Raw genomic sequence first — 57,539 nt, 5'->3', positions numbered from 1 at the left:
GATTTGAATTTATTTCAGAGGTAACAATGAAAGTTGGGCCGCAAACTGCTCTAGGCACTTTTACGGCAGGCGCCGGCCTCGGGTAAGTCATTTTTGGCGGCGCTATATCGGTCGACAAAGATTTGCATTAAGCGCGTTTAACGGGAGTAAATCTGATGCAAACTGAAATTAAAAAATGGGGTAATAGCGCCGTGATTCGATTGCCGGCGGCGATGCTGGCACAGTTAAAGCTGGAAGTCGGTTCGCCGGTCGAGCTGACAGCGGACGATGCCGGGCTACGGATTGTACCGACCACGGCCAAACCTGTTTTTAAGTTGGAGGAATTACTGGCTGGCATGACTGACGATAATCGGCATGATTGCATTGACTGGGGGCCGGATGTTGGCCGAGAGGGTAACAATTAATGGCTGTATCGTACGTACCTGAGCGCGGGGATTTGGTGTGGATTGCGTTCGATCCTCAAGCAGGCCACGAACAAGCGGGGCGCCGCCCCGGCCTGGTCGTTACGCCACGCACTTATAACGTCAAAGCCGGGTTGGCGTTGATTTGCCCTGTAACAAGTCGGGTTAAAGGATATCCGTTTGAGGTACCGTTACCGGTCGGCGACCGTGTGAGTGGTGTGATATTGGCGGATCAGATTCGCAGTCTGGATTGGGCGGCGCGTCAGGCCGAAAAGATATCTATGGTGGACGGGGCGGTATTGGCCGAAGTCTTGGCCAAAATCGAGGCTCTTATTCAATAATTCAGCCCGTGGACCGGCTATTACCCTGCATTGTCTTCGGTAAGTCAAATAGTGGCTTGCTCCTGTTAAGGCTTCGGGGATATCGCCAAGCGTTTAACCATTCTACCGATTCTTCGAGCAACATGCTCAGGTACCCAGTCGCCGCTAAAATCCACTTCCACTTCGCAATTTCTTTTGTTATAAAAGCCACTATTATTTAGCGTTAATCAACGCTGAAGATCCTGCAGCAGCAGGCGCTCCGTCTTTAGGCGGCGGGAACCGATGTTCCCGTACTGAGTGCGTCAATCTCAACTTTCAATCCATGCGTCATTCAAGACGCCTATACCACCCAATGGGGAACGATCCGATTCCCCAATGGGAGTCCGTCGTTCCCTTTTTTTAAGGAGAACGATTATGGCTCAAAGCAATCCCTGCAGAAATACCTCCGATACGCATACTCGCCCGGCAATACCGGATGCTGCGAAACAAACCTATGGCCTGACGGAGCAATCCTGGAAAGTGCTGACGGAAGTCACCTTTCCCACAGCCAAAACCGCAGAAGCCATCTTGATGGCTCTGGATTATTGCAAAACCCGAAAACTCGACATCTTCAAAAAACCGGTGCATATCGTCCCGATGTGGAGTACCGCTTTAGGTCGCAATGTCGAAACCGTCTGGCCCTCCATCACGGAAATTCAGACCACCGCGTCCCGAACCGGTGTTTGGGCTGGAATGGACCGTCCCGTGTGGGGCCCGGATGTCACCAAGACCTTTACCGGGCGCTACAAAGACGACAACGACCAATGGCAGGACGTCAATGTCAGCGTAACTTTTCCCGAATGGGTGGCGGTTACCGTGTACCGGATCGTCGGCGGCCAACGTTGCGCCTTTACCGAGGAAGTCTATTGGCTTGAAGCCTACAGCACGGCCGGCGGCAAAAACTCGCAAGTGCCTACCGCGATGTGGATCAAGCGCCCCAAAGGGCAATTGGCCAAATGCGGTAAAGCGGCGTCTTTGCGTGCGGCCTTTCCGGAAGAATGCGGTTATGCCGCCGAGGAAATGGACGGCAAAATCATCGATATCGACGGCTCCGATGTTATCGATATCGATCCGCCGGCCGAACCGACTACTGCGACACCCGAGCAACAGCCTCAAGCTGAAGCCAAGCCGGAGGTGATCGATGCATCTAAGCTCCATCCAAATTTGATTAAGGCAGTTGAAACCCTGATTAAGCGGACAAAAGATGCAAACGCATGGGCGGCGGCCGAAGAATTCATCACCAGCCGATTTACTGGTGTTGACCTGATCTATGCCCGTGCGGAATTAGACAAAGCCAAACCGAAACCCGCGTTAACGCATAGCGAAGGCATGACCATGCCGCCGCTATCTGCGAAAGACGCCGAGCTTAGCAAGGCTCGTCAAGCACTCAGAAATTAAACCGACTTTCGGTTTTTCTCATTTACCCATCCAGGGCGTCATGATTCGCCCGGTGGGCTATTCGTGACGCTCTTCTGTTGGAGAAACGTCATGACTGAAATCACCACCTTCGATCAATCCCTCAACCGGATACCCAGCTTTACCGACTGGAGCCGTTACGACTCACCGACCGTCCTGCGCCGCTATGGGCCGGGATTTCTTGATAAAGCGCTGGATCCGGACACGGAAACCCGGCTATTTCATCGCCGGCATTCCTACGCCGACTTGGTCAGTATCGCCGATACCTTCGGCGGCATCTGCACCCTATCGCCGGGTTGCACCTTGTTGCTATTCGACGATGTCCGTCTCGCACAGCGTTGCCACGCGGTGTTGAAACAACGCAAATTAGAAGGCGTGCTGCACGGCTGTCACATCCGGATCGACGGAGAGTTCGAATGAAAATCGTCGATATCGCCCAACGCAGCGATGCGTGGCGGCTATGGCGATCGCAAGGCGTAACCGCCAGTGAAGCAGCAATCATTCTGAACCGCTCGCCTTACAAAACGCCTTGGCGCTTGTGGGCGGAACGGGTCGGCATCGTCCTGGAAGCCAACCTCGACAACCATCCATTGGTTCGTCGCGGCCGCGAACTGGAAACGAAGGCGGCGCAATGGTTCGAAGCCACGTGTGACGAACTGTTGTTGCCCTTGTGCGGCGAGTGCGATCAATACCCGTTGATCCGCGCCTCGTTCGACGGCATTCCCGCTAACGGCGAACCCGTCGAAATCAAATGCCCGCATCCCAGCACCTACGAAAACGTGGTACAGGAAGGCGAGCAGTCGGCCGCCTATAAATTGTATTGGGTGCAAATGCAGCAGCAGCTGTTGGTCGCCGATGCTAAAAGAGGCTATCTGTGCTTCTATCTCGACGACCAGCAAGTCAAGGTGTTCGACATCGCGCGCGATGACGCCTTTTTGGTGACTTTAATCAACGCGACGATCACGTTTTACGGTTGGGTCATCACCAAAAAAGAGCCGCCGAAAGACCTGAAGCGGGACTTGTATTTGCCTGAAGGCGACGCCGAAATTCAATGGCATCGACTGGCGGCCGAATACCGTGCCCGGCAGAAGAAACTGGAGGCATTGAAAGCCGAAGCCACCCAACTGGCCGAACTGCAAGCCAAGACCGAAGCCCAATGGGTAGAGCAAATGGCCGACTACGTCATCGCCGAACATTCCGGCGTGCGTGTCTGTCGAAGCGTCAGCCAGGGGGGTATCGATTACAAGGCGGCTTTAACGGCCCTGCTCCCGCAACTGACTGAGGCGGAGCTGGCCCCGTACCGAAAGGCTCCGGCCTCGCGGGTACGCGTGACGTGCCGAGACGACAATGGCAAAAACGCGCAAGTAGCGTTTGACCCGGATTCCTTGGCCGTGACGGAAAGCAGTTGGTTTTGAAAACACGTTAGCAACGAACGAACACTACCTCGGTAGTGTTCGTTTCTTTAAGTCGATTCAGGGCTTGTTTTAAGGTGTAAGCCAAGCCCTCAACCGACTTTTCTAGCGCTATCGTCATCGATACGCTGAAAATCCTGCAGAGCAGGCGCTCCGTCTTCAGGCGGCGATCAAGGCATGTCCTTGGTGGTACCGGGTGCGTCAAACCCGGCTTCGTCCGGCCGTTGCTATCAACGGCCTATTTTATAACCCGAATGGGGCATCACGCCCTATCGGGCCATCGGTGCCCCCTGATTGTTGGAGGTGCACTATGACAAAATCAGAAGCTGTTTGGCTGTTTTTAACCGATCTTAAGCACCGCCGGGATACTACCCGTCGCCTGTTCGAGATGGCTAAAACCGAGCCCACCCTGGTCACGACGTATATCGCGTCGTTGCCGGACAATTGGCAACACCGTGACGATCCCGAAGTCGACTTGCTCAAGCAGCTGCACGCAGTTGCGCTGACCGCGATCGCCGAACGTGCAGTGTCTGTCGGTTGAATGCCAACCGTAGGTTAACTGTCGGTCAACTGATCGAAAGTGACCTCGCCACGCATTAAAGGACTGCTACCCGTTTCCAACGCCTGCAGTAAATCGGCCAGGAACACCGGGGAGCACGCCTGAACCAAGGCGACATCGTACTCCGCTGTCGTTTTAATCGTATTGACCGCGTAACCGCGCCTGGCGTTGTTGCGTTGTAAGCGGCGAAATTCCGCTCGGGTCAATCGGACTTTACCCGCATGTTTGATCATGCAAACCTCGATCGGTGTTGATGTTTGATATCGTTTGATGATTACCCACCCCACCCAGGGAGACCTCTCCCGATGGGGGCGTGTCTCCCTTTTTTATAGGAGATACGACCATGAACCTCAATTCTGTTTCGAAATTGCCACGCCGCGAACCCTCCATGTCCACGGCGGAGAAGATCCTCGAACTGGCCGCGTTAAAACCGGCCACGGTCGCAGGCGCTTTATTGAATCATCCCGATATCTTCCGGGATCTCAACGAGTCAATTGCCACCACCTTGGTGCTATCGCTCGTCGACCGCGGCCAAGCCGACACCTTACGCCAATTGCTGGCGAGCAAGGCGATCGGCGAAGCTAAAGCCCACCTTCTGGCCGAATTACTCCTGTTGGAGGCATTCGCCGAGTAACACGGCTTGCAGCAAGCGGGATTCGGCACTCGTGTCCTTATCCCGCACGGCATCGGCCGCGACTTGCAAGGCCGCATTGTACTCCGCCACCGTCTTCGGCGGCGCGGCGCGATCGGTCATCACCCGAAAGGCGTGCCGTTCCCGGTCGCTTAAACGTAGTTTATCCCCTAGTCGAATCATATCGGAGCCCTCAATGGTTTAGACCATCGTAACCGCTATGACTCATTAATCAACCCCGCAAGGGAGGTTCGCTTCCCTACCGGGGGCGCACGCCTTCTATTTCGGGAGTCACTCTTAAATCAGGAGGCAGTATGTACCAACAGTATTCCGTCGCCGATACCTTCGGCGTATCCGCACCGGCCTCGATGACCGTCGAAGGCTTTGTCCCGGCAAATAATCCATTCGTGCCGGTCCAAAAACCGTATGTGTTTCGGCGCGAGCCATTGCGCGACGTCCTGGCGTTCTTTCGGAATCCGAATGGCGATGGACTGTATATCACCGGTCCCACGGGCTCCGGTAAAACCTCGTTGGTTGAGCAAGCCGCCGCGCGCTTACATTGGGGTGTGCATGCCGTTGCCGGTCATGGCCGGCTTGAGTTCAACGATTTGTTGGGCCAATTCGTCTTAACCGGCAACGGCACGATGAAATGGACCGACGGCCCGTTGACCAGCGCCGTGCGCCACGGCCACGTGCTCTTGCTCAACGAGATCGATGCGACCGACCCGGCCGAGTTGCTGGGTTTAAACGATATCGTCGAAGGCAAACCGCTGATGATTGCGGCCACCGACGAAGTCGTCATTCCACACCCGAAGTTCCGTCTGGTTGCAACCGGCAACAGTGCCGGCGCCGGCGACCAGTCGGGCTTGTATCAAGGAGTGATGCGTCAAAGCCTGGCCTTTATGGACCGCTTTCGTTTGATGGAAGTGGGCTATCCGGAACCGGACGACGAAATGAGCATGCTGGAACGCGCGGTCCCGACCATGCCGCTGAGCATTCGGGAACGCATGATTCAGCTGGCCAACGAGATCCGCAAGGTCTTTATTGGCGGCAGCGATTCGGCCGGCCTGCTTTCGATCACCATGTCGACCCGCAGCTTGTTGCGTTGGGCCCAGCTCAGTGCCAACTACAAAGGTTCCCCGAACGCCCTGGCCTATGCCTTGGATCGGGCGCTGGTTCTGCGGGGGGATGCGGCCGAACGCGAGGCCATCCACCGGTTGGCGCAAGACGTGTTCGGCAGCGATTGGCAGGTGTGACATGTCGGTGCTGTATTGGCAAGTCGAATGCCGCGCACCGCAACCGGTCGTCTTTGCCGTAAACCACGCCTTACATCAGTGGCGATCTTGTATCGACCGCTGGCAGCAAGACCTTGGTTTGAGTTATGTGGGTTGGCCGGATTGGGACTCGCTGCTGCGTTTAAGTGAAATCGGCCGCGGCTTTGACACCAGCGGCCAAATACACCCGGAACACGGCATTGCCCCCTGGTTATGGCTAACGGCGTTGAAAAAAGCCGGCTTCGTCGGCATCGACGTGGGCATTGTCACCGATGCGTCTCGCGAAACCTCGACCAACTTACACCAGGAATCCGAGGTGTTACAGCTATTCGGTACCAACCTAGTGCAGATCCGGCCTGTGGCTGAAGCACTAGGCTTGCTGTTGCCGTCCTTGGATCTGGTTGCCGCTTTAGGCGAAATGGACAGTGACTGGTTTTAACCGGTCACGGTTTTTACTTTTTTGAACCCGCCTTTCAACAGGCTTTATCAACCCGGAAGGGGCTTACACTGCCCTCCGGGGCTGTCGTAGGCCTCTTTTAAGGAGGCACTATGACGAAGTGTAATCAAATATTGGACCGTGTGGTCTTGGTCAAAATCCAAGCCAACATCTACGGCGCGCGGAAAAAATTGCGCAAAGAAGATCTGGTACTGGCCGACGGCAGTGAATTACCGCCCGAGGACTTGGCCAGCTTAGGCTCGAAACGTTTGCTCGATCCCGACCAGTTGGCGGACTTCAATCGCTTGAAAAAAGCGGCCGAACGCCACTGTTTACGGGTCGGCACCCGCTTCATGGGCGGTTTTGTGGTGCCGGTCGAACACGCGGACGCCATCGTGAGCGAGCTGGAAAAAGTCGCTCAGGAATTCGCGGTTAATAAAGCGAAGTTCCTGGCCGGCTACGACGACGCCGTGCGCGATTGGATCAAAAAGCATCCGAGCTTTGCCGGCATTATCGAAAAGGCGATCGACCCTATGGCGTACGTGGCCACGAAGTTGGGTTTCGACTTCATGGTGGTCGCCATCCGACAACCGGAAGCCTCCAGCCCGAAAGATGTGGCACGGCTGGAACAGCAAATCGATTCGATCGGCGGCCAGTTGTTTCAAGAAGTGGCCAACGACGCCGAGTTATTGCTGGAACAATCCTTGATCGGAAAAGATCAGGTCACCCGGAATGCGTTGCGGCCGATTAAGCGGATTCGCGACAAACTGGATGGCTTGAGCTTTTTGGATTATCGCGTGGCACCGATCGTCACCTGGATCGATGGCGTACTGCAAGAAATCCCCAATCGCGGCGCGATCGAGGGGGCCTTGCTGCAGGAGATCATGGCAATGACCATGCTATTGGCCGATCCCGACAAGCTTCGCCGTCACGGAGAAGGCTTGTCGTCGAACCCGTCCAAGGTAACGAACGACGAAGACGCGGATGACGTGTTGTCGTCAGGGCATCCGGCATCGCCGATATCGACAGCCGTGATCGCCCCGGTGCAAACCAGCCTGCTCGAACCGAAAGAGCCGCCCACGGTGGACCCGGACGATCTGTTTGCCGGCTTGTTAGACGATCTGTTTACCGACGATGAAGGCGAAGCTCAATCCTTTGCCGACATCGCTTCGCGGCCGGTTCTACCCGTTGCACCGCCCGCGTTGGCTGCGCAAGCGCACGGATCCGACAACGACAACGAACCCGATACCCACGGCACCGACGAATCCGAACTACCGGAGGAAGCGGTTACCGAATTCTGGTTCTAAGCGTTATTTTTATCACCCTATCGGGGCAATGCGACACGCCCCTCGGGGCTGTGGCTTGCCCCTTGCTTTTTAAGGAGCAAGCCATGCATCAAACTTTAGAACGCGCGTTTCCCATTGTGGCGGCCGCGATCGGCAACCGCTTTGGCATTTCGATCTCGGTCGGCGGTACTGAAGCCTACACCGACGGCCAATCGATACAACTACCTGGCTACAACGGGTCAGAACCGCAGTACCAGAACTACGCGTGGGGCTATCTGGCCCATGAAGCGGCGCATATTCGGTTTTCGGACTTTCAGCTCGATTTTGGTGACTCGGTTCTGCGCCGGCGTATCTGCGGCGCGATCGAAGACGTGCGCATTGAGCATGAACTGGCCAAGGTCTATCCGGGCACCCGCTTGACCCTGGCAAAGATGGTGGAACAGATGTTGACCGAAGGTCGCTTAACGGCCCAGGCCGCATCCGATCATCCCGGCAATGTCCTGTTCGGCTACATTCTGAAACGGCTTCGGGCCAAGGTGTTGGGCCAAACGGTACTCGAACCCTTAGTCGACGCTACGCGACAGGCCTTGCGCGCATGTTTTCCACGCGGCGCTTTGATTCGCTTGGAAGGCTTGTTGTCCGAAGTACCGGAGGGCTTGACCTGTGAACGCGACTGTCTTGATCTGACCGATCGGATTCTGGCGATGCTCGAAGAGGAATGTGCGAAACCTGCGGCTACCGCGTCTGACGACCAGTCGGATACGGACCCGGAGGATGACAACACCCTTCAATCCGGCGCGGACTCGGCACAGGACGATCAACCCTCTTCCGATTCGGACGCAAAGGACGATCAAAACGGCACCAACCCGGAAGATTCTGCACCGTCCGACCAGGACAACGATCCCGGAAACGGTTCGGCGACTTCGCCCAACCCACCGTCCGGAACGGGGGAGCCGGCCAACCTAGACAGCGCGAAGCAAGCGTCCTTAATGGACCAGCTCAACACGCTATCAGAGCCAGACCTGGAACAGGATTGGTTCGAGACGGCGAAATCGCAATTGGGTTTGACGCCGGATTCGGCCGAAAAATGTACGCTACCTGTCGGTCTGTTTCCGAAAGGTAGTCGGCTAGTCGGCCAAGCCTTAGCAAACCGGGTGGAGCAGAACAGCAAAGCCCTGCGGGTCGCGTTGCAAAGCGCGGTGCAAGCCCACCGGCAAAATCGGCCGCAAGCCGCGCGAAACGGCCGGCGTATCAATCCTCGCCGCTTAACCAAACTCGCGTTGGGCGATACGCGGGTGTTTTGCCGATCCGGGCAACGAGTTGCGCCCAATTGTGCGGTGCATATCTTGTTGGACAAATCCGAAAGCATGGGCGAAACCCTTGTCATTCAGGGCGAAGAGGTGAGTTTGCTCACTCTGGCCCTGGAAGCGTCGATGGCCTTGGCCCTCGCGTTGGAGAGCATTCAAGGGGTCAATCCGGCAATCACCGCCTTTCCCGGCGCCAACGATGAATCGGTGCACCAGGTGTTACGGCACGGCGAAAAAGTCCGCGACAATTTGGGACGTTTTTCGGTCTTTTCGGCCTATACCACGCCGATGACGCAAGCCGTTTGGTTTGCCGCGGCGCAATTGCTGCAATGCCGCGAACCGCGCAAACTGCTGTTAACGGTGACCGACGGCGTACCCAACGATTTACCGGGCACGCTGTCGATCTTAAAGCGTTGCCGTGACAGCGGCATCGAAACCCTCGGCATCGGCTTAGGGGTGGAGGTCGGCCATTTGTTTCCGGTCGCCCTCACCATTCATGACCTGGCTGAATTGAGGCCTCAGCTGTTCGCACTGTCCAAAGCCATGCTATTGGCGGCGTGAGCGGTTAGGTGACTTGAATCGTGTCGATGCGTGGCCAGAACTTCATCCTTGATGAAGTCCTGCCCGTATCGACACCCTTCCCTATTGCACGCCCGGCCGGATCGGGCTACAGTGGGTGCGTGCGATATCAGCCGGTTTTTTCATGCGTCGTCCGCGACGGGACATGAAAAAATCGACTTCATGCGTTCTTTCGAGAATGCTGATTCCGGCTTCTGCCGGCGTTCCGTCTTCAGGCGGCGAGCAAAATCCGTTTTGCTTGTATCGGTTGCGTTAATGCCGATCCTTAATCGGGCTTGTTACAAGCCTTTATCCATCCCGCTTCGGGCGCCATCGCCCGAACCGGGTCGTGCGTTTGAAGCATGTTCTTCCATTTCGGAAGGAGGTTTCAATGCACTTCATTTTAGGCACCATCATTCTTGCCCTATTCATCCTGGCCATCCGGGTGATCTGGCATACTCTCAAGTCCGCCCGGCTCTGGTTTAGTCAGCACTGGGCGTTATGGCAAACAGCACGCTTGCGCCAAGCTTCGGTAATGCCGGCCCTACTACCACCCCGCTTTACCGCACAAAACAGCCTGCCGGCAACGGATTGGGAAACCTTATCCCAAACCGTAAGGCAGGGTATTTTGGAACGCAACAACCGTCCGACCTACCGGCTCGAAACACTCGATATCGAGCTGCAGGTTAAACAGAAAACCCAAGCGATTATGCTTGCGGACATTGAAATAGCCAAATTGCAACTCAGTTTGGCCCAAGCACAGGAACTGCTCGCGCAGCCTGCAAAAAAGCGGCGCAAAACGCAGGTGGAAGTACCGGCCAAAAGGCCGAATCCAGCCTCTGAATTGCGCAAAGCGCTTGGCAGCGGCAAAGAGGGCTCGCGTTCGGCCGTGCATTAATCGGCGGTCAGTGCAGCCTGGTCCTATCCGAAGGCAGGTGGAAGACGTTGTTGCTCTTCAGTTCCCGCTCGACATCGAGCCCGAGCTGAGGCGCAATCTCAACGATCGTCTCCTGCCGGAGCGCGCGGATGCGGGCTAACAGCGGTCCTGCAACCTGGGGATCGCGCAGTTTGGTTAACACGCCGACTTCGGCATCGTTCAATTCCTCCAGGATTTTTCGATACAAATCGAAGTGGCGTTTGCCGGGCCCTACCAGAATCGCCATCGGTTTTGGTTCGGGTTGTGACCGGGGTTTAGGTGGTGGATCGATGATTCGATCCAGCCACTTCACCCAGTTCACTAATCGGGTCATTATCGGGTTCATCGTCGTACCTTGAAAAAAGGAAGCGTACGCAGACCTTACAACGACTTATTTAAAGTGCAACCGTTTGCCCGCGCGGCCGGCGGTTTTTTATTCACCCTGGCGGGACTCCATCCTGCAGGGTGGCGGTTCCCGCCGATCACGGAGGGTATTGCCATGTCATTCTTACCAGCTCCGGTTTCGGAGATTCTGTATCTGAACCAATACCGTTGTCCCTATTGCCAGATCCAATGGGACGACGAATGGAATTGCGCCTGCAACGACCGTTGCCCATCGTGCAATGCCGAAATCTCACCCTACCACAGCGAGGTGCTGACCGAGGAGAACCCATCACCGGCCTACGCCGTGACGTACACCCTCGATTACACGCACCGGGTGGTAGTCGGCATCGTCGCAGAGTCGGCAGACGGCGCGCAAGCGGTGGCAGAAGCCGCCTTCGACGACGGTACCATCTGGGACGACACCCCGGAAATGCCGCTGTTGTTCGACGACTTCGAGGAAGTCGACGGCAAAACCCCGCGTTGGCAGGTCGAAGCGGTCGACGTCTGGCCCAAGGCCGATGCCTCGGTGGTGAAGCTACGTCAAGAACGCACCGCGATGGCAGTGTGCCGCGGTCTGATCGACGCCTACCAGCGCGGTAAAGACGCCGGCGGCAGTATCGATTGGGACAATTTGGACCAATTGTTAACGTTAGCTAAACAAGCACTGGGATTGTCTGATTCAGACCCAGCCGCTTAATCATCCTTCGGCTTTTCGCGATATCCGCGGCGAGCCTCATTATCAATCCCTGCGGGAATGTCTGTTCCCGACCGGGGCGTGGCATTCCCCTTTTTTTGGAGAATGTCATGAGAGACCACTTTCAACAATATGCCTCGACGGAAGCGCTGAGTATCCGGGCTTGGGCAAAGTTCAGGAACACCCGATTTGTGCGGGTACTGGATCCATCGGCCGGCGAAGGGCATTTGCTCAAAGCCAAGCCATTCAAACAGCACCAACGGGTAGCGATTGATTGCGTCGAAATCGATATGCGTAAGCATGCGGTGTTACGTGCGCAAGGCTACACGGTGGTCGGGTTGGATTTCCTGCAGTTTCAAAACGGCAGCAGTTACTCGCACTGCATTATGAATCCGCCTTTTGCACAGGGCGCTCACCACGTGCTGAAGGCCTGGGACATCTTGTTCGACGCTGAAATCGTCGCCATCCTCAATGCCGAAACCGTACGGAATCCATTTTCGAAAGAACGCCAGCTGTTAGTGCGTTTGATCGAACAGCATGGCGAGGTGGAGTTCTTATCTGACATGTTCGCCGGCGAAGATGCCGAACGCAAAACCAACGTCGAAATTGCCCTGATCTGGTTGAAAAAAACCTCAACCTTCGAACAGGAGATCCTCGGCAATATTTTGGACAATTTGCGTCAGGATCGTTGTGAAGCGGACGACTTGGCCAGCGCATTTCATGTGCCCCAGGAGTTAGCCTTACCGACTGCTTATATCGATAACGCGGTATTGATGTTCGATGCCGCCTTCGAAGCGACACGGCAGGCTGTATTCAGTGAAGCCCGTGCCAGCCGCTATCGAGCCATGCTAGGTAAAACCCTGGGTGAGCTGAGTGGTGGCGGTGTGCACACTGTAGACGATTCGTCATTGGATGCGGTGAAGCAGACGCTGTACGAACGTTATCAGGACCTGAAAAATCGCGCGTGGAGTAGCATTCTGCGTTCGACTCAGGTCAAGTCACGATTGTCATCGGCGGCGCAAAAGCGGTTGGAGTCGGATTTCGAATCGATCAAGTCTTTGGAATTTACCGTGGCGAATATTTACGGTTTTCTGCAAGGCATCATCGATCAGCAAGGTGAAATTCAACTCAGCATGGTCTGCGATGTGTTCGATCTGATCACGCGCTACCACAGCGACAATGCAGTGTATTACATGGGGTGGAAATCCAATGATAAACACCGCACGCTGGGGATGCGGATCAAGACCACACGCTTCGTACTGCCAGGGCATAAAGTCGAGTCCTACCACACAGGTCTTGACTGGAATTCGGAGCAACTTCTAGCCGATTTCGACAAGGTCTTTGCCTTGCTCGACGGCAAGACCGAAGCGGAAGTAAGTTTGGTATCGGTGTTTAGGCAGCATTTCAGTGCGCTTAAGGACGGTGAACGGATAAGCAGTAGTTACTTTGACGTTCGTTACTATCCGGGCGCCGGGACCATCCACTTTTTTCCGAAAAGCAAGACCTTGATCGACCGCATGAACCGTTGGGTTGGCTGTCGGCGACGCTGGTTACCGCCGGTGGATACTCAAGCCGGTCCAGGTTTCTGGCAGCAGTTCGAACAGGCTGAATCGCTCGATCGGGCATTTCATGCCGAGGTAAATAAACAGTGTCCAAGCGGCACCAGACACTTACGCTTCGATCCCTTTTGGGCCATCAAGCACGGCGGCGAGTCGGAACGGGAAAAAGGCAACGCCCTTTTAGCCCAGGCAATGAGCGCGGTACTGGCCAGCCGAGGGATCGATCCGGATGCGATGTTGGCGAATGAACCCGTCAACCGCAATTTGCTGGAATGGATTGATGCCTTGGAGTCCAATCAAGATCTGCCTTTGGCGTCGTAATTGAGCCTCTTTAGCAAAATATGTTCTGCCGACGGTCAACGTCGGTAGACATCGCTGATGAGGCTTTGAATATTTTTGACAACCCTTCCGGAGAAAGTCTACCCCGGCAGGGGACGGCTTTCTCCACATTTTAAGATTACCGGAGAAAGCCCATGTTATTCATTCAAGAAACCAATAATAGTTATCGTATGGCTGATGAACAGGATGTCATATCAGAGGCCATTAAGATCTACAACCGCACGTTCAGTCGAGGTGAAGCCTTGACCAGTCCTGACGACGCGAAGGACTGTATCAAATTGAAGTTGGCGCCATACGAGCACGAAGTATTTCTGTGTTTGTTCTTGGACAATCAACATCGCGTTATCGCTTGCGATGAATTGTTCCGGGGGACGATTGATGGCGCTAGTGTGTATCCGCGCGAAGTGGTCAAAGCTGCGCTGCACCATAATGCGGCAGCTCTGATTATGGCGCATAACCACCCGTCGGGGATTAGCGAACCTAGTCGGGCCGATCGCGCGATTACAGCAAAACTTCAAGAAGCCTTGGCCTTGATTGACGTTCGTGTACTTGATCACTTCATCGTCGGCGAAACCGTGCATTCATTCGCTGAGCATGGCTTGTTGTGAAAAAGTATTGGCGTCAAGCTTACTCCTCGATTAAGCCAAAGACCGACCCTATCTTAAGTTAACTACTGGTCTCACCAGTACCTTACCCTGCGGGAATACCTGTTCCCGACTGGGGCGTGGTGTTCCCGCTTCAACTGGAGAACATCATGCAACACCACATTATTGAACAGACCAGTCACGGGAATACAGTTCGCTATCAGCGTCTGCCGTCCGGCACCTGTTATCACGAGGACACGCCTCAAGAAGTCATTGCTCTGCTTGAGGAAGTCCAGGGTACGCAACGGAAAATCCGTTTGTACTATGGCGACCCGGCAACGGGACAGTCCTGGTTCGACGAGAACGATGTCATCGGCACTATCGGTCGCTCATGCGGCAAGATCAAGGTGCCGTTGCTGATCGAACCCGGTGAAAGCGGCGGTCTGGCTATTTTGGACCACTGTATCGTGCGGATTGACAGTCCGTTTCGGACCATTTATCAGCACCCGACCTTTCGGGTTGGCGACGTTGCCATCCAAAAAGGGGTCCACGTCGATTATCCGTGGTCGGTCACGATCGACGGCCAAGTCCATGCCGGCTTTGTAAACAAACGGCGGGCAAATGCGTTTGCTGCCTTCATTCAAGGCCAACGCTTTGCCTTGCCCGTCGACAAGCACGGGCTAATCGAGTGCGAAAACGACGATTTACCCTGGCAAGTTTGGGTGAACGACCGGCAGAAGGCCGCTTTTTTGTCTGAAGCTGAAGCGACGCGGTATTGGCACGCACTGCAGTAACCGGGCGCGATTGACATTGTATTTAACCCCGACGGGTACCCTACCCGTTTGGGTGCGGCTTGTCGGGGCATTTTCTGAGGAAAATCACCATGACAGACCAACCACAAAACAATGACGCCGCCATCAAACGCAGCGTACAGCAATCTTTGACGGACCAAGGCTGGGTCGCGCTCAACAGCGTGGCCATCGCCACGAAAGGCTATGCCACCGCGGTCGGACGCAAGCAGGCCTATGTATTCGTAAGCTACTGGGCAAACGAATGGGTAGTGACCGCCGGCTATGACAGTCAAGGCCGCAATATCCTGGAATCGCTACTCGTAACATTGCCGGAAACGGCCAATGCCGACACGATTCGGAAGGCAATCGCGGAATTTTCGGCTGCCATCGACGCGCGGGTCGCGGAAAGTTACGCCGTCCGTCTGATCCGGAATGAACCGCAAAAACAGCCCTTCCGGCTGGGTACCACGGTGGTAACACCCGGCGTACTCGCTCTGCTGGAAGACATGCTGCTCGATGCGGGCTACTTGCTCTCGCGCCACGCTGCCGATTGGGCCGTAGAGGATCCGGTGTTAGAACAATTTGTGTTGGCTGAAGGCGGTCAACTGATGTCGGTGTATCGGATTAATGACGCACACACCGTCTGGGTCATCACCAAAGCCGATCATTCGGCGACAACAGTGTTGTTGCCGGACGAATATTACCCTGAGCCTTTTTGAAACCACCCTTGCGGGGAGCACTGTCTTTCCCGTACGGGAGCCTGTGTTCCCCGTCATTTTTGGAGAAGGAACCATGACTGCACTCGTATCACTCTCAAACGGAAGGATACAAACCTCTATCGCCGCACTGGCGTTGTTAACCGCTTGCGGTGTCGAAATGACAGCGTTGTTGGACCGACATGCCAACGGCGATTGGGGCGATATCAATCTGGACGAAGAACAGGAAAACGGCCTGTCCCTCGTCTGCGGCGGACCGATCGTTTCGCAATTCAAGCTGTCCGGCCTGGACAGTATTCGAATTGTGACGGATACGTTTCAGAAAACGACGCGGATTAATCTTGCAACCGAACCGTCTTGCTTTGCCGGCCATGCTAGCCATTCGTTTGGCAGCGAGGCCCTGGCGGCTTAAGACCAAGTTGCTTTACTCCTTGATGATCAAGGTATTGTCGCTTCGGTAACAGCACTTTAATTCATTATTATTTTTCTAACCCTGCCGGGAAACTCATTCCCGCTTGCGGATTGCGTTTCCTGGCTTCCTATGAGGAAACACAGATGCATCAAGAAAAACCGCATGAAGCAAACCATGTGTTGTCAACACCCATTATCCTCCGCTGCACATGTTGCGGCATCAAAGTTATTGGTCGCCAATGGTCCGGCCAAGACACTGGATGGGGTTTATGCTCGTCTTGCATTGAACCATGTAAACGGCACTGTTCTAGCGATCAAGAATTCTTGGAAGCCCATGGCGTTCAAGGTATTCACTTCGATTTGCCCGTCCATGTGTTATCAACACCCATTACCCTCCGCTGCACACATTGTTTCAATAAATTTATTGGTCGCCAATGGTCCGGCCAAGACACTGGATGGGGTTTATGCTCGTCTTGCATTGAACCATGTAAACAGCACTTTTCTAGCGATCAAGAATTCTTGGAAGCCCATGGCGTTCAAGGTATTCACTTCGATTTGAAAAGCTAGTTATTTCTTAGCCAATTCGTCGGAAACCACGTGGATTTGTCTTACGACGGAACCGTACGCTTTGCCGGTTACATCGGTCATTCGTCTGGCGGTGAAGCTCTGGCAGCTTAACACCACACCCGCGCATCACTTGGGATAACCCGGTGACGCGCGTTAAAACCCAATGACTCGGGGAAACGGACATTCCCCGCCAGGGGTGCGTCTCGATTTCCTCGACGTTCCAATTTAATTGAGGAAAAACACCATGAACGCACCCCTACAACTGAAAGTAAACCCTGAAAATTTAGTCCACAGTCTGAAGTGGAGTTTTACCAATCGGACGACGTATTTGGGTGAACTGATGCAGAATGCCCGCCGCGCCGGCGCCAGCTATGTCGCGTTCGACTACTGCGCCGATACCAACACCTTGACTGTGACGGACGACGGCTGCGGAATCGATTCGCTCGAAACCCTGCTCACCGTCGCCGAGTCCGGCTGGGACATGGAACTGATTGCGAAGGAACACGCCTTTGGCGTCGGTTTTCTATCCGCGATCTTCGCCTGCCGGCATCTGGGGTTATCCAGTAAAGGCGGGTGTTTTTCGGTCGATACCGATCATATCCTGGGGTTTCAACCGGTGGAGGTTTCGCCGGTGACCGATTGGAACGGTCTGACCGAAATCCGGCTGGTCGATATCGACCCAGGTAAACTCAAAAATACCCTGGAGGAATTAGCGGCCGGTTTTCCAATTCCGGTGCATTTTAACGGAGTCTCGCTACCGCGACCCAACGCCATCGATTCTATCGGGGCGGCGGAGTTTGTGGCATCACCGGTCGGCGAAATTCGCTTGATCAACCTGATCGATTCGTATCGGTATTACCGGGATTGCTTGGTGTATTTGCAAGGCCTACCGGTATATCGAGGCCACTATTACCGTATCGGAGACACCAGCCACCTTGGCAATATCGTGCATCTGGATAGCGCTCAATTCATGGCCCGCTTACCGGATCGCGACAAATTGGTGGATGAAGCCGATGTGATTAAGCTGATCCATGAGGCGATCGCCGCGGCGGTCGAAAGCCAGCTCATGGCACTGAAAACGGCCTTGAGCGCGGACGATTTCCTGACCTACTACCCGGTGCTACGCGAGTGTGGCTTGATACACTTACTCAACGATGTCGACCGACTGCCCAAAGCGCTAGTCTCCCGCATCCAAGGACCACCGGTCTGCGATACCGACCTATTTGGCGACTTTCTGGAAATGGTTGACCAACCAATTACCCAGTCCGCCGTCAAAAGCGGACAAGTGCAATTGGTGACGATTGACGACGATCTCCAGTCCGATGGGGCCTTGCGATACCTGCTGGCCTGGAAAAAAGGCTGGGTGCTCGTCGATAACCAATTCGACGCCGGGCATTGGGTGCAGCCTTACCTGCGGCACTTGAGCCAAGAAGAAGTGCGGAGTGAGATCCTTGAGGAGTCACATCGCGCGCAATTTCAAGGCATCTGGGTTTGGGTGACCGCGGTGTTTTGCCGGGCTTACCGGATCCGGATCGGTGACGATAGCATAGAAATCGATGAGCACGGCGCCTATACCGGCAACGAACAGGATGATATCGTCCTGATTCCCTGCCAGGAAAAGTGGGGTGACGTGCTGGAACAGGTGTCGCGTTTCTGCGAGAACGACGATGACTATCAAGGTTCCTGTCACGATCAGGATATCGAGCAATTTGGCTGCTTCATCGTGGCGAACACCGCCGATGATCCCGCAGACGCGTTGAAACGGCTGATGCCGGATCTAACCGGATGCAAAGTGTTGCACGGCAACCGATTCGTGGTGGAGATTGCCCCTGATGGGCAGCTGGCAGCCGTTTCGATAGCGGAACCCGCTTTAACCGACCTCGAACGGCCGTCATGACCTCGAAATTCGTCATCGACGCGCAAACGCTGGATACGGAGCCTGGTCATCCCGAGTCGCCCTTTTCGCCGCCGGCGGATTGGACGGGCGACGACGACGCCTATTTGACCTGGCTGAGAAGCCAATTCAAGGCCAGTCCTTGGGTTAGACAACGGTTAGGTTTGGCGGCTAGGCGCTATGCCAAAAACGAGCCCTTAGACTTTCAAGGCCGGTTCGGCGCGCTATTGCCGACTGTCCTCGATAGCATGCTGAGGAAAATACACGCCGAGCAGTCTGTCGGCGATTAACCCCATCCCCCTGACGATCGCGTTAGGGGGATGTTTTACCGCTTAACGCGATTCAATCGCAATCCGCCCGGACGGGAAACAGCTTCCCGGTCTGGGGGCTTGTTTTCCCGACGGTTTTTCATAACAATTCGAGGAAACCAGCATGAACACACACTCTCCACACTCTACGGAACCAGCGATGACGTTACAATCCAGCGAGTCTTTCATGACCGAGGCGCAATACCTCGCGAGCGAGCGCGTGTCCGAAACTAAACACGAATATCTCGATGGCCGGGTTCTGGCCATGGCCGGCGCGAATCACAACCATTCGCGGATTTCAGCCAACGTGCTTGGCGAGTTTCGCAGTCATTTAAAAGGCCGGCCTTGCGAGGCGTTCATGGCCGATACCAAGGTGAAAGCCGGTCAGAACTACTTTTATCCGGATGTCGTAGTGGATTGTACGAATGCGGCCGGCGATGCGGATTTTCTAACGTCGCCCCTGCTGATTGTCGAAGTGCTATCGAATTCGACTCGTAAAATCGATACCACTAAAAAGTTGCTTTACTACATCAATATTCCAGCACTTGAGGAATATGTGCTGATCGAACAGGATATCGTCTCGATCATCGTGATGCGCCGGAAACGCGACTGGCGTTCGGAGTATTATTATCTGGGGGATCACGTCACGTTCGATTCGATTCAACTGACCTTGTCCGTGGAAGATATTTACGATCGCGTGGACAATGACGATCTAATACAATTTGAACAGGCGAAGTTTGATACCGATCATCAATAGTCGCCTTCGATTTTAGCCCCTGAACAAGGGGCTTTTCGGGGCTGTACAGCGGAGATTAGCCGCTATGTCCTCTTTTTACCCGTATGTCGGTTGTACCCGAAAAAACGCCTCACGCACAAAGCTTGGCCGGTATCGTTATGTGCAACCCGATAGAGGCGTTCGAGCGCTGCCAGGCCTTCTTGTTTTGTCAAGGCTCGAAATTGTTCGAGTTGTACAATTTGGGTCAACAAATCTGATACAGCCATATTCAATAGGGCTATTTTAAGCCGACAACGGACAGGCAGCACCAATAAACGTTCGGCCCCCTACTCTACTACACCTTCAAATACTCAAATCCGAACTACGCTAGTGGTCGCTATACGTCGTCGTACAGACTTGTTGGGCATTGCAATTTACCGTCTTTTTCACCTTGGTCACTCGCTTAATTTCAGGCGTTGCAATCGGTTGCTCGACGGCCAGTGTGGCGGGTCGAATTGGGACCGGGAACATAACAGGCGCCCTGACTATTTGTTCCGGTGAAGAACCATTGGCCACCAGCGTCATCCTGTTATGGCTTTGGGTAATGGTGAAATATTTCAAGGTGTTCATGCCAACTAAGACTTCATCCAGATGCTGGTTGATCGTCGCATCGAGATTTCTGATTTCCGCATTGCCAATTTTCAGGCTATTGACTTGGGTCAGCCGATCAATCACCTGTCCACCCGCGGTATTGCTATTAATGGGCCTGCCGACCGGTAGACCAGCGGCATCGGCAAAGCGCGCTGGAATTGAGGTCATGGTCGCGCCGGTATCGATCAAAAAAGGCATCGGCACATTATTGATCAACACGGTTCCCCGGAAATGTCCTTGTCGATCGGCCGCTATTTCAAGCCCACCAGAAATAGGCATAGCAACCGGGGTGTTCTCTGCCGGAATTGATACAGAGGGTGATGCTGGAAGATGCACCCCTTTCAGCTTTATAAGCTTATCGGTCCCCCACCAAAGGCTAAAGAGGATCATGGCCGGAGTTAAGAGGTATTTTAAGCTCCCAGAAGACCGGTTGGTCGGTGGTGGACGGTGTCGGCGCAACTTGTCGAAGTCAGAAACGTTTGCTTTTGATGCCGCCTGATGTCTTTCCCAGTAATAGTCTCGATCTTGTATGCCCATAATACATCCTTAAGGCTGTAACGCCCGCCATAATGCGCCGATAACCCGACAAGAAGCTTCATCTGAAGAATGAGTCCCGCACGCAGCAAGCAAATCACTATCCGCTTGATGCAACCAAGCATTCCGGATCAGTAGACCAAGACTAAAATGGAGGTCACACAAATCCTCCTCGGTCATTGCCGCGATAGTTCGTTTATCTTCCTCACGCAAAATCAATAGCAATCTCTCAATCGCATCGGAAAGTGTAGTGGGCTGGCTGTCCAGTTTAACTTTGAAAGCTGACCAAGCGATAACCAATTGGAACGATCCCAGCAGTAGTGGCAAGTTAATTTTTTTAGATGCATGTTGCCGCAAATTCCTCTCGGTTGCTACGATGCAAGTCACAATCTGAGGAATGACCACGGTACTTGCCAAGCGACACCATTAAAAATGCCCACCTTTCAGGTACTACTGCAAAATCACCAAAGAGGCAGCCAAAGCGAAAGAAGGTACCTGCCTTGGCAATACAGACAGCCTTTGCAGCGTTGATTATGCCAAGCCGGGTAAATCATTAGCGGAGAAATGGCTGGCATTTTTATCCACGACGTCAGGTAACCATTAACCCAACACCCCGGCAATCTCCCGAAAACAAGCCAGCCCCGCCTCCACGTTTTCAATAATCTCGGCGGCGATGTCGTCCGGCTCCGGCAGGTTGTCCAGATCGGCCAGCGATTTATCTTTCAGCCAAAAAATATCCAGACTGGTCTTATCCCGCGCCAGAATTTGCTCATAGCTGAACTTGCGCCAGCGGCCTTCGGGGTTGTTTTGCTCGTGCCAGGTTTCATGGCGCTGATGGCGGTTGGCCGGGTTGTAGCAGGCAATGAAATCCTGCAAATCCTCGTAGCGCAACGGCTTCTTTTTCAGGGTGTGATGAATATTGGTGCGGTAATCGTAATACCAGATTTCCTTGGTCCATGGGTTGGGGCTGGCTTCGCGGTTATCGAAGAACAGCACGTTCGCCTTGACGCCGTTAGCGTAGAAAATGCCGGTCGGCAGCCGCAGAATGGTGTGCAAATCGGTATTCTGCATCAGCTTTTTGCGCACCAACTCGCCGGCACCGCCTTCGAACAACACGTTATCCGGCACCACCACCGCCGCGCGACCACTGATTTTCAGCAGGCTGCGAATGTGCTGCACAAAATTAAGCTGCTTGTTGGATGTGGTTGCCCAAAAATCCTGGCGGTTATAAGTCAGCTCGTCCTTTTCCTGCTCGCCTTCCTCGTTGGTAAAGGTCATGCTGCTTTTCTTTCCAAACGGCGGATTAGCCAGCACGTAATCGACGGTTTCTGCCGGTGGCGCCACCAAGGCGTCGTTGGATGAAATGGCGTTGTTGCCATCGATTTCGCCGATGTTATGCAAAAACATATTCATCAAGCACATGCGGCGGGTATTGGCGACAATCTCGTTGCCGTAAAAGGTTTCGTGTTTTAAGAATGCCAACTGCTTTTTATCCAGCGGGTAGTTGGCTTTTAAAAAGTCATAGGCCGCCAAAAAGAAACCGCCGGTCCCGCAGGCTGGGTCGGCAATCGATTTGCTGGGTTCAGGCCGCACACACTCCACCATTGCCTTGATCAAAGCCCGTGGCGTGAAGTATTGCCCAGCGCCGGACTTGGTATCCTCGGCGTTTTTCTCCAGCAAACCCTCGTAGATGGTGCCTTTGGTATCCGCGCCCATCACCACCCAATCGGTGTCGTTGACCATATCGATCAAGCGCGACAACTTAGCCGGATCCTGAATCTTGTTTTGCGCCTTGGTAAAAATTTGCCCCAATATACCCGGCTTATTACCCAGCTCGCGCAACAGCACCACATAATGGCCTTCCAGCGCCGCGCCTTTTTTAGTCTTAAGGCTTTGCCAGTTGTATTCGGCGGGGATGCCGACATTGCGGTTATGCGGTGGCCGGCTGTATTCGTCGGCCATCTTCAAAAAGATCAGATAAGTCAGCTGTTCCAGATAATCGCCATAACCCACGCCGTCGTCGCGCAGGGTGGTACAAAAACTCCAGACTTTGGAAACGATGGATTCGGCGTTCATAAAAGTGACTTTACAGTTTGGCGGCTAGTTTTTTGTCCAGTGTCAACAACTGGAGATCGTGTGTTTGCGCGGTTGCAGCAATAATGGCGTCAGGCAATTTGACGCGATGCAAATGCCTAAATTCGATGGTGCGTTCCTCAATAATCTGACTAACAGCGAGATAGGTCATCGGTTCCAATAATTGCCTGATAAACGTCGCTTCCACATCCGTCAAATCAGGAAAACTCAGCAACTCCATGCGCGTAATCGCACTGTAAGCGCAGCTTGGCGAATCGATACCCGCTAATTGTATCGGCTCGCGTTTGAAATTGGTCGGGCTCGCATTTAACGCCGATTTCGGCTCGAATTAACTGCAACTGAAAACTCCGCTAAGCTCGAATTAATTGCAACTGAGCTTGCATTTATCCCTTCGGGCTCGCAATTGCTATTCTCCAGCTCACTCTAACTGCAAATGAAACCAAGCTTTAAATCGGCAAACCCGCCGCCAAAAGTTGACCTCGCAGATCCGCTTCAGCTACGCACGCTGTCTCCAAATCCCTGTTATTGTAGAATTTTAGCATCTTGATCATCCTACGAATTTGATAGAAACCAAATTCCAGTCAACGCAAGGCTATAGAACTGAATGAGATAAAAGTTCATCCAGAAAATGTTCCAGATCATGACTCATTAGATTTACATCTGATTCCACCATGTCTAACATCGCGGCGCGGTCCCGTAGCTCGTTTGCGGTGTACAAACCGCCGGCACCGAAAAACAGTTCGATACGGTGTTGCTCCGCTATTGAATTAGCCTCTCCGAGGCGCCCATCGCGCTGCCAACGAGCAATCAATGTCTCCCGTAGTGATCGATGGGAAACATCGTCCGGCAACGGCCGATTCAAGAACCGCCACACTGACCGTGGAAATAATTTTGATTGCTTGGGGCCATCCCAAATTTCCTTCAATATATTGCGTTCGTGGTTGAACTCAAGGGTTAACGAATTCGATAGCGCCATAGTGCCGAATGTTGCTTCGGTAATACCGGCGATAATGCCTGCGATTGCCGACCAAGTGGCTTGTGCGCCGAGAGACAGTCCGCCGGATAATGCTCCGCCCAAACCGCTGCCGAGAAGGGAAAGTACGGTGAACTGCGTCGACTGAAACTCCTGACTGTCTTGAAGACGATCAGCGACATCTGCAGCTCGTTCTTCTTCGCAGTCGGCTTCCGCTGCAGCGCTCTTTACGGCTAGCAAGGCCTGCAATATCCGAATGGTTAGCTGTTCTCTAACTTGCAACTGTTGTATGCGCTTGTCTGATTCAGGTTGCGGATTCCTTACATCTCGCAAATGAAGTCCTTCAAATGACTTTGTAACGCCTATGATATTGGCGATATCCAACATTGCGGGAGATAACGCAGAGAGTTCCGAAATGAGTAGCGCCGTATTTTCTTCATCGTACCGTTCCGAACTGGAATTTAGTTCTTTAAACACTGATGCAGGACCGCATTTGCGTTCCACAGCGTTGGCGACCGGTGCTTCACCGGTCGATTTGGGTGCTTGACTAGCGCATCCGGAAGCCAAAACGATCGCAACGGCCAAAGTACAAGGGCCCGAAAATCGGTAGCCTTTCATGACAAGCCGGTTATTGTGGCCATTTGAATGTTATGGCATTAAAACCGGTAACTCAGGTTGGCGTTCACATTATGCGTGAGGACTATGTCGCCGCCGGCTTCCTGAATGGTTTGCCCGAGATACCCAAGGTCCACGCCGAGCCGGCGATTGAATTGGAAGCTAAATCCCGCCATTGCGCGGTTTTCACTGAACCCGGTAGCCCCGAAGCTATTGGCGTTCAGGTGGCAAAGCACCTCGTCGCTCGCGTACAAAGACAGTTTTGGATCGATGAAGACCAGGGGAAACTGGAGCGTGGCCATTTGTCGCAGGCGGATACCCATGTTGCCCGTGGTTTGGTTGACCCGCTGTTCCAGTCGGGTGCGGATTTTGGCCTTGAAAGGCGTAATCGGAACGTCGAACAGCAGGTCCTGGTAGGTCCGGCTTTCGTGGTAGGCTGTTTTGCCGAGAGAATGATGCCAATCGTGGACGTAGCCCAGCCAGACGCTGGCGTATGAATTAACGGTAAAGCCCATTTGCGCGTAGAACTGGTCTTCGTTGAGGCGCCAGGCAGCGGGGTTGTCGTCCCGCAGGCGAGTCTGATTGATCAGGATCCAGCGGAATTGATGAAACTTGGGCGAGATAGCGCGGAGACTGCCCGAGAGAGTAAGCGAACTCCAGTTACCCGCCATGTTTTCCACGGAACCGGCTTGCGCCGTCGTTCCCAACAGACATCCCGCCAGCAGGACGAGCCAGGCTGATCTGGCCGACAATCTGTGGGAACGAAGATTGTTTAGCGCTTTGCTGACGATTGCGGACATTGTTGGCATCCGTATTGTTTTGCAAAGTTCATTAATGAAGACGGAGCGAAACCGGCCGTCCCCTGGGTAAATCAAGGCAACACTTTGATCTGTTTGACCTCCAATTCTTCCGCCTCGCCGAAGTCTTTGTCGAACTCGCCGCTGATTTCTACTCGGGTTTTGGCGTCAATGGTTTGGCCGGCCGGCAACAGTTGCGGCTCGATTTCCACGCGCAATTTACCGCTGTCGTCCGCGAAGGTGTAATGTTTACCGCCGTCGTGCGATACCAATCGGCCGTGTAAGGTCGCGTATTGGTCGTCAGTGCCGGTATCCAGCAATTGCTTGACGGTCATGGCCGGCACGTTGCTTGGGCCGGCGTATTCCGCCTGTGCGGTGTGGGCAACGAAAACGAGAATAATCAAGGTCGATAAGCGTTTCATGGCGGCTTCTCCAAATAATCGATAAATGAAAGGCACGTCCCGTACCCGCGTCGGCAGGCACCGGGATCGTGGCAACCATTTGACCACGCGGCGATGAAGCGAATATGAAGCTAAACGGCGTTTCTTTCCTGCCCGGGGCTGGGAAAGTCCAGCACCGCGCTCAAGCCGCGTTGATTGAGGCCGGTCTCGAAATACAGCGTGGCGCCGTGCAGCGCGGCAATGCGCTCAACGATGGACAGCCCCAGGCCGCTTCCGCTCCGGTCGCTGCCGAGCACTCGAAAAAAACGTCCGGCCAGCTGGCTGCGCTGGGATGCTTCGACCCCCGGACCGTCGTCGCGTACCGTCAGGCGTATCCCGGCGGCAATGGACCGCGCCTCGATACGCACCCGGCAGCCCGGCGGGCAGTAACGCAGCGCGTTGTCGAGCAAATTGCGCAGCGCGATACGCAACAAATCCGCATTACCGACCAATGTCGCCACACTACACTCCACGGCCAACTCGATCTGTCCGGTTTCGGCTTGAGGTAGATGATAGCGGCGCAGTTCGTCGAGCAAATCCGGCAACGCCACGGATTCGCGCGGCACTGTCGCCGCCTGGGCGGCATCGAAACGGGCCAGGGTCAGCAGATTTTCGATCAGCGCGGTGCAGCGGTCGGTGTCGTGGTAGAGCTGGCGTAACGACGGCCGATGCTCGGGATGCTGCCGTTCCAGCAACTGGATCTTCATCCGCAGCGCGGACAACGGTGTGCGCAATTCGTGCGCGGCGTCCGCGGTGAAGCGGCGTTCGGCTTGCAGCGCATGGTCCAAACGGCCTAACACGGTATTGAGCGCATTGACGATCGGTTGCAATTCTACCGGTTGCTCAATAACCGCCACCGGCGTCAAATCTTCCGGGGTTTTGCCGGCGATGGTCAGCGCCGTTTGTTCGATCGGTCCGATCAACCGGCTGATCGCCAGCCAGATAACCGCACCGAGTAATGCCAGTAACGTCATGGCCGGCCAAATCAGATCGTCCGCCAATTCTTCGAGAATTTCGGTGCGTGCTTGCAGCGGCTGGCCGACCTGGACTTCAGCGCCGCCATCTTCGTCACGCAAGACGAATACCCGCCACGGCACGATGCCGACCCATGCTGTTCGGAATCCTTTGTGCCGATCGAAATCGGTCACGAACGGTTCATCGGGGGTCGGTCCGGTACGGCGCAATACACGGTTGTCGGCGACGAGTTGGTAATAAATGCCGGCATGGCGGCGATCGCGGTCTATCGGGCCGGTATTCGCCACTGCCGGCCCGGACACATCGGCGCCAGCCGCGCGAATCAATTGAGCGGCGTCCTCCAGGCCGTCGTCGAACACATCGTTGGTTTCGTCCCAGGCAATATTGACCATGATCGCCAAACTGACCGACCATAACAGCGCGCTGGCCCCCAGCACCGAAACCAACAATCGCCTTCTTAGCGAATAGGGCGGATGGGAAACGCGGCCGGCCTTGCCGCGCAGCCATTGCAGAAACCAACCCGTCATGGCGATTCCAGCACATAACCCAAGCCGCGCATCGTGCGAATCAGGCCGTGCCCGAGCTTTTTGCGCAGGTGGTAAATGTGTACTTCGACTGTATTACTTTCCACTTCCTCGCCCCAGCCATATAGAGCATCTTCGAGCCTATCGCGACCGACCGGCCGGCCGCCGTGCAGCATTAAGGCATGAAGGATGGCGAATTCTCGTGCGGTTAACGCGACGGTTGCCCCGTTTTGGGTAACATGCTTGCCGGCCGGGTCAAGCGTGATGCCGCCGTGGCGCAGCACGCCGGCAGCCTGCCCGGAGCCGCGCCGAATAGCAGCGCGAATGCGCGCCGATAATTCTTCCAAATCGAAAGGTTTCACCAGATAATCGTCGGCACCGAGATCGAGACCCGCAATGCGGTCCGACAAGGCGTCGCGGGCGGTAATTAACAATACCGGCATGTCGTTGCCGCTGGCCCGCAAAGCGGATAGTAAGCGGTCGCCGCTCAATGCTGGCAAGCCACGATCGAGTAATAGGCATTGGTAAGATTGTGCGCGCAATGCCGTCTCGGCATGGTCGCCGCGTTTAACCCAATCGACCGCATAGCCGTCGAGTTGCAGCCAGGATTGCAAGGTGGCGCCTAAAGACGTATCGTCTTCGGCAAGCAGGATACGCATAATCTATTGAAGGAAAGTTAAACTGGTTTTGAAAGCTCGGTTCAAGAGTTAATCGTTAAAAACGATCGCGTAATTATTGTTAACTTTTTACATCGCCATTAACAACTTTATTTTCCCGAGGCGTTCGGCAGTGTATTCTGGATCGTTAAACTTGCGCGTCGCAAGATAAACATATTTTATTTACCGAATGTAACGGCAACGATAAATGTTTATTTATTTAAAATAAAATGCAGGATCAATCAGTTTTATTGCCTACCATTATTTGGCCTTACGGTGAAACTTTAATTCGTTTGTCGCTGAGTCTGGTGTTGGGTTTGCTAATCGGGCTTGAACGAGAAAGGCGCGATAAAGAAGCCGGTCTAAGAACATTCGGACTTATTGCGCTACTCGGAGGAATAGGCGGCGCAATGGGGGAAAACTTTGCCTTATTGAGCCTTTTTCTGGTCGGGCTACTGACTTATACTCTAAACATCCAATTGTTACATACTAAACAAACTATCGAGTTAACAACTTCGGCCGCCATGTTGATCACCTGTTTCGCTGGTATTCTATGCGGGCAAGGGCATACCATTTCTCCTGCGGCAGTTATGGTTATAGTCACCGCACTTTTGGCTTTGAAAGAACCTCTAAGCGGTTTTTCGGTCGGATTAACGGAAAGCGAACTGCGTTCCGCACTACTTTTGGCGATTCTGGCTATCGTAATTTATCCAGCATTGCCACCCGGTTCAATTGGTCCCTGGAAATTGATCGATCCAAGAGCGACATGGGTTACAGTTATATTAATTTCAAGCATAGGTTTTACAAACTATGTTCTTTTAAAGATTTATGGTGCGCGAGGCACGGAAATTTCTGGTTTTTTAGGAGGATTAGTAAATAGTAATTTTACTGTCATTGAGCTTACCAGCCGCATTAAATATAACGATAGGTTGGTCGACTATGCTTATAGAAGCATATTATTGGCAACAACGGCGATGTTAGCGCGTAATGCGATGCTCTTGCTCATCTTGGCACCAAATGTTTTATTAAATAGTTGGCTGGCGTTTGTATTGATGTTTTTTACAAGCGCCGTTTTGGTTTTGATCAGCCATCGTAGTGGTAGAGTCATCGTCGAAAACGAGCCCATACAATTAACACTGGGTTTACCGTTTTCTTTATGGACTGCCTTGAAATACGGTTTTGTATTTCTAGTCATTCACATATTTGGAACACTATCCCAAAACATTTTTGGAGAAACTGGATTTTATACCGTTAGCATTATTGGCGGATTAGTGTCGAGCGCCAGTTCCGTGGCCGCTTCAGCCAATCTTGCGTCGCACGGAAGCATTTCGGCAGCGCTCGCAAGTAAGGCTTCGATATTGGCTTCGTTTGCAAGCATTGCTTTTAGTTTTTCATTTGTTCTTCAAACCAGAAATGGTTCTTTGATTAGAAAATTAGTCGCTTCTATGTTTTTTGTAGCCGTTGCGGGGCTTACAGGGATAATTATTTCAGAAAGGTTCTTACCGATATTAATCGGCTTATACGAATCAAGGATGGAATAGCAATGGAACGTTAATTGTATTTAGTTGGCCCTGAAAAAGCCTGAACTTTAAAACAAGGGTCGTCATGCTGGAAGTAAAACAAGCCCACGCGGTGAGAGCGCCCAGAAGCGATGGAGAGCTTGCCAAAATTCAGGCCAAAAAATTCTCAGCTGCCTGAGAATCAAGCGGATGTTATGGCCGGCGCCGCACAAAATGGCATGCATGGCATCGCCCAACATGCCTTTGAGGTGGTTACGGCGCAGAAGCCCGTCGTTTTTCAGGTGGCCGATAATCGGTTCGATGGCATTGCGTCGTTTCAAGGCTCGCTTCAATCGGCGCGTGTTCAGGCCGCGCTTTTGCCGGGCTTTGTAAAGCCTGACGGCGGGGATCTCAACGCCGCGATAACCCAGATCCTCAAAGGCTTCCTCGACTTTGACGCCGCACAGAATTTCCGCCTGTTCCAGGCAGGAATACAGGGTAAAAATGCGATTCCTTTTCTAAGGAAATGTCTTAGTGATAGTGATATCGCAGTGGCAGCTGTGATAGGGCTCGGAAAACTCAAAGCGGTGGAGGCCAGAAGCGACATCGAACAGTTTATCAACCATCCTAATAATTGGTTTCGTCAGCAAGTTAAAACCGCTTTAACAAAAATTGATAGCGCGAAAGAGGCCTGATTTGATTCCGCATTGACCCAGTTTCTCATAGCTAATTAAAGAACAGTTTGTGGTAATCTTACTAAGCACCGGTATGGATTAACTGTCCCAATAGACCTTTTGCTTATCAACTGATTATGCCACTGGCCAGGTGGAGCATGGCCAGATAAGACGCGGCCCGTTTTTCCCAGCGGGTCAGCATCTTACCATGGGGACGGGTAGGCGCCGTATAACCGAATGCCTCCATCAGCTCACGCATTTCGTCGTAGTCATAACCTTTGTCCAGGTACAGTCCCTGTGGCTGTGCCGGCGTCGATTCTGGACGCGGGTTGACAATGGCCTCCAAAGTCCCTCGCGTCAACTACCTTGAAAAACACCACTTGCCTTGTTTCAGAACTTTTCGTGGGCGCGAAAAATATCGTTTCTTTTGAGTATACCCGTATGCGTCAATCCAATGAGACAATTTATCTGTCTCAATAGGGTTGTTTTGTTATTTTTGATATGGTACTGTCTTAGCCTCTATAAGGCTAATGAGACACTACCGGTTTATGGCGCTCTACGGGTACGCTCGCGTTTCCAGCAACGATCAGGATTTCACTTTACAAGAACTGGCGCTTCGCGCCGCCGGCTGCGAAGTCATTCGGGCGGAGAAAGCCACCGGCACCAGTCGAACGGGACGGACAGAGCTTCAAGTTTTACTGGATTTCCTGCGGTGCGGCGATACCTTGGTCGTCACGCGCATTGACCGGCTCGCGCGTAGCATCAAAGACCTTCAAGACATCGTTTTTACGCTGAAGGCGCAAGGCGTCACCTTGAAAGCCACCGAGCAACCGATCGATACCCGCACGGCGGCCGGGAAAGCGTTTTTGGACATGCTGGGCGTATTCGCCGAATTTGAAACCAACCTGCGCCGCGAGCGGCAGATTGAAGGCATTGCCGCCGCAAAATCACGCGGTGTTTATCGAGGCCGTAAGCCCTCGATTGATACCGCCGAAATCAAGCGCCTTCGCCACGATGAAAAACTGGGGGCGACCGAGATCGCGCGGCGGCTGGGCATCGGCCGCGCGACGGTGTATCGCGCACTGGCGAGCGGTGGACAGGAAACGTAAGGTTATTCCGGTCGATTCCCTGCTGCAATTACGGCAGCGGCTTGACCGCTTGCCGCCCAAAAGTCCGGAACGCGCTACCCAAATCGCGGCGGTCGCCGATTTGTATGGCATTTCGACCACGACCGTCTACCGGGCATTAAACGACTTCCGCAAACCTCACGCCGCGCATCGCGCCGATTACGGCAAATCCCGCTTGCTGCCGGCGGCCGACTTGGAGCGTTACTGCGAACTGATTGCGGCGCTGAAACTGCGGACCACCAACAAACAAGGCCGGCATCTATCCACCCAGCAAGCCATTCGGCTCTTGGAAGACCATGGCGTGGAAACCGCCCAAGGGCTGGTCAAAACGCCAAAAGGCTTATTGAAGCGAGCCACGATCAACCGCTATCTGTCGACTTATCATCTGGATCATCCGCGCTTGTTGCGCGAACCGCCCGCCGTGCGTTTCCAGGCCGAATTTAGCAATGACTGCTGGCAATTCGATCTGTCGCCTTCCGACCTCAAGCATATCGATAAGCCGGAATGGATAGATCCGGCCAAAGGCCAACCCACCTTGATGCTGTTCAGCGTGGTCGATGATCGTAGCGGCGTTTGTTATCAGGAATACCGCTGTGTATATGGTGAAGATGCCGAATCGGCCTTGCGTTTTCTGTTCAATGCCATGGCTGCTAAAGCCGATGCCGGCTTTCCCTTTCAAGGACGCCCTAAGATGATTTACCTGGATAACGGCCCGGTCGCCAAGAGTCTGGTGTTCCAGAATGTGATGCTGGCCCTGGGCGTCGAATGGCAAACCCATCTGCCCGCCGGCAAGGACGGAACGCGTACCACCGCCCGATCAAAGGGCAAAGTCGAGCGGCCCTTCAGAACCGTCAAAGAAGCTCACGAAACCCTGTACCATTTTCATAAGCCGGAGACCGAAAAACAAGCCAATGAATGGTTACTGCGCTATCTGCTTCGTTACAACGATCAGAATCACCGCACCGAGAAACATTCCCGCTTGACGGACTGGCTGACACATTTGCCGGCGGAAGGTCTACGTGAAATGTGCAGCTGGGAGCAATTCTGTCGTTTCGCGCGGGAACCCGAAACCCGCAAAGTCGGTGTCGATGCCCGGATCAATATATCCGGCACGACGTATGAAGTGGAGCCCGATATGGCGGGCGAGACCGTCATCTTATTGTGGGGGCTGTTCGACGACGAAATGGTTGTCGAGTTCGAAGGCGAAAAGTTCGGGCCTTACTATCCGGTATCCGGCCCCATCCCGCTCCATCGGTACCGCGCCTTCAAGCGGGGTAAAACCGCAGCGCGCGCCGAGCGTATTCGCGCCTTGGCCGATCAGCTGGCGTTACCGATATCGGCGCTGTCCGGCGACGACATCCGTTTGAAGCCGACAGCGACGACGGTAGAACTGCCGAAACAACCTTTCGAGCCCCCAGTGCAGGAATACCAGTTTCCCAATGCAATCGCCGCCAAGCTGGCTATTGCAGACGATCTGGCTATGCCACTAGCCAAGCTTTCGCCATCCGAGCGAGCGGCGATCGATCAGATTCTGGCCGAAACCCTGACGCGTAGCGTAGTGTTGTCGCGTGTGCATAGCTACTTTCGTGAACAACAAGCAGGAGAAGGACATGCGGGTTGAAGTGATGCAATATTTTGGGCTGACACAGCCGCTCAGCCAAACCGGCTATTTCGAGACAGAACAGCATAAACAGTTGCTCAAGGACATCAAGGGGGCCATCCAGGAAGGCAAGCTCATCGCGGTCTGCGGCGTGGTGGGCAGCGGCAAGACCGTCACCATGCGACGCTTACAACAGCAGTTGAAGGACGAAAACAAAATCACCGTCTCGAAATCGCTGAGTGTCGAAAAGCACAGCGTCAAATTGAGCACGTTGATTGCCGCCTTATTTTACGATCTGGCCACCGACAAGAAAGTGCAAATACCGAAAGGCGAACAGCGGGAGCGGGCATTGCGAGAACTCGTGCGCAAGAAGGCTATTTTTGCCCATCCCCTCGAAAAGGTAAAAATTAGCAACACCTAATATTAAGCATCGCTATAACCCTCAACAGACTTTCGCCAAAAATCAGGGTCGTTATATCGTGCGGCCAACGCCTCGATGTCAACCTTGGCATTTTCTTCCGTAAATTCAAACTTACCGATCAGATTCACATTTTGCCAGGCGACGGGCGACGTGCCTTTGATGATCTCGATAGCATCCTGGTCGCCGGCAGCCAGTTTTTGCTCATACACCCGTGACAAGATTAGCGTGTTGTAGTGGATGATGGCGTTGGCAATCAGCCGGGAACAATCGTTCCAGATTTGTTGCTCCGCTTCGGTTTTTACCCGGAATTTACCGCCATTGACATAGGAAATCGCTCGTCGCATACGATGATACGCCTCGCCGCGATTAAGCGCCTTCTGAATGCGCTGCCTGAGTATTGGGTCATCGATGAAATCAAGAATATGAAGTGACCGATAAATATTGTCCAATTCCCATAGGGCCTTCTTGGTCTGGTTTTGCCGCTTATAACTGGCGAGCTTACGCACGATGGTTGCTTGAGTCACGTCCTTTTGTGCCAGCGAAGCCAGAATGCGCTGGATATTCGGCCACTCCTTGCAGATTAAGGTATCAAAGACTTTACGCGATGGTTTAAACAGGATATCGCCATAACGGCTTGGGTGCTGGAATCCAACCAGGCTATCGATCTTTTTATGCAGGTCGCGATAACGTGGCGAAAATTGGTAGCCGAAGACGCGCAAGATAAAGAAATTCACTTGATTGGTGCCATGTGTGTCCGTCGAATGCCTTTCCGGCTTGATCTCCGTGGTATTGTTGTACAGGATGTCGAACACGAAATGTGATTCGTGTTCGTGCGCACCGATAATCTTGGCATTAATCGGGACATGATTCATGGCCAAGGTAATGGCGTTTACGCCTTTCTTTAGCGCAAAAAACTTGCTGGAGTGTCGGGCATTGACCGTGTCGATCTGCGTGACTATATGCTGGCCATCACTGCTAGAATGCTTCTGTTGGTGGATGTCGTACGCTTGGAAAACAGGCAACGCCGCCGTAGCGTTGGAAATGGCGTCATTCGCCGCATGTAGCGTTTCCGCTCGCAGAAAATTGCGAGCCGTCGTCAGCAACGCAGAATAACTAAGCCCCGAGACTTCCGCCATTTTCCATAAACCCATATTAGTGCCCATAGCAACGATACACGCCAGAATGAGCTTGGGATCAGTATCTTGTTTGACGTAGCGCTCCAAAACGTGGGCAAATGACTTCAAGTATCCTGTTCTTTCAGCGACGAACCAAAGCAGGTCGGCCACGCCGATACTCGGCAATTGAGCATAGAAAGGGCTGTTGGTTAATTCTTCTTCGGAGGGATAAACCAACGCCCAGCGAAGTTTGTCCCCGCTACCGGTGATTTTGATATGTTTATTGTCGCCGCTTTCAATATGCTGGTTCACGGACTTGTACTTGGCTTCCAATTCCTGCTTGAGCGCGGCTAACGTATCCTGAATCGGTGTCAACAGAATCGGTGCGCCGATTTCTTGCAATATCGCGTCTTTATCCTTATTCCAGCGCTCGGCGTTGATCAGGTCGTCATCAAAGCTGCGGAATTCGTTGCTATCCCGAACAAATACGTCACAGGCTTCAAGCGCCTTCCGTAGCTCGCGGTATACCAGGAACTCATAGCGGTCAACCTCCAGGGTTTTCTTTTTTTGTTCTTCCGCCCTGGTATACAAATACCGCTGCACATTCTTGCCGATGATTCCGGTCGGAAAGTTGGCCGGATTCATCTGTCGTGGTGTCTTGCCCTGGCGCAGCAGCTCCTGTAGAAATAGGATAGATTCCAGCAGGGGTTCATCCGACACCAAGCAAACGAAATCGAGGTTACAGAACAAATGCCGTAAATTGAGCTTGAATTTATGCCGCAGCGTACCGTAATACGACCATTCAAAAGCGGTTTTATCGAATGCGATGTTACGCATAAAATCCGATACGACTGGAAAGCTCTCGATGTTGAGTAGCTCGAAAGCCTTTTCCTTGATGGCCGCAAACGGTGTTTCGTCAGGGATTGAATCGTCGATGAACAGTTCCAGAACTTGGCCTGCCGCCTGTAGATTCGCGCCGGCCTCGTCGATGGCTTGCTGCATGGCTTCATCGGCGGCAAGTTTGGCTTGTTTCTCGTATTGGCCAATCAGACAAATCAACGCTTCGATCAAATTATCGTTAATTTGCCGAAAGCGATGAAAGGCGAAACACAGCAAATACAGGCGTGTCGTGGGTTCCGCCATGCGCCGAAGCTTATAGACGGAGTAGAATGGAACCAATGAGGCATAGTATTTTATGCTCTCATTGGACAGGCCGGCAGTACCCAGAAAGCTTTGCCCAAATTCATACAGCGGCTGGAAAAATTTGCGGCGGTCAACCTCCTGGCGTAACTCGCGGTAACTGAAATCCTTAGGCTCGTGCTTGAGAAGGCTGATGCGGTACATGCCTTCCTCAGACTCAAGCAAGGCTTCGAGTTGCTTGTCGACATCCGGCGTCATGGCTTTTTCCAGTAAGCCCGTAATCCGCCGTCGTTCGCCAGTCACAACCCGGCTCACCATGTCTTGTAGATAGGTGTAGCCTGGAGCAATTAAGCGTTGGTTTGTCAGGTATTGTAAGGTTTCGCGTAGGATGTAAATCGGCTGTGTTGACAGCATGGCGACCCGCTGCGCTTTCAGTTCCAGTGCCGCCTTGGCTTCGCCGTCGCATAGGTGATAGTCGAATAACTGGAGGATGATCTGTTGCTGTTCGAGTCGGGTCGGCTTGGATAGGGTTTTGATCTTATCTAATGCCTGGTCGGGGAAATACCGCTGGAGAATATAGTGTAGGTCGTCGAGCACACTCTCCCGCTCGTAAACAAAAAACTGTTGCTTGGCCTTGAAATACCCGATTTGAAGGATTAAATGGACTGCCGATGAGCGGGCATAAACGGCGTCGACGGCTTTCTGTTCAACCGCGCTTAAATCGAAGAAGAGACTGCGGTCGTCATCGCTGAAACGAGGCAAACCGTAAAGATCATCGATTTCACTTTTCGTCAGGATAGACAGGCGGCGCGAATTGACGTTCATTCGGCACCGCTTTTCGGCGAGTGCAGAAAGTACACTTTTTGCACTCCACCTTCACCCATCCTTTCCAATTTCAATTCCTTAAATTTTTAGTGCAGAAACCTTTGCCAAAATCATAATGCATTTAACCCTACTCTGTGCTAACTTTTTGCACCATGCAAACCAATACGACGACGCCATTTCATCGAATCGGCTATGCCCGAGTCAGCAGTACCGGCCAAAATCTGGATTCTCAGATTGATGCGTTGCAAAAAGCCGGGTGCGGCAAAATATTTTCCGACAAGATGACCGGCTCGCATATGGATCGGCCCGGCTGGGATCAGCTTTTAGAATATGCTCGCCCTGGCGATACCCTGGTCGTCAGCGAATTAAGTCGCATGACGCGTTCTTTGATGGATCTACTGACCACGGCAAAGGTACTGGAACAGCGGCAAATTAACTTAGTGTCATTGCGCGAAAATATCGACACCACCACGGCGACTGGCCGTTGTTTCTTGTCGATGATGGGCGCTATTCACCAAATGGAACGGGAACTTCGCGCAGAGCGGGCGGCGGCCGGCCGTTCATCTGCTAAAGCGCGTGGCAAAACGGGCGGAAGACCTAAAACTGACCCAGAAAAATTGGAGAATGCCAGAATCCTCTACGAAAATTCGGATAAAACCGCCGCCGAGGTTTGTGAGATTACCGGCGTTGGGAGACGAAAATTCTTCTCCTACGTGGCAGAGAAACGGAATGGTTCTGCTAAAACCTAAAATTGCATTGAGCTGTTGATTCAAACGAAAAAACCGAGTTAGCGCCTAAGATAAGGCGCTAATGATTCTGTATGCCCTGTCTGGCCGGCAACACCTGACCCCAAGGCGACATTCAGCCTCAAACTAGTTGATAGTCTGATTACGGATACAAACCAAACATTCAAACAACTCGGTAAATTCTAAAAGCCAAAGTCATAAAGGGGCCGCGCTAAGTTCTTTTGCTTGGTTTTGAAAGGTATCAAAAGATTTTGCCGATTTACCGGCACCGTCAAACTGGACGGAGGAACTCCGGGACAAGGCATCAATGGTCGCGTAATTTCCACCGATTTTTCGGGCAAGAGATTTCCGAAAAGTCTTTCGCAACAACAGCGACTCTCCGGATACTCGAATCCATTATATCTGCCACAGATCGACTCAATAGCCAGCCTGCCGAACCATATCGGCCATTTCCCGATTCGCCGTCTCGGCCTTTTGATACAACTCGATCACTTCCTGGCTATGAGCCTTGAGGTCGTCAGCATGGCGACCGTACAAATAGCGCCGTGACTCGAAGCTATCGACGAAAGTTTGATGCTCGGCAATTTTTGCCTTTAGCTCGACCGCTTCGTCTTCAAAATGTTTGATCAGTGCCGAATGCTGAACGGCCAGATGGGGTTCCGAACGCTCGGTCAAGGTAGTACACCCCACCAATAGGCTCAAAGAGGTGATTAACAGTATCGGGATTATGGGTTGCATGCGTGTTCTCCAAAAGGGTTCAAAAAATGCGGTTCTAATCAATCGCGAGATTGCGAGGGCGCAGCAGTCGCAAACCGTTGGCAACGACCAGCAGCGAGGCGCCCGTGTCGGCGGCAATGGCTTCCCATAAGGTCGCCAAACCGGCAAAAGCGAGCACGGCAAAAGCCGCCTTGATCGTCAGCGCAAAGGTTATATTCTGCCGAATGATCAAGAGCGTTCTTTTGGAATGAACAATCAGCCAAGGCAACTTGGACAGATCGTCTCCCATTAAGGCAATATCCGCTATTTCTATCGCCGCATCCGAACCCAATACCCCCATGGCAATGCCCAGATTAGCCCGACCCAGCGCCGGGGCATCATTGACGCCGTCGCCGATCATCGCCACTTGTCGGTATTTCCCGACCATTTGGCCGACGATCTCCACTTTATCGACCGGCAACAATTCGGCATGAATTTCGTCAATACCGATTTGGGCCGCGATATTGTTGGCCGTCACCTGATTATCGCCGGTCAACATCACCAAGTGCTCGATCCCCGTTTGTCTGAGGCGTTGCAAAATCGATTTGATTTGCGCGCGAGGTTGATCGGCGACGGCAATCAGGCCGCAAATGTGCCGCTCGCTGCCAATGGCAATAACGGTTTGCCCGGACTGTTCAAGGGCAATTGCTTTTGCACTGATTTCCGGAATTTCCTGGCTACGTTCCAATAGATAACGACGCGAGCCCAGCCAGTAATCGGTTCCATTAAATAGCCCGGTTACGCCTTTACCGGGCAGAACCGTCACGTTGTCCGCACTGGCGACACTGATGCCCCGGTTTTCCGTGTATTGCAGAATGGCTTTTGCCAGCGGATGATTGCTGCGTGCTTCCAATGCGGCCGCACGGCTTAACAGTTCCGCTTCGCTATGACCATTGAACGGGTAAACACCGGTGACGATCGGCTCGCCGCGAGTCAGCGTACCGGTTTTATCAAAGGCGATCGCATTAAGATGGGCCGGCGTTTCGATATAAATCCCGCCTTTAATCAGAATACCTTGCCGTGCCGCACTCGCTAATGCAGCAACAATACTGACCGGCGTCGAAATGACCAATGCACAAGGGCAAGCAATCACCAATAACACTAAGGCTCGGTATAGCCATTCGCTCCAGACGCCCGCTAAAAACAACGGCGGAATGACCCAGACGGCCAACGCCAAGCTCATCACCACCGGCGTATAAATACGTGCAAATTTTTCCACCCATTGTTCGGCTTCCGCTCGCTTGCCATGCGCTTCTCCAACCAGACGCGTGATTTGTGCCAGCGTGGTATCCGTGGCGAGCTTGGTAGAGCGGATTTCCAGGGTTCCTTCGCCATTGATACTGCCGGCAAACACTTCATCGCCCACTTGCTTGGCAACCGGAATACTTTCTCCGGTAATCGGTGCCTGATTGACTGAACTAAAACCCGCAATCACCTCGCCATCCAACGGTATTTTATCGCCGGGCGCGAGAATGAAATGGGTGCCGATACTGACTTCCGCGACGGGTGCCAAGCGTTCCTGTCCGCTTTCATCCTTGACCCTGACCGTCGATGGCGCTAAATCCAGCAATGCTTCTACCGCATGACGGGCACGGCCAATGCTCCAGCTTTCAATCGCCAAGGACAGGGCAAACAGGAAACTCACGGTAGCCGCTTCGAACCACTCATTAATGAACATGGCGCCGATGACGGCAACCGTCATCAGTAAATTCATATCGGCACGCAATCGTTTCAACGCATAAAACGCTTTAACAACCACATGCCGCCCACCGAAAATCACCGCCAAGCCGAACGCGATTTTTTCAGGCAACGGTATAGCCTGCTGGGTATGTGCGTTCAATAAGCTGGTGAGGTATTCGGTGATAACCTCCCAGCGTACGAACCAGGTTTCGGGGTGGCTGAGAAACGTTTGCGCATCACTAAACCCACCGGCAATGGCGATATGAATCACCATACCAGCAATAATAAACAAACCGCTCAACACGGTATAAGTGGTCTTCGAACGGTGCAGTTTCTTGACATCGGTATCGGTCTGACCGGGTTGCCAACGTGAGGCCTTCATGCCTGTTTTGGCAACGGCTTTAATGATAGTTTTTTCCGTTACAGGCTCCGCATCAGATAACAGCGTCATTCGCCCATTTAAGATATCAAACGCCAGCTTGTCGCTGCCACCCACTAGCGGGCCTATCGCACTTTTTAGAGTCGCGACTTCTTCTGCGCAATCCAGACCCTCGATCTTGAACGTCATGCCACTTGGGGCGTTTGTTTCCGCCGGCTGAGTGGTAACCGGCTTATCGCCAGGGCAACAGCAGGATTTCTGTGTTTGATTGCAGTTACTCATGCTTCAATTCCTCTTTAAAAGCCATCGGCGAATCGTCAGGCGCCTCGGCAGTAGCGGGTTCGTCCTGACGATGGGCGAACCAATACAAAATCGGTAATACCAACAACGTCAACATCGTTGACGAGAGAATGCCACCAATGACGACGGTAGCCAGTGGGCGTTGGACTTCGGCGCCTGTACCTGTAGCAATCGCCATCGGCACAAAACCGAACGATGCGACCAATGCCGTCATCAGCACAGGTCGCAATCGGGTCAATGCGCCTTCAAAAATGGCTTTTTCCAGAGACAAACCGTCCTCGCGCAAATTGCGGATGAAGGCGATCATTACCAAACCGTTTAAGACTGCCACGCCGGATAAAGCAATAAAGCCAACGGCGGCTGAAATTGATAATGGGATGTCCCGCAGCCATAAGGCAACCAACCCACCGGTCAGCGCGAAGGGAATGCCGCTGAATACCAGTAGGCCGTCTTTTGCGTTACCGAACATCATGAACAACAAGGTAAACACCAACAATAACGCCACAGGCACCACGATTTCCAGGCGTTGCGTCGCGGATTGCAGTTGTTCGAATTGTCCGCCCCAACTGGTCCAGTAACCGGCAGGGATTTTGACTTGCAGGAGTTTTTGTTGCGCCTCGGCGACGAATGAACCCAAATCGCGTCCACGCACATTGGCGCTGACGACAATACGGCGCTTGCCATTTTCGCGGCTGATTTGGTTGGGCCCCGGCGCCAATTCCAGCGTGGCGACTTCCGCGAGTGGGATGAACGCGGCTTTTTCACTCACACCCGCCGAGCGCGGCAACGAAATCGGCAAGCGTTGGATGGTATCCAGGTCGTTACGCAAATGTTCCGGTAAACGGACGATGATGTCGAAGCGTCGATCGCCCTGAAACAGCATCCCCGCCTCTTTACCACCCATCGCAATGGCGACGGTATCCTGAACATCGCCGATATTGAGGCCGTAACGCGTCGTTTTTTCCCGATCGATATTGACCGTTAGCATCGGCAAACCGGTGGTCTGCTCCACTTTGACTTCCGACGCACCGGGAATTTTCTTCAACACTTCGGCGATATCCGTCCCAGTGGTATTCAGTACCGCCATGTCGTCACCAAAGATTTTGACCGCCACATCACTGCGTACCCCGGAAATCAATTCATTGAAGCGCAACTGGATCGGTTGGGAAAATTCATAAATGTTGCCCGGCAGTTGATTGGCCGTTTTTTGAATGGCCGCCAATAATTCATCACGCGATTTTTTCGGCTCAGGCCATTGGTCCTGCGGTTTGAGCATGATGTAGCCGTCCGAAATATTGGGCGGCATCGGATCAGAAGCGATTTCCGCCGTGCCGCTTCGGGCAAATACGCGATCAATCTCAGGAAAATGCCGTTTCAAGTCGTTTTCAATTTGCTGTTGCATCGCCACTGACTGCGACAGACTGGTACCCGGCACCCGCATTGCCTGAATTGCCAAGTCGCCTTCATTGAGACTGGGTACGAACTCGCTGCCCATTCTGGTTAATAATAAGCCGGACAAGACAATCGTGATGGCTGCGAACGCGACCACCACCGGCTTGTTCGCCATCACATCGTTTAATACCGGCGCATAAAAACGCTTGGCGGATTGCATGATTACGTTTTCTTTCTCGTCGACTTTTTGTCCGATGAACAAGGCCACCGCTGCCGGAATGAAACTGATCGATAGCAACATTGCCCCCAACAGCGCAATCACCACCGTAAACGCCATCGGATGAAACATCTTGCCTTCGACACCAGTTAGCGCAAAGATCGGCAGATATACCACCATGATGATCAATTGTCCGAACAGCAGCGCCCGGCGCGCTTCCTTGGATGCGGCAAATACCTCGTCAAAGCGTTCTTGCCGGGTGAGTGGTCGGCCATGATGGCTTTGCGCATGGGCGAGTCGGCGCACGCAGTTTTCGACGATCACCACGGCACCGTCGATGATGATGCCGAAATCCAAGGCCCCAAGACTCATCAGATTGGCACTGACGTGATAACTCACCATGCCGGTAAAGGTGAACAGCATGGCCAAAGGAATGACCAACGCGGTGATGATAGCGGCACGGATGTTGCCCAAGAACAGAAACAAGATGACGATCACCAGGACCGCACCTTCGGTCAGGTTTTTCTTCACCGTATTGATCGCCTTATCGACCAACACCGTCCGATCATAGACCGTCACGGCCTTTACCCCAGGCGGCAGCGTCCGATTGATTTCCTGCATTTTTTGGTCGGCGGCTTGCGAGACGCTGCGGCTGTTTTCGCCGATCAACATGAACACCGTACCCAGCACCACTTCATGACCATTCTCCGTCGCCGCCCCAGTACGTAGCTCCCGACCGATGTCAACCTCACCAATGTCGCGAATACGAATGGGCACCCCATCGACATTGCCGAGAATGATGCTACGGATGTCTTCGATGGAATGAACCTGGCCGGGCGCACGGATCAAATACTGCTCACCGTGTTTTTCGATATATCCGGCACCGACGTTGCCGTTATTTTTCTCCAGGGCCGTGACGACATCGCCCAGCGTCAAGCCGTATGACGCCAATTTTTCAGGGATGGCGGCAACCTGGAACTGCTTGGCATAACCGCCAATCGAATTGATTTCGGTGACGCCTCGCACGGTGCGTAGTTGCGGTTTGATAATCCAGTCCTGAATCTCGCGTAAATCGGTAGCGGTATAGGCGTTGCCATCGGCTTTTTTAGCGCCTTCCTCGGCTTCGACGGTCCACAGATAAATTTCACCCAGCCCGGTTGAAATCGGCCCCATCGCCGGCATCACGCCTGCGGGCAAGCGGTCCTTGGCTTCCTGTAGCCTTTGATTGACCAACTGCCGGGCAAAATAGACATCGGTGCCGTCTTCAAATATGACCGTGATTTGCGAGAGTCCGTAGCGTGATAATGATCGGGTTTGTTCCAGATGCGGCAAGCCCGCCATCACGGTTTCGAGCGGATAAGTAACCCGTTGCTCGACTTCCAGCGGCGAATAACCGGACGCCGTGGTGTTGATTTGGACTTGTACATTGGTAATGTCGGGCACCGCATCGATCGGCAGTACCCGGTAGTTGTAGATGCCGGCCGCCGCCATCGCCACGACGGCAATGAGGGTCAGCCAGCGCTGTTCGATAGCCAGACGTATGATGCGCTCAAACATGGTCAGCCACTCCCGAATCCGCCAATAATAAAATTATCCGATCAGTGTTCATGCGACGCTCCCGCCTTGCCTTGTTCCGACTTTAGGACGAAGCTGCCATCGACGGCGACTTGTGCCCCCGGCTTTAATCCTTTGACGATTTCCACCGCTTGGCCATCGGAAAGTCCCGTCTCGACGGGTTGGCCGATGAAACCACCTGGAATTTTGACGAACACGGTGGGTTCATTGTTGATCGATTGGACGGCTTCTGCGGCAACGGCTACCGACACATTCGCTTCGCTGGCCACCATGTCGACCGTGATGAACAGGCCGGGACGCCAGGCCATTTGAGGATTGGCCAACGTGACTCTGGCCTTGGCGGTACGGGTTTGCTCACCCATCAACGCCCCGACATAAGACACCGTGCCGCTTGCTACTGAATCGAGCGCCGTGGCTTTGATGGTGACCGGTTCACCGATACGTACCACGTTCAAATCCTTGGCCGAGACGATCATTTCCGCCCAAACCGAAGACAAATCACTGATGGTAAAGATACTGCTGTCTTCCTTAACCGCCTCGCCGATGGAAATGTGTTTGTCGACGACGATGCCCTCGAACGGTGCGCGAATTTCATAACGGCTCAACTCACCTTGGACATCCGGTTTCGCGCCTAAAACCCGTAATTTCTGCTGGGCGTTATGCAGGGCAATTTCCGCTTCGCTCAAGGTTTGGCGGGCCTGCTGGTAATCCTGTTGGGCGGAAATCTTAGCTTCCCACAGATGTTTTTCCCGGTCAAAAGTCGCTTTTGCCAACTCCAGTCGTTTTTGTGCGCTGTAGAGTTCGCTGCGCTGTTCGGAGAGACTGGCACTGCCAATCACCGCCAGCAGGTCGCCTTTTTTGACATGCTGCCCCAGATTGGCGGGAATGCCTTCGGCAATACCGGCGACACGTGGCACCACATGCGAAGTGCGATCTTCGTTGAAGCGAATTTCACCTGGCAAGGTGATGCGTTTTTGGATGCGTGCGGGCCCGGCTGTTTGTAACTGGATACCCGCTTCTTCGATTTGCGGGTCGGTCAGGACGATTTTTCCTTCATCCTTAGCAAAATCAAATTGGGCAGTGCTCTTATCGCTCCGTACCATAATGGACGTATCGAAGACGTGAGGTTCTTCGATGGTTTGCTGGCTCTGCAAAAAATCCTGATTAGCCTCGAAATCGATCGTTTGCGATTCGCCGTCGGGACGGTTCAAGGTCATGGTTAATTCACCGACTTGTGGCGGCAATAACCGGTCGTTTTCGTACCGATAAATCTGAAAATGCGGTTCACCGCTTTTTTCCGATAACAAAATCTCTAGTGCGATCGGCCCATTCGTCAGTAGCTGCCCGCCATGAGAACCGAGGTTTTCAGCGGGCTGTTGATGTTCACTTTCGCCTTCCGCTTCGCCGACAACGGGGCGTTCCAAACTTAATATCAAAATGGCCAAAACGAGGCCTACGGCAAACATGCCTAAAATCATCCAGAGTTGTTTTTTGTTCATGATTCGCGCTCTTCTTTTATGGGGCCTTAGGCGATGGGTTGGGACTGCCGCCGATCAAACGTTCAACGTCGGCCAGCGCCTTGTGGTATTCGGCTTCGGCCTGTAAGTGCTGGTGTTGGGTGCTGAACAATGTACGTTGGGCATCGAGCATATCGAGGAAGCCGAATTTTCCCAGGCGATAACCTTCGCTGGCTGCGTTGTATGTGGTTTGGGCATTGGGCAGAATGTCTTGATGCAGCGCATTGACTTCGGCATACGCCGCGGCCAAGCGTTGATAGGCGGTGTTTAAGGCAGTCTGGATGCGGACTTCGGCGCTCCGTCGTTCATCTTCTGCCTTATTCAAGCGTTGTTGTACCTCTTCGATTCGGCCTTGATTGCGATCGAATACCGGTATCGGCAGGCTAAAACCCACCAGCAAGGCATAATCATTGGGCATCAGGTATTTGCTGGCACCCACCGTTGCGGTTAAATCGGGAATCGCTTTGCTTTTTTCAACGTCGACCAACGCTTGGCGCTGGGTAATCTCCGTTGCCCAACGCGCGAGGTCGGGATTGTCGCTAAGCCGCTGTAGCAGGCTATCCAAACTGGGTGGTGGTTCAAGGGTTTCCAGATTGCCGCTCACCTGTTCAAAATGGGGTGAGTTACTGCCCCATGTCGCCGCCAAACGCTTCTTGGCCGCTTCCAGTTCGCGCAAGGTCCTTTGGAATTCAATTTGCGCCGAAGATAACGCGATTTTGGCTTTGCTTTCTTCGACGGGCGACACTTTACCGGCTTGCACCCGTGCCGCCGTGCTGTCGTAGGTTTGCTGGGCCAAGGCCTGCATTTGTTGGGTCAGTGCCAAGCGCTGTTGGCTGATGAGCACATCGATAAACCCTTGCGTCACCAATGTCAAGATGTCGGCCCGTTTGGCTTCATAATCCCAAGCGGCCAATTGCTTGGTGAGATCGGCTGCCGTCGTCCGTGCCGCGCGCTTCCCGCCCAGTTCGATCAACTGGCTGAGTTGCAATGTAACGGCATCGCCGTCAAAACCGCGAATTACGCTATTGCCGAAATTGGCTGCATTGGCACCAAAAACAGGATTCGGCACTAAGCTCGCTTGCAGACTGGCAGCCTCTTGCGCGCGAATTTCCGACGAATAAGCGGACAATTCGGGATTTTTAAGCAAGGCAATCGCGAGTGCCTGGGGCAAGATTAGCGTGCCCATAGGCTCTTCCGGCACACTGTCGATCGCTAGAGTATTAAGCGGTTGCTTAAGATTTAAGGGTTCATCCGCCGCGTTGGCAACAATCGCCAGACCCGACAAGAAAAATAACAAAACGACACGACTGCTGAGTCGCGTTTTGATTGCAAACATGGAAATCTCTCTTCATAAAAAATACAAAGCAAAGCCCGCAGCACCAAACTGCAAGGACGTTGGGTTTATGAAGAGACGGCTAATTAAGTAGAACGATGCTACGTAGCGCGAGGTGCCCTGAATCGACAAAATGCCGATGGCGACGATAACGTAAGCGGAAAGTAGGCGGGCAAAGGTATGAAAGAATGAATAGGATAGCGCCAAGGGCCAATACCCAATCATTCAAGAAGTGTTTCGAGAAATCCTTGATGGGATCAATGTTACAAATCTGCTCGGCATTGGGATAGGCAATATCCGTGCAATGGGATTTTCCCATCGCCATTTGCCCGGTTTCGTCAACCGAGTGCTTTACGTTATGGCTGAATTCATGATCGTGATGGTGGTTAGCCGATTCCATGGCAACATGACCGTCCTCGCCAAAACACCAGACTTCACCCGAATACAGAGCGGGATTCAGGCCGAAATGGCTGAGAACTGTCAGAATCAGGACGAGCGATACCCGGATATGTAAACGACGAGAAAAAATCATGGTCAAAATGATAACCGACTATTGGCCTAGGTCAATGTTTTATAAGACCAGGTGCTCCGTAAAGATAAAGCCTTAGTAGGTGTGCGAGCAGCAGTTACCTGGATTGGATTCGACGTTCCAGTAGCCGCTTTGGCGATCGGATGAACGACCGAAGTCTGGCCGGGTGTTGACCGTCAGCAGGCTCAAGAAAGCCAATAATCGAATTATATTAGATGCTAACGTAAGTTTTCGAGCTGTTGGATTTTCAATCCCAAGATCAGGCCGGATCGGCATGTAGATGAATGCCTAACGCCTTCGTTACCTTGAGGATCGTATCGAAACTGGGGATGTGCTCGCCGTCCAGGGATCGATACAGGCTTTCGCGGGAAAGCCCAGTATCTCGGGCAATCTGCGACATGCCGCGTGCACGGGCAATATCGCCAAGTGCCTTGGCTATGAAGGCCGCATCGCCATCGGCCTCCTCAATGCAGGCATCCAGATAGGCCGCCATTTCTTCGGTGGTTCTCAAGTGCTCGGCGACATCGTAGCGGCTGATGATAGTTTTTGTCATTGCGGTTATCCTAGAGGTTACGGGCCAGACCTTGGGCGGTTTTAATATCGGCATCCTGAGTGCTTTTATCGCCACCAGCCAACAAAATGACGATTTCGTTGCCGCGTTGCGTGAAATACACCCGATAACCGGGGCCATAGTCGATTCGCATTTCTAATACACCTTCCCCAACCGACTTAACGTCACCCGGATTGCCAGCAACCAGACGTTCGACCCTGGCCAAAACTCTTGCGCGAGCACGAATATCGCGAAGATCGTCCAGCCATCGGGCATAAACATTGGTTTTCTTTATATCGACCATGATTTAAGTGTAGCCGATGGGCTACGTTTGTCAATAGACAGACTGACAGGCGCTTGCGTACTCGGGCAAACGTAAGGGCTCGTGTTGAAATGGGTAATAGCGGGAGTGAATTATGTGCCAGATAACATGGTGGAAATAGGCTATGTGCATACTAGCCTATTAGATATTGCTAATTTTTACCTTTTCGAGGGGATGGGCAAAAATAGCCAAGAACAAGCGGCCGGTGGCTTTATTCATCGACGAGGCGCACGATCTGAACGGCCACACCTTGATCGGTTTGAAGCGGCTAATGGAAGTGATCGAGGACGGCGATGGCCGCTTGTCCGTGGTACTGTCAGGCCACCCCAAATTACGCAACGACTTGCGGCGACCGACGATGGAAGAGATTGGCTTCCGCACCGATGTGTTCAACCTGGATGGCATCGCCGGCAGCCAGCGCGAATACATTCATTGGCTGCTGAAATCCTGTACGAAAAACGAGACGGCGGTTGAATCGATCCTGACAGCGGAGGCCATCGATCAGTTGGCCGCACGCTTGCGGACGCCGTTGCAAATCCAACTGCATCTGGCTTTGGCCTTGGAAGCGGGCTACCAAACCGGCGAAACGCCTATATCGGCCGACTTGATTGATTCGGTATTATCCCGTCAACTGGACGACCTGGAGCCGACATTGGCTCGTCACGGCTACCGCATCAAAGACCTGGTTGAACAATTCGACGTCAAGCCGGCCGAAATCAAGTCGCTATTCAGCAATAACTTAGACGCTACGCGCGCAGCGGAACTGCGTAGCCAATTTTTGGCAGCAGGCTTGCCGATTTAAAGCTTGGTTTCATTTGCAGTTAAAGTGAGCTGGAGAATAGCAAATGCGAGCCCGAAGGAATAAATGCAAGCTCAGTTGCAATTAATTCGAGCTCAGCGGAATTTTCAGTTGCAGTTAATCTGAGCCGAAATCGGCGATAAATGCGAGTCCAGCCGCTTTCAAATGCAAGCCGTTACACGTAGGTGATGTCGCGGCGGCGTTGCGGCTGGTCGTAAAAGATGCTGAGCGCTTCGATCTGGTCTTTGTAGCTGGCCAGCGTGTCGGCAAATTCCTGCGCCAGGTTTTGGGCACTGGCCTGAGCATCGGCGGACCAACCGGCAAACTCGAGTGTGTCCAGATTGACGTGGTCGATGGTTTGTTCCTTGTCGCGGCGGATGCTGTCGATCAGTTCGATCAATGGCCCGTTCAAGACCTTAGACGCCTCTTTGACCATTTGCGCCTGAGCGAGTTGATACTGTTGTTCGCTGGGCTCGACGTCGGCAGGCAAACCGGCCAATTCGCAGGCTTTTTGGCTGACCGCATCCGGGTCGATGGCATTGAACAAGGCGCTGACGATTTGACTCAGGCTGTGCCCGCCGGCTTGTTGCTGGATTTTTTGGCGGTCGCCGGCGTCCAGTTGGTGATTGAGTCGCGCCAGTCGCCCGGCTAACGAGCTGACGGCGTCGCTGTCGTTGGCGCCCAGCATCACGCCCATAGCCAAATCTTTCAGCGATACCGTGGGTTTGGTAATCAAGGGCTGGCTGGCAGTTTTTAACGAGGTGGTGACGCCGACGGCATCGATGATGACGTAATGGGTTTTGGCACTGACGGCGGACGGGGTGACTTTTTTCAGGCCGTCCAAATCCAGGGTGCGGGTGCCACGACCTTTCATTTGCTCGAAGTAGTTGCGGCTGCGCACGTCGCGCATGAACAGCAGGCATTCCAGCGGTTTAACGTCGGTGCCGGTGGCGATCATGTCCACGGTGACGGCGATGCGCGGATAATAGGCGTTCCGGAAATCGGCCAGCGTCGATTTGGGGTCGTCTTCGGCTTTGTAAGTCACTTTTTTGCAGAAGGCATTGCCTTCATCAAACTCTTCGCGCACGGTTTGAATAATGTCGTCGGCGTGGCTGTCGGTTTTGGCGAAAATCAGGGTTTTCGGTACTTCCTGGCGGCCGGGGAAGATGCCGGTCCAGTTGTCTTTGAAGGCGCGGATCACGGTGCGGATTTGATCGGGATTGACCACGCTGTTATCCAGCTCTTTGCCGCTGTAGGTTTCGTCCTGGTCTTGCTGCTCCCAGCGTTTTTTGCGGGTGAGCTTTTCGCGTTTCTGAATTTGCAGTTTGGCCGGGATTTTGCCGCCCGCTTGGGTGATCTGGGTTTCGATTTTATACACCTCGTTGCCGACATTGACACCGTCGGCGACGGCTTTTTCGTGGGTGTATTCGCTGACCACGTTTTTCTTGAAAAAACCGTAAGTGCGGTTGTCCGGGGTGGCGGTGAGGCCAATCAGAAAGGCGTCGAAGTAATCCAGCACTTGCTGCCACAGGTTGTAGATCGAGCGGTGGCATTCGTCGATGAAGATGAAGTCGAAAAATTCCAGCGGCAGCTTGGCGTTGTAAACCACCGGCATGGGTTGTTTGGGTTTGGTCAGCAGTTCTGCGGGATTGACGTCTTCCAAGTTGCTGTCGAGTTCTTCACCTTTGAGTATGGAATACAGGCGCTGAATGGTGCTGATACACACCTGGCTGTCTTTGGCGACGTAGGACGACTGCAGGCGCTGCACGCTATAGAGCTCGGTAAACTTGCGGTTATCATCGGCGGGCGTGTAGCTCATCATTTCCTGCTCGGCCTGTTCGCCCAGGTTGCGGGTATCGACCAGAAACAGGATGCGTTTGGCGTCGGTAAATTTCAGCAAGCGATACATGGCGGTGATGGCCGTATAGGTTTTGCCGGAACCGGTAGCCATTTGGATCAAGGCGCGCGGGCGATTGTGCTTGAAGGAATCTTCCAGATTGTTGATGGCAATTTCCTGGCAAGCGCGCAAGCCAGTGGGGTCGAGTTGGGGAAAGTTTTGCAGGCGACTGCGTAGGGAGCTGCCTTGGTTTAGCCATTCCTGCAGGGTTTCCGGGCGATGAAAGCCGAATACTTCGCGGGAGCGCGGTTTGGGGTCGCGGGCATCGGTAAAGCGGGTGACGGCGCCGGTGCTTTCGTACAAAAATGGCAAAGGCTCGCTGTTGTTAACCCACTTCAGTTTGGCGGCGGCGTATTCGGCGGTTTGATCTTCGACACTGGTAAGTTTGTGGCCGTGCTGCTCTGCTTTGGCTTCAATCACGCCGACCGGTTTGCCGCCAACAAACAGAATGTAATCGGCCGGGCCGGTATCGGTTTGGTATTCCCGAACAGCCTGACCTTCACCAATATAGAAGTTAATCTGATTTTTGTTTTGTACCGCCCAGCCCGATTGCTCCAATAGCGTGTCAATTTGATCGCGGGCGACTTGTTCCGGGTTTTGGTTGATGGTCATGGTAGTCCGTTACCCTGTGGGCCGGTTTACTTGGTAATAAATTTTGCCGTTAGCTCCCCCCGAAGTATAAATGAATCGGTTTACAGATTTCAGAACCGTTGAAATTCAATGGTTTGTTAAAAACATGGCTGCTCCGTGATTCGCTCAAAACGCTCAAGAATACTTCGATGGTATTGGTCCACTCTCGGGATGCTATGCGTTCTAACACCAAACACCAAAGTTTCTTCAAAACTGCATCAAATATGCACCATATAAAACGAAAGCAGCCTTCGCACAATCGCGGTTTTGTCACATCCAGGAACTTATAACGCACGTTACCTAATATCAAGAAAGCGTGTTCGACAATCCGTATGCCTTGGGTGGATTCGTCGAAACCCATACGCCGTGGCCTCTCTCCTTAATTTTGGCGGTTTTGGTTTACTGCAGCTGTGTAGCGTCCGTCCCAATTTTGACTCAGCAAGCCCGTCTTTCGCTCAAGCACGCGTGATTGGCTGATTGCCACGGTTGACCTGGCTGCCGGACGTTTGCAGACATAAAAACAAAATAATTTATTCAGTGTTTAACTAAAATATTTAACGATTACTAATAACAAATCCTGATTATTATCCTTATCAGCAGTAGCTATATTAAACCTTGATTTATTTAAGTGGTCTTATAACCAAGTGAAAATCAAAAGAATTTTGCGCCCCTCCCCCGTTTTAACGACCAATTTAGCTCCGGCTACTCCGACTAAATGTGAAAGCCCTCTTATCTGTCCCCCCTACCTATTCCATGACAATCCGCCAACTGCTCCGCTATATATGCCGCCGCAAACCGCACGGGACCGGAGAGCGGTGCTGCATTAGATTTTTCTCCAATAGGATATTGACACCAGAGCCGGCCCCAAAAAATTGAACAGTCGGTTAAGTGAAAAACCCTGCTACTTTTGAACGTCCGCAAGGACAAAGAAACGGAGCAGAAGATGTCCCAAAATCCGAGAAGAAAACATTCAGCGGCCTTCGAAGCCAAAGTTGCCCTAGCGGCCTTGGCTAGCGATAAAACCTTGGCCCAATTGACCCAGGAGTTTGAGGTTCATCAAAATCAGATTGTTGATTTGAAGAAGCAACTGAGCGAGCGGGCTGCCGAGGTGTTTGGAAAGCCCACGGAGCCCGAATCGCCACCCGTCGATCTACAAGCCCTACACGCGAAAATCGGCCAACTGACCTTGGAGAACGATTTTTTAGGGAACGCGCTCACCAAGGCGGGATTGCTGATACCCATGATCGACCGTCAATCCCAACTACCGATTGGTCGGCAGGCCGAGCTATTAGGCATCAGTCGCGGCAGTGTGTACTATCTGCCTAAGCCGGTTTCGGAGCGCGATCTGGACATCATGCGCCGACTCGACGAACTGCACCTGAAACACCCGGTCATGGGGGCTCGCCAACTGCGTGATCAGCTCGATCGGCAAGGCATCGAGGTCGGTCGTAAGCATGTGAAAACCTTGATACCCACAGGGCACAAGTGAAGCGCGTGGGCATCGAGGCCGTGTATTGCAAGCCCAATACCAGTAAGAAGACGCCCGATCACGATATCTATCCCTACTTGCTGCGCGGCATGACCATCGACCGTGCCAATCAGGTCTGGGCACTGGATACGACCTACATCCCGCTGGCCAAAGGGTTTGCGTATTTAACGGCGGTGGTCGACTGGGCGACTCGTAAGGTCCTGGCCGCCAAGGTCGCGATCACCCTGGAAGCCTGTCATGCGGTAGATGTGTTGGAGCAGGCTTTCAAGCGCTACAGCAGCCCGGACATCGTCAACACCGACCAAGGCAGCCAGTTCACCGCCAAGGCGTTTGTCGATGCCGTGAAAGGCAAGGGCTGCCAGCTCAGCATGGACGGTCGCGGCGCCTGGCGGGATAATGTCTTGGTGGAAAGGCTATGGCGATCCGTCAAATACGAGCGAGTCTACCTGCACGTTCAGGATTCAGTCGGTCAAGCCCGCGCCTCAATTCTGGATTATTTCGAGTGGTACAACCACGAACGACCGCATTCCAGTTTGGAACGAAAAGCGCCACAACGGGCGTATAACGATGGCTTGCTAAGCCTCAAGTTGGCTGCCTAAACCATGGCAGGGATTTCACTTTAAATTCCGGTTTCGCTGTTCAAACGAATGGGGCCACTTTTACCTATTCGATCGGCTAGTCCTAGCTGTGTGTCGTATGCTTCGGCGTCGCCCAACAAATTGCGTGAATTCTTTTCCGACTTAATTACGTTGCCAGGAATGCCATTACCAAAATGCACGACAGCGTGTGTGGACTCGTCTTGCCTGGATATCCGACACAACCCTTGGATTTGTGGATAGTGATGATGGAAGGCCTCGGCACACTTTCGTGTGGCCGGATATTGGTGCTTCTCGGTATCGATGAGTTGAAACTACTGATTGACCACAACGGTTGAATGAACCTGGTCAACTAACTTGCCTTTATCGAAGTTCTTAAAACCTGGTGTGTAAGGTACATCGTGAATCACTCTCGTCGTCCCACCTTACAGCACGGGGATAGGTTTACACGATTTATCTTGAATCAGACTAAAACGCACATTCCCATGTATGTCCGGATCGAATTGTCTCTTCGATGGAGCCGGTGGAAAACCTCACCCTTCGTAAGCGAGATGACCGTAACATGAAGCTGATGTGTAGACTGGGTATGAGAAACTTTTCCTCATCGACAGGTAACGGAGAAGCTCCTCCATTAACTATGCGCCAGTTCCTGAACCTCGTCTATGGCAGCCTCGGCAACCCGCTCCGGCGCCAACAAATCCAGAGGCCGATTGCCCCAAAAAGCTGTTGTCCGAGTGAATCCAGTATGCCACTGCCCCGCTGTCCTTGTGGCCTTTAAAGATTCCAATGATTTTTATTGGCCGAAAGCCTTCCGCACTGTCCCGCCCGTAATCCGGAAAGTAATCGACGCCGCCATGGTTTATTGTAAAAATCATTCCCTGGTTTTCTATTTATTGGGCTGAGCGCTCGGAGTTTGTTTGCTCAATCCTGCCAGTTGCGCGATTTTGGCTGCAGTCAGCTAATCACCACTCTTCAGTACAGCCTTATGTGCTCGCACAAGCATAGCAGCTTTCTTAAGCAGTCGTTGAGATGGTGGAATCGCGGCACCAAGACCTCGGCCATGCGCTCAACGGTATATGAATGTTGTCGCTCTAACAAAATCTCAAACATTGTGGGTGCTACGTTGGCCATGCCCTACCCCTTTGCGAAGATAATAGGGTTTTATAGTTATTTCTAATAACCTTAATACATCCCATCTTCCAAGTAGCTCAACAGATTTGATCTAGAGTAAAGCAATGCACTTCATCACCTACACTTATTGCCGATCTTCTTGTAAACGAATGTTTCGGATGAAACTAAATACATATTCATTCAGGCTTTTGGAAAAAGCCTAGTAATCGCCTGTTAATGGCCGCCCGAATAATTGTAGATTGATTGGCATTAAGACTGGGATTCTGCAATGCTACTCGATGAGCTTCCATATTGATTTTGGCAACTAAATCGTCTGGAATACTGAATACATCTTGTGAATTTGGTTTGACAACCAATTCGGAAAGCAAGGCCCCTTCCCATCCATTCTTTGCTAATAAGGATTGTATTGCTTCGACAACCCATTTACTTTTCTGGCGCATGTTATAACCATCTGCCAATATCTTGGCTGGTAACGACAATTTCAGTGCTGCTGGTAGCTTTACTGTGACTTTCCTAATTGATGCATTTGCCTTGATACCCTGGGGACGAACATCAGCCATTTTTTTCTATCCAATAGTCTAAAAATGTTGCAAAGGCTTTCTTTACACTTTTAGGATCATCCCAATTTAGAGCCTTGAACTCTTCCAAATGATCGTCGTCGACGTTAGCTAGAACCAACGATTTCAACGCATTTAGATTTGTGGTGTGTCCCAGGGAAACCTTTGCCGTATTGCCACGCCCTCCTCTTTCACCAAACCATAGGCGAAACTGATGAGCTCGTTGGTGAGAGTCCGCTTTAGCTAATTCCAGTAACCTGGCAAACGATGCGTTTCCCTCAATAACGAATTGTATGACCTGTCTAACGTATTCATCATTTCGCGTTTGGACTACGTTCATCCATTCATAGGCTTGAGATCTCGAAAGTCCTAAAGTATCAACCAAATCACGCCACCGGACCGCCCTTCCCTTCTCTTCTTGATGCGCTGAGAACTTTATCAGCCATCGTAATTTGTCACCAATAGATAAATCATCGCGTTGAACATTATCGATGATACCCAGGCGTTCTACCGTTTGTGCTTGTGGTTTACGTAAAAATACTTTTACGGTTATTCGTTCAACATGCAAGAGGGTTAAATCCGGCTCCGGATTGATTGTTAACTCATGAACCCTATTTTCATGCTCATCTATGATGGTTTCCAGATGAAATAAACCAAAAATAGCAGCCATCGTTCGACGTTGCCCACCCATTAACTGAACGTGTTTTCCTGGCAATGCAAATGCAATTGGTGGATTAAGCAAACCAAATTCCTTTAAGCTCATCGCCAAAGTGATAATGCCTTCCAACTCCTCGGTTTTGTTCATTCGATACGGATCATCCTCTTGGATATATCCACGATAGATGTCACTAAGCGTTAAATGAAATGTCCTTGGCTGATCTTCCCATAGCTGAATATCTGCCAGCGGTACTTGCCGTAGTTCGTACTCTTGTTGTTTTGCATTTTCAGCCGCCGCAATTTGCGCGGCTACTTTTGAGATCGTACCAGGCTGTACGCCTACTGCATTTCTTTTTAAAAGCCCCGGCTTTCTGGGTAGTCCTTCTTCGTTCATTTGAAGATCCTCTCAAAAATTACTTTGCAAAATTGTTCTGCCTCATTTCGAGCTGGTGTATTTTCGTGCATCTCAAAGAGTGAGCGCGGGTTCGCGAAGGTTGAAGAACTATTAGCATATGTCTGTAAATAACGCATTGGTGGGTAAATTAACTTGTCCCCTAATACTTCATTCTGAATTAGCTGTTCCATTGTTTTTCTTTGGGCAGCTGACTGTGGATCGTATTTTGTTGCCAGGATTCCAACCAATTGTAATTTATTGGTATCGCGCACCTGATTCTCGGCTTGCCATAGTTGTGCCATATCAGCCATGCCAGCAACGGAGTCTTCTTGCATTTCTGTCGGTATTAATAAGTGGGTGGCTGCACGCGCTGCAGATGCTGTTAATGCGGAGGTTTGGGGTGGGGTATCGACAATGACGAGATCGAATTCGTCTTGGTAATACTCCATCGACAACATAGCCCTCATATGCTCCACAACGGCTTCTTGAATACTATTCCTCTCAACTTGCTCTAGAAAAGATGTCAATTCTCTTTTGTGTGATGGGATAAAACTTAGAGTAGGGTGGTCCGTGGGGTAAGGCTCTGCGTATCCCAATCGGAAAAATTCTGCTATTGACCAATATCCTGGGGGTGCATACGGTAATTCGTCCCAAGTCGGATCCTTAGGATCAAAATTTGGATGAAAAGGTGGCGTACCGCCGTCTTCTGTCATTTGTACAAATCTTGCGGAGAAATTGCATTGTGGATCAATATCAATGCCCAGAACTCGTTTCCCTTCACGGACGCTGTACTCTGTCAGTAATTTTGACAAAGTTGTCTTTGCTACTCCGCCTTTATGATTACCGATTGTAAGTACTTTCAGTTTTGCGTAATCGGGTATATTTGTGATCTGTTCTGCTGCCATTTTGCTTTCACCCTATCTTTTAGAGTCGTTTCCTAAGTGTCCGGTACCGGACAGTTCTATTCCTAACTGTACAATACGCTTGATAGTACCACACTGCTTAGTGTATTGTACATTGACCAATTAGTATTTTACGATCATACTTGTCACTAGATATACCGTTTGAGACCTATATTGGAGTTATGAATGGCAGCTTCGCAATCAAAAATGGACAGCTTCCTTGCTAAGCGAAATGCGGAGTCGAAACAACGGCAAAAGGATTTATTCGATGCTGAAAAAGAACAGGCAATTGATTTAGCGACGATGGACACAATAGTCGAAGAAGCTACACATACGCTGCCTGTTGAAAATCGAAAAAAAATAAAGGGTATCGGTAGAAAGTTAGTGAAGGCTGCTGATGCACGTTTGCTAGAAGCAGAGCAATTGGGTTTATTCACTTCATTGTCTGTTTCAGACACGAATGCCATCCCAACTCTTTTAGCACGTTTACCAATTTTTGTTCCCATTCCAGCACGTTGTCAGCGCAACATGCTAGATAAAGATTTGGCATTCGCGTTTGAAACGCCATTTGGTCGGGGTAGACGTTTTGGACCACCGGTGACTATCGAGGACGAAGACGTTCTATTCGCAATGCTTCAGTTATCGGGTAGGCGCTTAATTGGGCAGGGATCAAAACTACCAGTTCCTCTTAACGATTCATCATGGCTTAACGATGAGCGGGGAAACCTAACTGTACAGGTTATGATTGCAACAGTAGGGCAGATCAATAAAGAACTTGGTATCAATGATTCGGGTCTGAATTACAAAGCAACTATTGAATCAATAAGAAGGCTTGCTCACGTCAGCATCGAACTGGAAACACGAAAAAAGGATTTATACCTTGGAGAAAGTTGGGATGGTCAAACGATCAGACTTGTCGATATTCAATGGCGAGCTTATGAAGAAGACGGGTTGATATTTGCCCAATTCTCACCGCTTATGGTTAAGTGGCTTAAGGAACAGGCGACCTTCCAT

53 protein-coding genes and 5 pseudogenes (1 of these 58 cut by a window edge) are annotated in these 57,539 nt (G+C 52.5%); 31 read left to right on the top strand and 27 right to left on the bottom strand.

Annotated features, from left to right (window positions below):
• The first annotated feature begins 155 nt into the window (after positions 1-155).
• The 6 genes from MKFW12EY_RS22595 to MKFW12EY_RS22570 all read left to right on the top strand — a co-directional run bounded on the left by MKFW12EY_RS22595 (position 156) and on the right by MKFW12EY_RS22570 (position 4,129).
• Entirely contained in the window at positions 156-404 is a 249-nt protein-coding gene (locus MKFW12EY_RS22595) for an AbrB/MazE/SpoVT family DNA-binding domain-containing protein (RefSeq protein ID WP_054758391.1), read from the top strand.
• Positions 404-742 (top strand): endoribonuclease MazF, encoded by a 339-nt coding sequence (gene mazF / locus MKFW12EY_RS22590; RefSeq protein WP_054758393.1) that lies wholly within the window; start codon positions 404-406, stop codon positions 740-742. The genes MKFW12EY_RS22595 and mazF overlap by 1 nt, the downstream gene beginning before the upstream one ends.
• Before the next feature lie 354 nt (positions 743-1,096).
• Positions 1,097-2,158 carry a phage recombination protein Bet gene (gene bet, locus MKFW12EY_RS22585; RefSeq protein ID WP_245006533.1) on the top strand — a complete coding sequence of 354 codons (1,062 nt, stop codon included), beginning with the start codon at positions 1,097-1,099 and terminating at the stop codon, positions 2,156-2,158.
• Positions 2,159-2,248: 90 nt separating this feature from the next.
• Positions 2,249-2,596, top strand: a complete 348-nt coding sequence (locus MKFW12EY_RS22580; protein ID WP_054758397.1) for a hypothetical protein — start codon at positions 2,249-2,251, stop codon at positions 2,594-2,596.
• Complete coding sequence (locus tag MKFW12EY_RS22575) at positions 2,593-3,591, top strand: YqaJ viral recombinase family nuclease (RefSeq protein ID WP_221054661.1); 999 nt, start codon at positions 2,593-2,595, stop codon at positions 3,589-3,591. Before MKFW12EY_RS22580 ends, MKFW12EY_RS22575 begins: the two co-directional genes overlap by 4 nt.
• A 307-nt stretch (positions 3,592-3,898) precedes the next feature.
• Positions 3,899-4,129 carry a hypothetical protein gene (locus MKFW12EY_RS22570; protein ID WP_054758400.1) on the top strand — a complete coding sequence of 77 codons (231 nt, stop codon included), beginning with the start codon at positions 3,899-3,901 and terminating at the stop codon, positions 4,127-4,129.
• A 14-nt stretch (positions 4,130-4,143) separates the two neighbouring features.
• On the opposite strand, the gene MKFW12EY_RS22565 is transcribed toward MKFW12EY_RS22570, so the two are convergent.
• Entirely contained in the window at positions 4,144-4,380 is a 237-nt protein-coding gene (locus MKFW12EY_RS22565) for a hypothetical protein (RefSeq protein WP_054758403.1), read from the bottom strand.
• A 110-nt stretch (positions 4,381-4,490) separates the two neighbouring features.
• Here MKFW12EY_RS22565 and MKFW12EY_RS22560 point away from each other — a divergent pair, with 110 nt between their 5' ends.
• Positions 4,491-4,781, top strand: a complete 291-nt coding sequence (locus MKFW12EY_RS22560; RefSeq protein WP_157199139.1) for a hypothetical protein — start codon at positions 4,491-4,493, stop codon at positions 4,779-4,781.
• Here the strand turns inward: MKFW12EY_RS22560 and MKFW12EY_RS22555 are convergent.
• On the bottom strand, positions 4,752-4,961 hold the full coding sequence (locus MKFW12EY_RS22555) for a hypothetical protein (RefSeq protein ID WP_221054660.1): 210 nt from the start codon (positions 4,959-4,961) through the stop codon (positions 4,752-4,754). The genes MKFW12EY_RS22560 and MKFW12EY_RS22555 overlap by 30 nt on opposite strands.
• A 131-nt stretch (positions 4,962-5,092) precedes the next feature.
• Between MKFW12EY_RS22555 and MKFW12EY_RS22550 the strand changes: the two genes are divergently transcribed.
• From MKFW12EY_RS22550 to MKFW12EY_RS22530, 5 genes are all read left to right on the top strand, one after another.
• The gene (locus MKFW12EY_RS22550; RefSeq protein ID WP_221054659.1) at positions 5,093-6,034 is read left to right on the top strand and encodes an AAA family ATPase; all 942 of its coding nucleotides are present in this window, start codon (positions 5,093-5,095) and stop codon (positions 6,032-6,034) included.
• A gap of 1 nt (position 6,035) precedes the next feature.
• On the top strand, positions 6,036-6,491 hold the full coding sequence (locus MKFW12EY_RS22545; protein WP_054758406.1) for a hypothetical protein: 456 nt from the start codon (positions 6,036-6,038) through the stop codon (positions 6,489-6,491).
• Between the two features lie 110 nt (positions 6,492-6,601).
• Positions 6,602-7,795 carry a DUF3150 domain-containing protein gene (locus MKFW12EY_RS22540; RefSeq protein ID WP_054758407.1) on the top strand — a complete coding sequence of 398 codons (1,194 nt, stop codon included), beginning with the start codon at positions 6,602-6,604 and terminating at the stop codon, positions 7,793-7,795.
• A gap of 83 nt (positions 7,796-7,878) precedes the next feature.
• Positions 7,879-9,642 carry a nitric oxide reductase activation protein gene (locus tag MKFW12EY_RS22535; RefSeq protein WP_221054658.1) on the top strand — a complete coding sequence of 588 codons (1,764 nt, stop codon included), beginning with the start codon at positions 7,879-7,881 and terminating at the stop codon, positions 9,640-9,642.
• A 388-nt stretch (positions 9,643-10,030) separates the two neighbouring features.
• Positions 10,031-10,537, top strand: coding sequence for a hypothetical protein (locus tag MKFW12EY_RS22530; RefSeq protein WP_054758410.1), 507 nt, complete (start codon positions 10,031-10,033; stop codon positions 10,535-10,537).
• Between the two features lie 7 nt (positions 10,538-10,544).
• Here the strand turns inward: MKFW12EY_RS22530 and MKFW12EY_RS22525 are convergent, their stop codons facing one another.
• Positions 10,545-10,901: a hypothetical protein gene (locus MKFW12EY_RS22525; protein ID WP_157199141.1), complete on the bottom strand. Its 357-nt coding sequence runs from the start codon at positions 10,899-10,901 to the stop codon at positions 10,545-10,547.
• Between the two features lie 153 nt (positions 10,902-11,054).
• On the opposite strand from MKFW12EY_RS22525, the gene MKFW12EY_RS22520 reads away from it, so the two are divergent.
• The 10 genes and pseudogenes from MKFW12EY_RS22520 (at position 11,055) to MKFW12EY_RS22475 (ending at position 19,559) form a co-directional block, all read left to right on the top strand.
• Complete coding sequence (locus tag MKFW12EY_RS22520; protein WP_157199142.1) at positions 11,055-11,636, top strand: hypothetical protein; 582 nt, start codon at positions 11,055-11,057, stop codon at positions 11,634-11,636.
• Between the two features lie 107 nt (positions 11,637-11,743).
• A complete protein-coding gene (locus MKFW12EY_RS22515) occupies positions 11,744-13,513 on the top strand; it encodes a DUF4942 domain-containing protein (RefSeq protein WP_221054657.1) in 1,770 nt (589 codons plus the stop codon).
• Between the two features lie 179 nt (positions 13,514-13,692).
• Positions 13,693-14,139, top strand: a pseudogene (radC, locus tag MKFW12EY_RS22510) (RadC family protein); the annotation flags it as partial.
• Positions 14,140-14,285: 146 nt separating this feature from the next.
• A complete protein-coding gene (locus MKFW12EY_RS22505; protein WP_221054656.1) occupies positions 14,286-14,909 on the top strand; it encodes a hypothetical protein in 624 nt (207 codons plus the stop codon).
• An 89-nt stretch (positions 14,910-14,998) separates the two neighbouring features.
• Entirely contained in the window at positions 14,999-15,625 is a 627-nt protein-coding gene (locus MKFW12EY_RS22500) for a hypothetical protein (RefSeq protein ID WP_221054655.1), read from the top strand.
• A 73-nt stretch (positions 15,626-15,698) separates the two neighbouring features.
• The gene (locus MKFW12EY_RS22495; protein WP_157199143.1) at positions 15,699-16,034 is read left to right on the top strand and encodes a hypothetical protein; all 336 of its coding nucleotides are present in this window, start codon (positions 15,699-15,701) and stop codon (positions 16,032-16,034) included.
• 162 nt (positions 16,035-16,196) lie between these two features.
• Positions 16,197-16,592 carry a hypothetical protein gene (locus MKFW12EY_RS22490; protein WP_157199144.1) on the top strand — a complete coding sequence of 132 codons (396 nt, stop codon included), beginning with the start codon at positions 16,197-16,199 and terminating at the stop codon, positions 16,590-16,592.
• 252 nt (positions 16,593-16,844) lie between these two features.
• Complete coding sequence (locus tag MKFW12EY_RS22485; protein ID WP_221054654.1) at positions 16,845-18,497, top strand: hypothetical protein; 1,653 nt, start codon at positions 16,845-16,847, stop codon at positions 18,495-18,497.
• A complete protein-coding gene (locus MKFW12EY_RS22480) occupies positions 18,494-18,784 on the top strand; it encodes a hypothetical protein (protein WP_054758429.1) in 291 nt (96 codons plus the stop codon). The genes MKFW12EY_RS22485 and MKFW12EY_RS22480 overlap by 4 nt, the downstream gene beginning before the upstream one ends.
• Positions 18,785-18,926: 142 nt before the next feature.
• Positions 18,927-19,559, top strand: a complete 633-nt coding sequence (locus MKFW12EY_RS22475; protein WP_245006532.1) for a Uma2 family endonuclease — start codon at positions 18,927-18,929, stop codon at positions 19,557-19,559.
• Between the two features lie 345 nt (positions 19,560-19,904).
• Here the strand turns inward: MKFW12EY_RS22475 and MKFW12EY_RS22470 are convergent, their stop codons facing one another.
• The 9 genes from MKFW12EY_RS22470 to MKFW12EY_RS22430 all read right to left on the bottom strand — a co-directional run bounded on the left by MKFW12EY_RS22470 (position 19,905) and on the right by MKFW12EY_RS22430 (position 27,779).
• Entirely contained in the window at positions 19,905-20,705 is an 801-nt protein-coding gene (locus MKFW12EY_RS22470) for a retropepsin-like aspartic protease family protein (protein WP_054758433.1), read from the bottom strand.
• Between the two features lie 9 nt (positions 20,706-20,714).
• The gene (locus MKFW12EY_RS22465; protein ID WP_245006531.1) at positions 20,715-21,059 is read right to left on the bottom strand and encodes a DUF6794 domain-containing protein; all 345 of its coding nucleotides are present in this window, start codon (positions 21,057-21,059) and stop codon (positions 20,715-20,717) included.
• A gap of 243 nt (positions 21,060-21,302) precedes the next feature.
• Positions 21,303-22,778 (bottom strand): class I SAM-dependent DNA methyltransferase, encoded by a 1,476-nt coding sequence (locus MKFW12EY_RS22460; RefSeq protein ID WP_221054653.1) that lies wholly within the window; start codon positions 22,776-22,778, stop codon positions 21,303-21,305.
• A 10-nt stretch (positions 22,779-22,788) separates the two neighbouring features.
• Complete coding sequence (locus tag MKFW12EY_RS22455; RefSeq protein ID WP_256360346.1) at positions 22,789-23,055, bottom strand: type II toxin-antitoxin system VapC family toxin; 267 nt, start codon at positions 23,053-23,055, stop codon at positions 22,789-22,791.
• Positions 23,056-23,388: 333 nt separating this feature from the next.
• Complete coding sequence (locus tag MKFW12EY_RS22450) at positions 23,389-24,387, bottom strand: hypothetical protein (RefSeq protein WP_157199146.1); 999 nt, start codon at positions 24,385-24,387, stop codon at positions 23,389-23,391.
• 38 nt (positions 24,388-24,425) lie between these two features.
• Entirely contained in the window at positions 24,426-25,184 is a 759-nt protein-coding gene (locus tag MKFW12EY_RS22445; RefSeq protein WP_054758469.1) for a DUF2490 domain-containing protein, read from the bottom strand.
• A gap of 71 nt (positions 25,185-25,255) precedes the next feature.
• Positions 25,256-25,603: a YgiW/YdeI family stress tolerance OB fold protein gene (locus tag MKFW12EY_RS22440; RefSeq protein ID WP_054758438.1), complete on the bottom strand. Its 348-nt coding sequence runs from the start codon at positions 25,601-25,603 to the stop codon at positions 25,256-25,258.
• A 110-nt stretch (positions 25,604-25,713) separates the two neighbouring features.
• Positions 25,714-27,123, bottom strand: coding sequence for an ATP-binding protein (locus MKFW12EY_RS22435; RefSeq protein WP_221054652.1), 1,410 nt, complete (start codon positions 27,121-27,123; stop codon positions 25,714-25,716).
• Positions 27,120-27,779, bottom strand: coding sequence for a response regulator (locus tag MKFW12EY_RS22430; RefSeq protein ID WP_054758440.1), 660 nt, complete (start codon positions 27,777-27,779; stop codon positions 27,120-27,122). Before MKFW12EY_RS22430 ends, MKFW12EY_RS22435 begins: the two co-directional genes overlap by 4 nt.
• A 227-nt stretch (positions 27,780-28,006) precedes the next feature.
• Here MKFW12EY_RS22430 and MKFW12EY_RS22425 point away from each other — a divergent pair, with 227 nt between their 5' ends.
• Positions 28,007-29,317 (top strand): MgtC/SapB family protein, encoded by a 1,311-nt coding sequence (locus MKFW12EY_RS22425; protein WP_054758442.1) that lies wholly within the window; start codon positions 28,007-28,009, stop codon positions 29,315-29,317.
• 62 nt (positions 29,318-29,379) lie between these two features.
• Here MKFW12EY_RS22425 and MKFW12EY_RS23390 read toward each other — a convergent pair whose 3' ends face one another.
• Positions 29,380-29,616: a hypothetical protein gene (locus tag MKFW12EY_RS23390; RefSeq protein ID WP_483414318.1), complete on the bottom strand. Its 237-nt coding sequence runs from the start codon at positions 29,614-29,616 to the stop codon at positions 29,380-29,382.
• Between the two features lie 36 nt (positions 29,617-29,652).
• Between MKFW12EY_RS23390 and MKFW12EY_RS23385 the strand changes: the two genes are divergently transcribed.
• Positions 29,653-29,970 (top strand): HEAT repeat domain-containing protein, encoded by a 318-nt coding sequence (locus tag MKFW12EY_RS23385; RefSeq protein WP_483414317.1) that lies wholly within the window; start codon positions 29,653-29,655, stop codon positions 29,968-29,970.
• 106 nt (positions 29,971-30,076) lie between these two features.
• Here the strand turns inward: MKFW12EY_RS23385 and MKFW12EY_RS23115 are convergent.
• Positions 30,077-30,310 (bottom strand): annotated as a pseudogene (locus tag MKFW12EY_RS23115) (IS5/IS1182 family transposase); the annotation flags it as partial.
• 187 nt (positions 30,311-30,497) lie between these two features.
• On the opposite strand from MKFW12EY_RS23115, the gene MKFW12EY_RS22415 reads away from it, so the two are divergent.
• The 3 genes and pseudogenes from MKFW12EY_RS22415 to MKFW12EY_RS22405 all read left to right on the top strand — a co-directional run.
• Positions 30,498-31,058, top strand: a complete 561-nt coding sequence (locus tag MKFW12EY_RS22415) for a recombinase family protein (RefSeq protein WP_054758448.1) — start codon at positions 30,498-30,500, stop codon at positions 31,056-31,058.
• A gap of 4 nt (positions 31,059-31,062) precedes the next feature.
• Positions 31,063-32,697, top strand: a complete 1,635-nt coding sequence (locus MKFW12EY_RS22410) for an IS481 family transposase (protein ID WP_245006540.1) — start codon at positions 31,063-31,065, stop codon at positions 32,695-32,697.
• Positions 32,687-33,046, top strand: a pseudogene (locus tag MKFW12EY_RS22405) (AAA family ATPase); the annotation flags it as partial. The gene MKFW12EY_RS22410 and the pseudogene MKFW12EY_RS22405, both read left to right, overlap by 11 nt.
• A gap of 53 nt (positions 33,047-33,099) precedes the next feature.
• Here MKFW12EY_RS22405 and MKFW12EY_RS22400 read toward each other — a convergent pair.
• Positions 33,100-36,177, bottom strand: coding sequence for a Tn3 family transposase (locus tag MKFW12EY_RS22400; protein ID WP_221054650.1), 3,078 nt, complete (start codon positions 36,175-36,177; stop codon positions 33,100-33,102).
• Between the two features lie 152 nt (positions 36,178-36,329).
• On the opposite strand from MKFW12EY_RS22400, the gene MKFW12EY_RS22395 reads away from it, so the two are divergent.
• A complete protein-coding gene (locus tag MKFW12EY_RS22395; protein ID WP_054758449.1) occupies positions 36,330-36,926 on the top strand; it encodes a recombinase family protein in 597 nt (198 codons plus the stop codon).
• Positions 36,927-37,340: 414 nt separating this feature from the next.
• Here MKFW12EY_RS22395 and MKFW12EY_RS22390 read toward each other — a convergent pair whose 3' ends face one another.
• From MKFW12EY_RS22390 to MKFW12EY_RS22355, 8 genes are all read right to left on the bottom strand, one after another.
• Complete coding sequence (locus MKFW12EY_RS22390; protein WP_054758451.1) at positions 37,341-37,661, bottom strand: hypothetical protein; 321 nt, start codon at positions 37,659-37,661, stop codon at positions 37,341-37,343.
• A gap of 34 nt (positions 37,662-37,695) precedes the next feature.
• Complete coding sequence (locus MKFW12EY_RS22385) at positions 37,696-40,020, bottom strand: heavy metal translocating P-type ATPase (RefSeq protein WP_082409597.1); 2,325 nt, start codon at positions 40,018-40,020, stop codon at positions 37,696-37,698.
• A complete protein-coding gene (locus tag MKFW12EY_RS22380; RefSeq protein ID WP_221054649.1) occupies positions 40,013-43,204 on the bottom strand; it encodes a CusA/CzcA family heavy metal efflux RND transporter in 3,192 nt (1,063 codons plus the stop codon). The genes MKFW12EY_RS22385 and MKFW12EY_RS22380 overlap by 8 nt, the downstream gene beginning before the upstream one ends.
• Positions 43,205-43,245: 41 nt before the next feature.
• Positions 43,246-44,721 carry an efflux RND transporter periplasmic adaptor subunit gene (locus MKFW12EY_RS22375; protein ID WP_054758455.1) on the bottom strand — a complete coding sequence of 492 codons (1,476 nt, stop codon included), beginning with the start codon at positions 44,719-44,721 and terminating at the stop codon, positions 43,246-43,248.
• A 16-nt stretch (positions 44,722-44,737) separates the two neighbouring features.
• Positions 44,738-45,925 (bottom strand): TolC family protein, encoded by a 1,188-nt coding sequence (locus MKFW12EY_RS22370; RefSeq protein ID WP_245006530.1) that lies wholly within the window; start codon positions 45,923-45,925, stop codon positions 44,738-44,740.
• A gap of 229 nt (positions 45,926-46,154) precedes the next feature.
• Positions 46,155-46,610, bottom strand: coding sequence for a hypothetical protein (locus MKFW12EY_RS22365; RefSeq protein WP_157199147.1), 456 nt, complete (start codon positions 46,608-46,610; stop codon positions 46,155-46,157).
• 250 nt (positions 46,611-46,860) lie between these two features.
• On the bottom strand, positions 46,861-47,154 hold the full coding sequence (locus MKFW12EY_RS22360; RefSeq protein ID WP_221054647.1) for an addiction module antidote protein: 294 nt from the start codon (positions 47,152-47,154) through the stop codon (positions 46,861-46,863).
• 10 nt (positions 47,155-47,164) lie between these two features.
• A complete protein-coding gene (locus MKFW12EY_RS22355; RefSeq protein ID WP_054758459.1) occupies positions 47,165-47,455 on the bottom strand; it encodes a type II toxin-antitoxin system RelE/ParE family toxin in 291 nt (96 codons plus the stop codon).
• A gap of 202 nt (positions 47,456-47,657) precedes the next feature.
• Between MKFW12EY_RS22355 and MKFW12EY_RS22350 the strand changes: the two are divergent.
• Positions 47,658-48,275, top strand: a pseudogene (locus MKFW12EY_RS22350) (ExeA family protein); the annotation flags it as partial.
• 172 nt (positions 48,276-48,447) lie between these two features.
• Here the strand turns inward: MKFW12EY_RS22350 and MKFW12EY_RS22345 are convergent.
• Entirely contained in the window at positions 48,448-50,781 is a 2,334-nt protein-coding gene (locus MKFW12EY_RS22345) for a type I restriction endonuclease subunit R (protein ID WP_245006529.1), read from the bottom strand.
• Positions 50,782-51,742: 961 nt separating this feature from the next.
• On the opposite strand from MKFW12EY_RS22345, the pseudogene MKFW12EY_RS22340 reads away from it, so the two are divergent.
• Positions 51,743-52,887 (top strand): annotated as a pseudogene (locus tag MKFW12EY_RS22340) (IS3 family transposase).
• Positions 52,888-54,191: 1,304 nt separating this feature from the next.
• Here the strand turns inward: MKFW12EY_RS22340 and MKFW12EY_RS22335 are convergent.
• From MKFW12EY_RS22335 to MKFW12EY_RS22325, 3 genes are read right to left on the bottom strand one after another with little or no spacing between them, the layout of a single operon-like run.
• The gene (locus tag MKFW12EY_RS22335) at positions 54,192-54,575 is read right to left on the bottom strand and encodes a hypothetical protein (protein WP_221054697.1); all 384 of its coding nucleotides are present in this window, start codon (positions 54,573-54,575) and stop codon (positions 54,192-54,194) included.
• Positions 54,568-55,623 carry a ParB N-terminal domain-containing protein gene (locus MKFW12EY_RS22330; protein ID WP_221054696.1) on the bottom strand — a complete coding sequence of 352 codons (1,056 nt, stop codon included), beginning with the start codon at positions 55,621-55,623 and terminating at the stop codon, positions 54,568-54,570. The genes MKFW12EY_RS22335 and MKFW12EY_RS22330 overlap by 8 nt, the downstream gene beginning before the upstream one ends.
• Positions 55,620-56,528, bottom strand: a complete 909-nt coding sequence (locus MKFW12EY_RS22325) for a ParA family protein (RefSeq protein ID WP_054758465.1) — start codon at positions 56,526-56,528, stop codon at positions 55,620-55,622. Before MKFW12EY_RS22325 ends, MKFW12EY_RS22330 begins: the two co-directional genes overlap by 4 nt.
• A gap of 183 nt (positions 56,529-56,711) precedes the next feature.
• On the opposite strand from MKFW12EY_RS22325, the gene MKFW12EY_RS22320 reads away from it, so the two are divergent.
• Positions 56,712-57,539 carry the 5' portion of a hypothetical protein gene (locus tag MKFW12EY_RS22320; protein ID WP_157199149.1) on the top strand. The gene runs 267 nt beyond the window's last position, so the window shows 828 of its 1,095 coding nt (coding positions 1-828); the start codon lies at positions 56,712-56,714; its stop codon lies beyond the right edge, outside the window.

Origin of the sequence: Methylomonas koyamae (assembly GCF_019669905.1) — a bacterium.
Classification (GTDB): Bacteria; Pseudomonadota; Gammaproteobacteria; order Methylococcales; family Methylomonadaceae; genus Methylomonas; species Methylomonas koyamae.
This window is presented reverse-complemented; position numbering and strand designations above follow the sequence as displayed.

Bases quoted from the DNA above. Each gene is read 5' to 3' on its own strand.
- MKFW12EY_RS22595 (WP_054758391.1), top strand. From the start codon at position 156: ATGCAAACTGAAATTAAAAAATGGGGTAATAGCGCCGTGATTCGATTG.
- mazF (WP_054758393.1), top strand. From the start codon at position 404: ATGGCTGTATCGTACGTACCTGAGCGCGGGGATTTGGTGTGGATTGCG.
- bet (WP_245006533.1), top strand. From the start codon at position 1,097: ATGGGAGTCCGTCGTTCCCTTTTTTTAAGGAGAACGATTATGGCTCAA.
- MKFW12EY_RS22580 (WP_054758397.1), top strand. From the start codon at position 2,249: ATGACTGAAATCACCACCTTCGATCAATCCCTCAACCGGATACCCAGC.
- MKFW12EY_RS22575 (WP_221054661.1), top strand. From the start codon at position 2,593: ATGAAAATCGTCGATATCGCCCAACGCAGCGATGCGTGGCGGCTATGG.
- MKFW12EY_RS22570 (WP_054758400.1), top strand. From the start codon at position 3,899: ATGACAAAATCAGAAGCTGTTTGGCTGTTTTTAACCGATCTTAAGCAC.
- MKFW12EY_RS22565 (WP_054758403.1), bottom strand. From the start codon at position 4,380: ATGATCAAACATGCGGGTAAAGTCCGATTGACCCGAGCGGAATTTCGC.
- MKFW12EY_RS22560 (WP_157199139.1), top strand. From the start codon at position 4,491: ATGAACCTCAATTCTGTTTCGAAATTGCCACGCCGCGAACCCTCCATG.
- MKFW12EY_RS22555 (WP_221054660.1), bottom strand. From the start codon at position 4,961: ATGATTCGACTAGGGGATAAACTACGTTTAAGCGACCGGGAACGGCAC.
- MKFW12EY_RS22550 (WP_221054659.1), top strand. From the start codon at position 5,093: ATGTACCAACAGTATTCCGTCGCCGATACCTTCGGCGTATCCGCACCG.
- MKFW12EY_RS22545 (WP_054758406.1), top strand. From the start codon at position 6,036: ATGTCGGTGCTGTATTGGCAAGTCGAATGCCGCGCACCGCAACCGGTC.
- MKFW12EY_RS22540 (WP_054758407.1), top strand. From the start codon at position 6,602: ATGACGAAGTGTAATCAAATATTGGACCGTGTGGTCTTGGTCAAAATC.
- MKFW12EY_RS22535 (WP_221054658.1), top strand. From the start codon at position 7,879: ATGCATCAAACTTTAGAACGCGCGTTTCCCATTGTGGCGGCCGCGATC.
- MKFW12EY_RS22530 (WP_054758410.1), top strand. From the start codon at position 10,031: ATGCACTTCATTTTAGGCACCATCATTCTTGCCCTATTCATCCTGGCC.
- MKFW12EY_RS22525 (WP_157199141.1), bottom strand. From the start codon at position 10,901: ATGAACCCGATAATGACCCGATTAGTGAACTGGGTGAAGTGGCTGGAT.
- MKFW12EY_RS22520 (WP_157199142.1), top strand. From the start codon at position 11,055: ATGTCATTCTTACCAGCTCCGGTTTCGGAGATTCTGTATCTGAACCAA.
- MKFW12EY_RS22515 (WP_221054657.1), top strand. From the start codon at position 11,744: ATGAGAGACCACTTTCAACAATATGCCTCGACGGAAGCGCTGAGTATC.
- MKFW12EY_RS22505 (WP_221054656.1), top strand. From the start codon at position 14,286: ATGCAACACCACATTATTGAACAGACCAGTCACGGGAATACAGTTCGC.
- MKFW12EY_RS22500 (WP_221054655.1), top strand. From the start codon at position 14,999: ATGACAGACCAACCACAAAACAATGACGCCGCCATCAAACGCAGCGTA.
- MKFW12EY_RS22495 (WP_157199143.1), top strand. From the start codon at position 15,699: ATGACTGCACTCGTATCACTCTCAAACGGAAGGATACAAACCTCTATC.
- MKFW12EY_RS22490 (WP_157199144.1), top strand. From the start codon at position 16,197: ATGAAGCAAACCATGTGTTGTCAACACCCATTATCCTCCGCTGCACAT.
- MKFW12EY_RS22485 (WP_221054654.1), top strand. From the start codon at position 16,845: ATGAACGCACCCCTACAACTGAAAGTAAACCCTGAAAATTTAGTCCAC.
- MKFW12EY_RS22480 (WP_054758429.1), top strand. From the start codon at position 18,494: ATGACCTCGAAATTCGTCATCGACGCGCAAACGCTGGATACGGAGCCT.
- MKFW12EY_RS22475 (WP_245006532.1), top strand. From the start codon at position 18,927: ATGAACACACACTCTCCACACTCTACGGAACCAGCGATGACGTTACAA.
- MKFW12EY_RS22470 (WP_054758433.1), bottom strand. From the start codon at position 20,705: ATGGGCATACAAGATCGAGACTATTACTGGGAAAGACATCAGGCGGCA.
- MKFW12EY_RS22460 (WP_221054653.1), bottom strand. From the start codon at position 22,778: ATGAACGCCGAATCCATCGTTTCCAAAGTCTGGAGTTTTTGTACCACC.
- MKFW12EY_RS22450 (WP_157199146.1), bottom strand. From the start codon at position 24,387: ATGAAAGGCTACCGATTTTCGGGCCCTTGTACTTTGGCCGTTGCGATC.
- MKFW12EY_RS22445 (WP_054758469.1), bottom strand. From the start codon at position 25,184: ATGTCCGCAATCGTCAGCAAAGCGCTAAACAATCTTCGTTCCCACAGA.
- MKFW12EY_RS22440 (WP_054758438.1), bottom strand. From the start codon at position 25,603: ATGAAACGCTTATCGACCTTGATTATTCTCGTTTTCGTTGCCCACACC.
- MKFW12EY_RS22435 (WP_221054652.1), bottom strand. From the start codon at position 27,123: ATGACGGGTTGGTTTCTGCAATGGCTGCGCGGCAAGGCCGGCCGCGTT.
- MKFW12EY_RS22430 (WP_054758440.1), bottom strand. From the start codon at position 27,779: ATGCGTATCCTGCTTGCCGAAGACGATACGTCTTTAGGCGCCACCTTG.
- MKFW12EY_RS22425 (WP_054758442.1), top strand. From the start codon at position 28,007: ATGCAGGATCAATCAGTTTTATTGCCTACCATTATTTGGCCTTACGGT.
- MKFW12EY_RS22415 (WP_054758448.1), top strand. From the start codon at position 30,498: ATGGCGCTCTACGGGTACGCTCGCGTTTCCAGCAACGATCAGGATTTC.
- MKFW12EY_RS22400 (WP_221054650.1), bottom strand. From the start codon at position 36,177: ATGAACGTCAATTCGCGCCGCCTGTCTATCCTGACGAAAAGTGAAATC.
- MKFW12EY_RS22395 (WP_054758449.1), top strand. From the start codon at position 36,330: ATGCAAACCAATACGACGACGCCATTTCATCGAATCGGCTATGCCCGA.
- MKFW12EY_RS22390 (WP_054758451.1), bottom strand. From the start codon at position 37,661: ATGCAACCCATAATCCCGATACTGTTAATCACCTCTTTGAGCCTATTG.
- MKFW12EY_RS22385 (WP_082409597.1), bottom strand. From the start codon at position 40,020: ATGAGTAACTGCAATCAAACACAGAAATCCTGCTGTTGCCCTGGCGAT.
- MKFW12EY_RS22380 (WP_221054649.1), bottom strand. From the start codon at position 43,204: ATGTTTGAGCGCATCATACGTCTGGCTATCGAACAGCGCTGGCTGACC.
- MKFW12EY_RS22375 (WP_054758455.1), bottom strand. From the start codon at position 44,721: ATGAACAAAAAACAACTCTGGATGATTTTAGGCATGTTTGCCGTAGGC.
- MKFW12EY_RS22370 (WP_245006530.1), bottom strand. From the start codon at position 45,925: ATGGGCACGCTAATCTTGCCCCAGGCACTCGCGATTGCCTTGCTTAAA.
- MKFW12EY_RS22360 (WP_221054647.1), bottom strand. From the start codon at position 47,154: ATGACAAAAACTATCATCAGCCGCTACGATGTCGCCGAGCACTTGAGA.
- MKFW12EY_RS22355 (WP_054758459.1), bottom strand. From the start codon at position 47,455: ATGGTCGATATAAAGAAAACCAATGTTTATGCCCGATGGCTGGACGAT.
- MKFW12EY_RS22345 (WP_245006529.1), bottom strand. From the start codon at position 50,781: ATGACCATCAACCAAAACCCGGAACAAGTCGCCCGCGATCAAATTGAC.
- MKFW12EY_RS22335 (WP_221054697.1), bottom strand. From the start codon at position 54,575: ATGGCTGATGTTCGTCCCCAGGGTATCAAGGCAAATGCATCAATTAGG.
- MKFW12EY_RS22330 (WP_221054696.1), bottom strand. From the start codon at position 55,623: ATGAACGAAGAAGGACTACCCAGAAAGCCGGGGCTTTTAAAAAGAAAT.
- MKFW12EY_RS22325 (WP_054758465.1), bottom strand. From the start codon at position 56,528: ATGGCAGCAGAACAGATCACAAATATACCCGATTACGCAAAACTGAAA.